The organism is Halorubrum tibetense (genome assembly GCF_055396225.1).
The window spans coordinates 2,746,876-2,802,240 of record NZ_AP043742.1 but is presented as its reverse complement, the minus strand read 5'-3'; the positions used below and the strand labels follow the sequence as shown (position 1 = coordinate 2,802,240).

Below are 55,365 nucleotides of genomic sequence, written 5' to 3'. Positions count from 1 at the left end.
CGCGCTCTCCGGGTTCGTCCCGCAGGTCGCCGCCAGCGTCTTCGGCTTCACCCTGGTGTCGATCGCCGCCGGCCTCTTCCCGATCGCCGCCGGCTTCGCGGCCGGCGCGATGCTCGCGGTCGTCTTCCGCGAGCTGATCCCCGCCTCACACGGGCACGGTCACGCCGACGCGGCGACGGCGGCGTTCCTCGTCGGGTTCGTCCTGTTGGTCGTCGTCGATGAACTCGTCGTGGTGTGAGCCGGCCGTCGTCGTGACACGGCCCCGCCATCGGCGACGAGTCCGATACCGGGGCGGGAAGCGGCGCGGTGACTCGGAGGCCGCTACTCGTTTCGGGGGCTGCTCGGGTGGTACTCGGTGTCGTACTGTCCCGGGTTCCCGTCGACCCGATCGGGATTGATCCGGCCACCGAGCAGCATGAAATCGAGCACGGTACAGTACAGCATCGCCTCGACGACGGGGACGGCTCGCGGCGGGAGCACGGGGTCGTGGCGGCCGACGACCTGGACCTCCTTCTCCTCGCCCGCCTCCCAGTCTGCGGAGCGCTGTTTCTTGGGGATCGAGGTGGGCGCGTGCCACGTCGCCTCGCCGTAGATCGGTTCTCCGGTGGTGATCCCGCCTTGAAGCCCACCGTGGTCGTTGCCGACCGGAACCGGGTCCCCCTCCTCGCTTTCGACGTGCTCGAACGACTCGCCGTCGTCGAACGTCCAGTCCTCGTTGCGGTCGCTACCGGCCACGTCGGTCGCTTTCCGTCCGAGCCCGTACTCGACGGCCGTCGTCGCCGGAATGGAGAACATCGCTTGGCCGAGTCGCGCCGGGAAGCTGTCGAACCGCGGCGCGCCCAGCCCGCGGGGGACGCCGCGACACTCGAAGTAGATGCTGCCGCCGATGGAGTCACCTTCCTGCTGATACGTCTCGATCAGCTCCTGCATCTCGGCGGCCGCCTCCGGGTCGGCACATCGCACGTCGTTCGCCTCCGAGTGCTCGAGGATCTCCTCGAAGGACACGTCGTCGGCCTCGACATCGCCGATCCGGTTGACGTGCGCTTTGATCTCGACGTCGTGCTCGGAGGCGTCGAGCACCTGCTCGGCGACTGCGCCTGCCGCCACCCAGTTCACCGTCTCGCGCGCGGACGAGCGCCCACCGCCGCCCCAGTTGCGCGTGCCGAACTTCGCGGAGTAAGTGTAATCGCCGTGCGAGGGCCGCGGCGCGGTGACGTACGGCTCGTACTTGCCGGAGCGCGCGTCCTTGTTCTGGATCACCATACCGATCGGCGTGCCGGTAGTGTAGCCGTTCTGGATCCCCGAGTTGATCGTCACCTCGTCGGACTCGCCCCGCGAAGTCGTGATCATCGACTGCCCGGGTTTGCGCCGGTCGAGCTGTGCTTGGATCGCGTCCTCGTCGAGCTCGACGCCGGCGGGGACGCCCGATACGGTGACGCCCATCGCCGCCCCGTGGCTCTCCCCGTACGTGGTGACCTGAAAGAGTCGGCCGAACCGGTTCCCGTTCATATCCCTACCTACGGCTGAGGGCTTATAGGGGTTGCAATCGGCGCAAGCGGGAGGGGGCCGGTGGGATCGACAACCGACGGATCGACGGGTGGGGTCAGCCGCCAGAACCGTGAAACCGACCGGTCCCCAACCTCGGGTATGGACACGGCCGACGGGAAGGGAACCCGGACGCACGTCGACGGGGTCCGCACACACGCCGACACGGAGGCGGGGAACGAACCCGCCCCGCCTCGGCGACCCCCTACGCTCGACGATCCGTTGACGTTCGCGGGGCTCCGGCTCCGGAACCGGCTGTACCGGGCTCCGCTGCTCGAGTGTGCCGGCAACGGCGACGACGCGGTCGACCGGTTGATCGACGACCTCGAACCGGCCGCGGCCGCCGGCGCGGGGCTGATACAGCAGGGGGCGACGATCGTCACCGCGGCGGGCGGCTGTGCCGCGCCGGGGATGACCCGCGTCCACGACCCCGGGTTCGTCGCCGACCTCGGTCGCCTCACGGACGCCGTCCACGCCCACGGCTCGCGGATCGCGATCCAGCTGGAACACGGCGGGCTCCGCTCGATGGAGGTCTGGCACGACGCGTACGGCCGGGCGAACCCGGAGCTCGACCAGCTCGCCGTTTCCCGCCCGCCGCGGACCCTCCGGGCCCTCGACCGGCTCGGGTTTCTCGACCTGTCCCCCCGGGTGCTGACGACCGCGGAGGTCGAGTCGCTCGCGGAGGAGTTCGGTCGCGCGGCGGCCCGGGCGGTCGACGCGGGCTACGACGCGGTCCACGTCGCGGGCGCGAACATGGGCCTCGTCCAACAGTTCCTCTCGCCGTACTACAACCGCCGCCAGGACCGCTTCGGGGTCGACGCCGACATCGGTCCACCGGGGACGCCGGGCGTCGGCATCGCGTTCCTCGAACGCGTCGCCGAAGCGGTCCGTGAGCACGCGGGCGACGTGCCGTTGTTCACGAAAGTCCCCTCCGAGCGGCCGACCCTCCCCGGGATCGGGCCCCATCTGACGGACGCCGATGCGGTGGCCGCCTGCGAGCGGCTGGCCGGCACGGACGGCCCGTTCGACGCCGTCGTACCGGTCCGGACGAGCGTGTTCTGGGACATGAGCGTGGTTCGCGGGGCGTTCCCGGCGGGCGCGTGGCGCGACGAGCGGTTCCGGGACGGGTTCCGGGAGGCGTTCGGATCGCTGCCGCGTGCGGCCGCCGTTGCCGCCGGGAACTGGGTCGAGTCGTTCGCGTACGGTCGCGAGCCCGGGTGGAACCGCGACCTCTGTCGGCGGGTCAGACATCGGATCGACGCCCCGGTGTTGTGTGAGGGCGGTCTTCGGGAGCGGGCCCAGCTGGACGACACGCTCGCCCGCGACGCCGACCTCGTCGGGATGGCCCGGCCGTTCTACGCGGAGCCCGCGCTCCCGGCGCGGTTGCTCGGGGCCGGACGCGACCCCGACACCCGGGTCGTCTGTGCCGACTGCAACAACTGTGCGGTCGCGCAGGCGGCCGGCGAGTCCGGCGTCTGTCGCACGCCCGCGGTGCTCCGGAAGGCGGGCGAGCTCCGCCGGCGCGGCGCGTACGACGTCGACGGGACCCCGTACGACGCCGATGGAACCCCATACGACGCCGACGGGGTCGAGCCACCGGACGGGAGCCGGCCGGATGACGCCGCGAGGGCCGACGACACGCGAAACGACGCCACGGACGACGACCGCCCCGCCCGAACCGACGGCGGTTTATAAACTCAGACCGTTGGGTATGGTATGTTTGAGCGTCTCACCTCCGATCTCGGCGTGTACGCCCTTTCGGGGCTCTTCTCGCTCGTCGTGTTCGCCGTCGCGCTCGCGGTCCTCGCACGAACGCTCCCGGGCGGACTGGGGACTCGTCAGACCGGCGGCTTGGTCGTCGGGTATCTCCTGTTCGTCGGCGTGTACACGGCGGCGTGGTACATTTATACGGGAATCGACACCCGAGAGGACGCCTGAACGGATCCCGGGCCTCGAGGTCGTGATCGGTCTCCGGGTCGCCCGTGGGGAACGGTTTTCACGCCGCCGAGCGAGGGGTCGCGTATGACGTGGGAGACGGTCACCCTCGATATCGACGATGACGTCGCGACGCTCACGATCGACCGGCCGGAGTCGCTCAACGCGCTCACGGTGGAGACGCTGGAGGCGATGGAGGCGGCGCTCGCCGACGCGGCCGACGCGGGGGTCCGTGCGCTCGTGCTCGCCGGCGCGGGCGACCGGGCGTTTGTGGCGGGCGCGGACATCTCCTACATGACCGACCTGTCGACGCCGGAGGCGCAAGGCTACGCGGAGCTTGGCCATCGGATCGCCGAGACGATCGAGACGTTCCCCGCGCCGGTGGTCGCGGCGATCGACGGCTACGCGTTCGGCGGTGGCTCCGAGCTCGCGCTCGCCGCGGACCTCCGCGTCGCGAGCGAGGACGCCGTGATCGGCCAGACGGAGATCGATATCGGGATCATCCCCGGCTGGGGCGGCACCCAGCGGCTCGCGCGCCTCGTCGACGACGGGACCGCCCGACGACTGGTGTTCCTCGGCGAGCGGCTCGACGCCGAGGCGGCGGCCGAGGCCGGCATCGTCGGCGAGGTCGTACCGGCCGACGAGTTCGACGAGCGGGTCGACGCGCTTGCCGCCGAGCTCGCTGCCAAGCCGGCGTTCGCGATGCGCGCCGCGAAGGAGGCGCTCAACGCCGCACACGAGGGGTCGACTGCGGCGGGGATGGCGCTCGAACGGCGAGCGTGGTCCGGGCTGTTCGGCACCCACGACCAGCGCGAGGGGATGCGGGCGTTCGTCGAGAAGCGCGACCCCGAGTTCGAGTGACCGGCGCGCCACCGCCCGAGCGCGCTCTGGTAGTGATCAGCCCCCGTCGCGACCGGCACGAGGTGTTCGTTCCGGCCGTTTCGCGTCGCGGTGGGTAACCGAGGACTAACCGACGGATCGATGCTCCACTCGTCTTCGGTAGCGAGTTATTCGGCGTATAGTAAGGCGTCCATGGCGGGTTCTCTTCGACGAAATGCGATTCGACCATCAACCGATCGACGACACCCCACCATGCGGGCGGCTGTTCGTCTGTGAGCCCGTCGACCTCACCGGTGACGGCTACCCGGACCTCATCGTCGGCGGGATGGGCGCCGAGGCCCTACCGGTGCTCGGCGACCGAACGATACCGCTCGTCGGTCGGCTGTTTCGACGCCTCGAGAACGACCTCTTCTGGTACGAGAACCCCGGTCGGGGGAATCGCACCGACGGCGCGTCGTGGACTCGCCACACCATCTCGTCGGCGTCGGACCTCCACGCGCTCGGCGCGACGCTCGGCGACGTGAACGGCAACGGCCGCCTCGACCTGATCGTCGGGCAGGGGTTCGGCGGGAGCGACGTGTACTGGTTCGAACAACCGGCCGACCCGCGACGCGAGTGGACCGAACACCTGATCGCGGACGATTTCTCGAAGTACCACGACCTCGTGTTCGGAGACGTCGACAACGACGGACGCCCCGAAGTGGTCGGGGCCTCACAAGAGAGCGAGACGGTGTTCTACTACGACGTTCCGGCGGACCCTTCACAGTCCCCGTGGCCGAGCGACTGCCTGACCGTGATCAGCCAGCGGACCGACGTCGAGGGGCTCGCTATCGCGGACTTGGACGGCGACGGCGACAACGAACTCGTCGCCGGTACGGCGATTTATCAGCAGGCGGATAGCACTGCGGCAGCCGTCACCGCGGCCGGCGAACGCTCGACCGGTCGGGACGGCGAGCTCTCGCAAACTCGGGACGACGGACCTTCGGATGCCCGAAGCGACGACCACGGAGACTCGCGGTTCACGGACGATCCGGACGTGGCGGCCGGCTGGGTCCGCCAGCACGTCGTTACGGGCTGGGACTGGACGCGGGTCGCCGTCGGCGACGTGGACGACGACGGCGAACCGGAACTCGTGTTCGCGGAGGGAGACTCGCCGTTGCTCGGCGAGGGCATGGGTCGAGTCGCGTGGTTCGACCCCCCGGACTGGGAAGAGCACGTCCTCCACGACGACCTGTACTGTCCACACACGCTCCAGCTCGCGGACTTCGACGGGAACGGGTCGCTCGACGTGTACGTCGCGGAGATGGGGGCCGGTGAGAACGACGAGACGGCCCAGCACGTTCTGTTTAGGAACCGGGGCGGTGGCGACTTCAGAGAGACGGTGGTCGCGAGCGGGGTGCCCACGCACGAGGCGAAAGCCATCGACGTCGATGGCGATGGGCGTCCTGACCTCCTCGGAAAGTCGTACGAACCGAACGCACACGTCGACGTCTGGTACAACCGCGCATAATATGCGATGGGATCTCCACGAGTGGTTGCCGACCCGCTCGCGCACGTCGCCGGACGCGGAAGACAGCGAGGAGCGGAAGGACGTAACGGGCGGGACGATGCGGAGTACGGGGGACGCGACGGCCGCCGATCCGGATCGACCGCTCGTCACCGCGGTCGTCACGACGTATAACCGGCCGTCGTACCTGCGCGATAGCGTCGAGAGCGTGCTCGCGCAGACGTACGACCGGATCGAACTCGTCGTCGTCGACGACTGCTCCGAGACTCCCGCCAGCGAGACGCTCGCCGGGCTCGACGTCGAGTCACTCGTGCGGTACCAGTGCCTCCGCCACGACACGAACCGCGGCGTCAACGCCGCGCGGAACACCGGCGTCGAGGCGGGCTCCGGGAGGTACGTCGCGTTTCTCGACGACGACGACCGGTGGGTACCGGAGAAGATCGAACGACAGGTGGAGGGGTTCGAGGCCGCGGACGAGGACGCTGGCGTCGTGTACTCCGGCCTGAAGGCGATCCACGAGGACGGCGTTCGCGAGGAGTCGCCGCCACGCATCGACGGGGACATGACGAAAGCCTTGCTGTGTCGAAACGTCGTCGGATCGATGTCCGTCGTGATGGTTCGACGTGACCTCGCGACGGCGGTCCCGTTCGACGAGGAGTTCGAAGCCTGGGCGGACCTCGAGTGGTTCGTCCGAGTCTCCCAGCATGCCGCGTTCGTTCGGCTTCCCGAACCCCTCGTCGTATACGAGTACACGTCGCACGGCCGGCTGAGCGACGATTTCGAGAAGAAGCGTCGAGGATACTACAGCTTTCTCGACCGATTCGACGACGTCGCGGCGTCGTACGGCCGCCCGTTTCATCGGAAGATGCGGGCGTGGGCCGCGTACCGAACCGGCTCATCAGCGCTGTACACCGGTTCCTACACCGAAGCGCGGTGCTTCTTGTTGGTCGCGGTCACGCAGTACCCGCTGGAACTGCGGTTCTTCAAGTACCTCCTCACGTCTCTCGGTGGTCGATCAACGCACCAACTGGCCCAACGGATCGCCCGCGCGCTCGGATGAGGGGGACCCCTCCGCGGCCGACTATCGGCCGAACATCGACGGGGGGACCCGCTCGTCAGTCCGGGCGTCCTGGTTAGCCGACGCCTACCAAAGCACCGCCGGTCGAAAGCTGGCTCCATGTCGTTCGACACCCGTGGGGACCCGTCGCCCGCCGACAGACTCCCACTGGACCTCCTCGTCGTCACGTTCGTTTCGCTCGCAACGCTCGTTCTGGCCGCCTTCTGGACCGGCGGCGGTGTCGTTCGAACGGGATTCGGCGTGGTGTTCGTCGTCTTCTGTCCCGGCTACGCACTTGTTTCAGTACTGTTCCCGGGCCGGACTTCACACGTCCCGAATCGGTTGTCCTCGATACGAGAGCGACGGATGAGCCCCGTCGTGATAAGCGGCCTCGAACGAGTCGTGGCGTCGATCGCGGCCAGCGTCGTGCTCGTTCCGCTCGTCGGGTTCTTTGCACACTACACGAGGTGGGGGGTACGGCCGACGGCGATGCTGCTCGCTGTCGCGGGCCTGACCGTTGCTCTCTCTGCGGTCGCGGCGGTTCGTCGGCTTCGACTCCTGCCCGACGACCGGTTCGGCGTTGCTTCGCTCGCACTCCCACAACGACTGGCCGCGTGGGTGCGCGAACCCGACCGTCCCGCTCGGACGGCGCTCAACGTGTTTCTCGTCGTCGGATTGGTCGGGGCCATCGCGGGGATCGGGCTCGCCGCGGCGACGGCGACGAGCGGCGAGCGATACACCGAGTTCTACCTGCTCGGCGACGACCCCGACACCGGAAACGGGGTCGCGGACGAGTACCCGGAGCGACTCACGATCGACGGGGGAGCTGAGGTCCGTGTCGGGATCGAGAACCGAGAGGCCGACGCACAGTCCTACACGGTCGTCGCCCAGCTTCAGCGGCTGGATGACGACGGGGAACGGATCGTCGAACGAGTCGAGATCGACCGGTTCACCGCCCGCTTAGAGCCGGGCGAGTCGATAGAGCAGCGCCGGGCGATAGCACCCGAGATGGACGGCGAGGAGCTCCGACTCGTCTACCTGTTGTACATCGACGCGCCGCCGACGGACCCGAACGCCGAGAACGCGTACCGGTCGGTACACGTCTGGGTGGATGGGGCGGAGACGGACGCGGCGGGCGAGTGACGAGCTCTCGTGGCGTCCGACAGCGTTCGTCCGACCCGAGTGGGGCCGTTCGGAGCACGGGCCTCACTCCAGGGTTTTGGCGATGAAGGTGAGCAGCGCCTCGGTCCGTTCGGTACCGCGGTAGGAGACGGTTCCGTGCACTCGATCGTACTCGATGAGGTTCGCTTCCGCCAGCTTCGGGAGATGTGTGTGGCGCAGCTCGATCGCGGCTCGGCGACGCTGGTCGCCCGAGTGGTCTCTAGATACATCCGAAAAGAACGACTCGGTGAGTCGCTCGACGGTGACGAGGTCCTCCTCGACGGCACGCAGCTCCTCGAGGATCGCTCGACGCTTCGGATCGGCGACGGCTCGAAGCAGCACTTCGGTCGACGTGGTACGGATATCGGTGTACATAACGGGTCCCTCCATGTTCGGACGGGTCTGTTCAACTCGAGAGCGTGGTTGTGTTATATCCCGGCTCCCTTCGATTGGTAGTGTTCAGATAAGCTGATTCCATGCGAAAGCGAACGATCTCAGCCACTCGTCAGCTGTTTCTGCTTCGGCGTTGCTGAAACAGTTTGAGAAACAGATAGTTCTGCGTTTTACCTCACGAAAGACACGTTCGACACTGTTCCGATTTCCATGTCGTTCGTATCTGAAATCGAGGTTATGTTTTTCACAGGCTCGGTGAAGCGGAACCGCGCCATCGACGAGAAAGATCGCGTCATCTACATCGTGTTTTTCGCGGAGTTCCGCGAAAAACTGATCTGCGATCACGTTCGTTCTTGTTGGTTCAAGCTTTGTATGTAACAGATCATTTGAGTCAGGATCGACGGCGGCATACAGCCAATATTGTTCATCGTCAAGTTGAATCACAGTCTCATCAACCGCAACGTGATTCGGACTTCGACCAGATTTCGGCTGTAGATCAGCCTTATGAACCCAATTATGAACGGTAGATCGAACCCGATCAACACCGAATACCTCAAGAAACGAAACAGTATTCGAAAGCGATAATCCGGACAAATGGAGCTGAATACTGAGCTTCATCAACAGCTTCGGTGTTGCTTCTCGCTCCACAAAGTCTAAGTTTATCTCGTCTAAACAGCCGCTGAGGCGGTCGTTTTCGGGCATAGATCACTTTGAAAACGCACCGCCTCACCTTTCAATCCTTATCTGAACACCGCCGGTCTGGAAGGCGCTCGGCCGTCCCGACTACATCGTCAAGACCGGACTGCTCCGGATCGCCTGTCTCGCCGTGCTGATCTGGCCGGCCACCGCAGCGTGGGGGTTCGAGGGAACCGCGCTGGTGGTCGTCGCCGTGTACGCGTTTCCGATGCTGCCGCTCGACGTGTACCTCTCGGCTCGACTGGTCGAAGCGCGGTCCAGACAGTTCTACACCGAGTACGCGTATCCGTTCGTCGCCGCCGCGGTCATGTTCGGCACCCTGTGGTACGTGTCGTCCGCGACGGACCTGTCCCCGCTCGTCGAGTTCCTCGTGTTGGTCCCCACGGGTGCACTGGTGTACGTCGTCGTCGCGTTCCTCATCGAACGTCGATTCGACTGGGGGATCGAGCGTAACTTGCGGATGATCCACGACGGCATCAGGGGCTGACCCCGTCCGACCACCGACTCGGTAGGACCTCGGCAGCGCAGTACGGGGAATCGACACGCGAGTACGGCGTGAGCGCTCTCGGCCTTGAGTCGGCAACCGCCACGCTTTATTAATCAGCCCGAGTACCGGCGACATGGACCAGTTGCGGCAGTCGCTCCTCGACGCCCCGATCATCGAGAAAGGCGAGTACCAGTACTTCGTTCACCCGATAAGCGACGGCGTCCCGATGCTCGAACCGGAGCTGCTCCGGGAGATCGTCATCCGGATCATCCGGAAGGCCGAACTGGAGAACGTCGACAAGATCGTCACCCCCGCGGCGATGGGGATCCACATCTCGACCGCGCTGTCGCTGATGACCGACATCCCACTGGTCGTCATCCGCAAGCGCCAGTACGGGCTCGACGGCGAGGTCCCGTTGTTCCAGGAGACCGGCTACTCGGAGTCGGAGATGTACATCAACGACGTCGAGGAGGGAGACCGGGTGCTCGTGCTGGACGACGTGCTCTCGACCGGCGGCACGATGAAGGCCATTCTCGACGCGCTCACGAACGAGGTCGGCGCGGAGGTCGTCGACGTGGTCGCCGTCATCAAGAAGGCGGGCGACAACGAGCTCGACGACACCGACTACAACGTGAAGACGCTGATCAACGTGACCGTCGAGGACGGCGAGGTCGTGGTCGTGGACGCCCACGGAGACGGATAGGTCGCCGTCGCTCACGGCCGACCTCGCGCGGTGCCGTCGCCGGCGCTTTGCACCGGTTGCCCGAGGGACAAGCGGTCCCTCGCTGCTCACGGTCGCCTTCGGCGACCGCTCGCGGGCACGCGCAGACCCGCACCGTAGCCATCGGGTATAAACCCCGCGCCCACCCTCGTCGATGCCGGGCGCGCACCCCTTTTGAGTCGCGGTCGCCAACGTCGGGTACCCATGAGCAGCGCACTGTTCGTCGTGAGCGAGGAGGGGTACTGGGCCGAAGAGTGTATCGAGCCGTTGACGACGCTCGAATCGTCCGGCGTCGACGTGACGGTCGCGACCCCGTCCGGCTCGCCGCCGGTCGTCGACGAGGCATCGCTCGATCCGGAGGCCGCGGGCGGCGAGGAACGCGCCGCGGAGCTCCGCGACGTCGACGAGACGCATCCCGGACTCAACGACCCGAAGCCGATCGCGACGGTCGAGGCCGACGGCTACGACGCCGTCGTCTTCCCCGGCGGACACGGAACCGTCTGGGACGTGAACCAGGATCGGCACGCGCGCCAGCTCCTGCTCGACGCGGTCGCGGGCGAGAACGGCGTCGCGCTCGTCGTCTGTCACGCGGTCGGTATCCTCGCGTTCACCCGTGAGGCCGACGGGACGCCGCTCGTCGAGGGTCGCTCCGTGACCGGCTTCCCGAACGCGTGGGAGGACGAGGTCGTCGACGATAACGACGTGATGCCGGACGGTCGAAAGCTCCCGTACTGGGTGGAAGACGAGGTGACCCTCGCCGGTGCCGACTGGGACGCCGAGCTCGACGGCGACACCAGCGTTACCGTCGACGGCGATCTCATCACTGCCCGCGGACCGGAGTCGTCCGCCGACGCGGCAGCGACGCTACTGGACGCGTTGTAGGGTAGGCATTGGGAGCCACCCGCTCACCGGATCACGAACGCCGGCTCGTCGACCCGCTCGTGTTTACACTCGGGACAGCGCGACGGTTCGTTGACCGGGTCGTCGAACCCGTCGAAGCCGCAGTCCCGGCAGACGGGCGGGGAGACGAGGAACTCCTCCTCGCCGTCGACGGACCGGGAGACGTGTTCGAGGTGGTCGTATACGGTCGGCGTCGGTAGCGCGAGGTCCACCGCGATCTCGCTCGCGGTCGCCGGCGACTCCCGGAGGGACTCGGCGATACGCTGACGGGTGGTCGATTCCATGCGGCGGGGTAGTCGCGAGCGGATAAAACTCCGACGGCGTTTCCCGGGGTTGACACGAGCACAAGAAGTATGTCACCGGCGCGTGACCGTGGATGCATGAAAGCCGTTGTACTCGCAGGGGGGTATGCGACGCGAATGTGGCCTATCACCCGCAATCGACCCAAGATGTTTCTCCCGGTCGGAGAACGGACCGTTATCGACGAGATCTTCGCCGACTTGGAAGACGACGACCGCGTCGACGAGGTGTTCGTCTCGACGAACGAGCGGTTCGCCGACACCTTCGCCGACTACATCGCCGAGAGCCCGTTCGAGAAGCCCACGCTTTCCGTCGAAGAGACCGTCGAGGAGGACGAGAAGTTCGGCGTCGTCGGCGCGCTCGCCCAGCTCGTCGAGCGCGAGGGCGTCGACGACGACCTGATCGTCGTCGCCGGCGACAACATGATCAGCTTCGATCTCGCCGAGTTCGCCGACTTCTTCGAGAACAAAGGGACGCCGACGCTCGCCGCGTACGACGTCGGCTCCAAGGAGCGCGCGCAGTCGTACGGCCTCGTGCGTCTCGACGGCGACCAGGTGGTCGACTTCCAGGAGAAGCCGGACGAGCCGGAGAGCACGCTCGTCTCGATCGCGTGTTACGCGTTCCCGGCCGAGACGCTTCCGGACCTCGCGACGTACCTCGAAGACGGCGAGAACCCGGACGAGCCGGGATGGTTTATCCAGTGGCTTCAGTCCCGCCAGCCGGTCCACGCGTTCACCTTCGACGGCGCGTGGTTCGACATCGGAACCGCGGAGAGCTACCTCGACGCCGTCGAGTACGCGCTCGACGGAGGGTCGCTCGTCGAAGACGGTGCGACCGTCGAGGACACCGAGGTCGGTGACGTGGTCCACGTGATGGACGGCGCGACGGTGACCGGCTCGTCGCTCGATCGCTCCGTCGTGTTCCCGAACGCGACGATCACCGACTGTACGGTTCGCAACTCCGTGGTGGACGAGCACGCCACCATCGAGGACCTCGACCTGTCGGGCGCGCTGATCGGTGGCTATACCTCGATCACGACCGACGACGGGTTCTGACCGCACCGTCACTGGGGGGCTCGGTTCCGCACGTCGTCGGCCACGCGTGAGCTCATCCGGAGGCTGGCTCCCCGTACGACGGTGAACTCCATGTCCGGGCGCTTCGTGCCGGGACTCAGGAGCGCTCCGTGGGTACGACCGGTTCGTCGTCAGCGGCGTCGGCCATCCCGGTGGCGGTCGCGTGCGTGTGGTGGAAGCAGTCGAGCGCCGGGTCGCCGTCGTCGCTCCGGGCCGGATAGAAACACACCCGTCGGTAACGCTCGTTATCGAGTAGGTTGACGACGAACCCGTCGGCGTGGCGCGACACCGACTCGTAGTCGTCGCCACAAGCGGGACAGCGATCGGGGCTGTTCTGGGGAACGTACATCGTCCTCGGGGCGTCCACACGTCCGATACGATTCCGAAAGCGAAAAGCGTTCGGCGGGGCCGTCGTCTTCCCCTACCGTGTCAGTCGTCCCCGTCGGTCGGACCGGTGTCGGCCGGCGACTCGTTCTCGTCCGTCGGTTCGTCATCGTTCGGAGCCGGAGGCTCCGTGTCGATGTCGCTCGGCTTCGCGTTGCCGTCCTCCCGACGCTCCGTCGACGGGTCGGCTCCGTTCTCCTCGATCACTGCCGCCGTGAGGTCGCTCCGGCCACGCTCGTCGTCACTTCGGGGCGAGTCGTCCTCTGGAGGTCGGCCCCCATCGTCTTCTTTGGCCCCGTCCGTGTCGTCCGTCGCGTCGTCGTCTCGGGGTTCCGGTTCGGCCGGTTTGAACCCGGCGGAGCCGAATCCGTCCGTCACGTCGTGGCCAGTCTCGGTGAGCCGCTCTCGGACGACGTCGCGATCGACGGTTCCGGAGACGGTCCGAGGGAGCTCGTCGGTGTACGCGATCGTTCGTGGGAGCTTGAATCCGGCGAGACGGTCGCGTGCGAACGACATCAGCGTCTCGTCGAGAGCGTCGTCCGGACCGCCGAGATCGGTTTCCTCGACCGCGACGAGCGCAGCGACCCGTTCCCCCCACACGTCGTCTTCGAGGCCGACGACGGCGACGTCCGCCACGGCGGAATGTGACCGGAGCACGTCGGCGACCTCCCCGGGTTCGACGTTCTCGCCGCCGGAGATGATCCGATCGTCGAGCCGGTTAAACACGTAAAGGTAGCCGTCCTCGTCGAGCCGACCGACGTCCCCCGTATGGAGCCCGTGTGGACCGAACGACTCGTCGGGATCGGTGCCGATGTAGCCGGGCGTGATCGTCGGCCCATCCACGACGATCTCGCCGGTTTCGCCGGCGTCGACGGGCGTCCCGTCCTCGTCGACCACGGTCACGTCGGTGCCGAAGAGCGGACGACCGACGGTCCCGACCCGTCCTTTCGTCGCTCGTGGCGTCGCCGTGGCGACCTGTGAGGCGGCCTCGGTCATCCCATAGGTCGGGTGGACGGGGATCGAGTAGTCGCGGCAGCGCTCGATCAGCTCGTCGGGGGCGGGCGCGCCGCCGAGCAGCACCACCCGCAACGAGTCCGAGAGCGTCCCGCGCCGGTCGAGCATCTGGGTGAGCATCGTCGGGACGAGCGAGACGCCGGTCACGTCGTACCGGTCGATGTCGTCGGCGGTACCACCCGGGTCGAACCCCTCACGGAGGACGAGCGTCGTGCCGTAGAGCGCGGAGCGATACACCGGCGCGAGCCCGCCCATATGGTGGAGCGCGAGCGAGACGAGCCACCGGTCGTCGGGGTCGACGCCGAGCCGGAACGCGGACGCGACCGCGGAGGCGTACACGTTTCCTGCCGTCAGCGGCACCGGTTTCGGGTCACCGGTCGTCCCCGAGGTAAAGAGGATACACAGCCGGTCGTCGAACGACCACTCGGGCGGATCGACCGGTTCGGGCTCGACGTCGTGGACGGCGGTGACGGCGTCGGCGTCGGGGTCGTCGACCGAGAACACCGGCACACCGTCGACGGCGCTCAGCGCGTCGTCCTCGGTCGACTCAGCGCAGACGATCGCGGCGAGGTCCGTGCGGTCGACCCGCTCGCCCAGCTCGCGGGAGGTGAGCCGGTCGCCGAGCGGGACGAACGTCGCCCCGATGCGCATCGTCGCGTGGATCAGACCGACCGTGCCGACGTACGGCGGGGTGAGCACGCCGATCCGGTCCCCGGCCTCGATACCGTGTGCGCGAAGTCGACCGGCGGTCTCGGCGACGAGCCGATCGAGGTCCTCGTAGCTCCACGCCTCGCCGTCTTCCGCACGAACCAGCGCGACGTCGTCCGGCGAGGAGACGACGCGATGGGAGAGCCAGTCCCGCATGCTCACACCCCCTGGTGGCGTGGTGCCGATCCCGCCGGTAAGCGTAAGTCACTCATCCGTCGACTGTCGGACGGTAAGGACGGGGACGTCGGCGGTCCGAACGACGCGTTCGGTCACGCTTCCGAGCAGGTAGCGATCCAGGCCTTTGCGGCCGTGAGTTCCCATCACGACCATATCGATCCCGTGTTCGTCGACGTACTCGCGGATGGAACGGTACGCGGTTCCCGTCGTCACGGTCGTCGTCGACTCGACGCCGGCGTCGGTCGCCGCGTCTGCCACGCGTCGTGTCGCCGTCTCTCCCTCCGACTGAAGCGCCTCGACGACGATTTCGGAGCCGGCTTCGAGGGTGGAGTACGCAGCACCGTCGACGACGTACAGCGCGTGTAGCCGAGCGCCGTACTGTGCCGCGATGTCGATCGCGTGTTCGATCGCGGCGTCCGACGCCGGGCTCCCGTCCGTCGGCACGAGTATCTCGTCGTACATATCGATCGGCGATACGCCCGGACCGGATTAAAAACCCGATCCCACCGGTCCGATCGGGCAGCATGCCGCGTCACCGAGTGCGATTCGCTCGTCTTCCGGGTCACCGGAAGCCCATCGCTTCGATCTGTTCCTGATACCGGTTGCGGATGGTGACTTCCGTCACCTGTGCGACGTCGGCGACCTCACGCTGGGTCTTCTTCTCGTTACACAACAGCGACGCGGCGTAGATGGCGGCCGCGGCGAACCCCGTCGGGGACTTTCCCGAGAGCAGGCCCTGTTCGGCGGAGACATCGATGATCTCCGTCGCTTTCGACTGTACTTCCTCGGAGAGCTGGAGGGAGGAGGCGAAGCGGGGGACGAACTGTTTCGGGTCGACCGGTTTGAGCTCCAGGCCGAGCTCCTGGGAGATGTAGCGATACGTGCGCCCGATCTCCTTCTGGGGGACTCGCGACACCTCCGCGACCTCGTCGAGCGAGCGGGGGATCCCCTCCTGTCGGCAGGCGGCATAGAGGGCGGCGGTAGAGACGCCCTCGATCGAGCGGCCGCGGATCAGGTCCTCGTTCAGCGCGCGGCGGTAGATGACGGAGGCGACCTCCCGTACCGAGCGCGGGACGCCGAGCGCACTCGCCATCCGGTCGATCTCCGAGAGCGCGAACTGGAGGTTGCGCTCGCCCGCGTCCTTCGTCCGGATCCGTTCCTGCCATTTCCGCAGTCGGTGCATCTGCGAGCGTTTCTCCGAGGAGAGCGACCGCCCGTACGCGTCCTTGTCTTTCCAGTCGATCGTCGTCGTCAACCCCTTGTCGTGCATCGTCTCCGTGATGGGCGCGCCGACACGGGACTTCGACTGGCGCTCCGAATGGTTGAACGCCCGCCACTCCGGACCGCGGTCGATCGTGCGCTCGTCCAACACAAGTCCACAGTCCTCACAGACGAGCTCCTGATCGGCGTCGGTGACGATCTCGGTCGAATCACACTCCGGGCAGGTGACCGCGTCCTCGTCCGATTCTCGCTCGGTATTCCGCTCCTGTTGACGCTGCCTGCTCGGACGTTCCATTATAAGGTTTCTGGTCATTGTCGTATTTAAGTCTTGTTCACAAATAATACACCAAGTCCGCAGAAACACGTTCGACTCGCACCGACTAGATCGCCGTATTCGGGTTTTATCGGCCGTTTCAAGCGGGTTCTGGCGGTGGCAATCTGGGTCGAAACGGGGGAGTTCGAACCGACCCGAGCACGCCGTCATCACCGGGTGTCAATCCGGTCGCCGCCGCCGACGGCTGCCCATCAAATATTACTATGAAACATTTACAAAGCCTTTTGTATAACCCAAGACTATGGCAGGTATGAGCACGACGGAGTCACCGAGTATCGACGCGGCGCTCGACGGCTGTCGGCCAGCGGAGATCGAACCCGTCGTCATCGACGCGGACGACCTCGAAAGCACCGCCCCCGGGCACCTCCGGGATCTCAAGACCGAGCTCTCCGCTCGTGGGTACCACCCGGCGACGCTGGCCGTCGACGCGTGTTTCGGCGAGGACTGCGCGCTCGCGGCACAGGAAGAAGCGGACCGCCTCCGAGAGTTCGTCCGTGCGGCCGCGTTCCTCGGCGCCGGTCGGCTGGAAGTCACTGTCGGCGACGTCGCCGACCCGGAAACGGTCGAACCGACCCTCGCCGCGCTCGCCGAACGGGCACGACGCGAGGGCGTCGAGCTGGTCCGAACCGACACCGCCGCCTGAGGCGATGGCAACGAAACGGTCGCTCGCGACCAAGCTCGGCGTCGTCGCCGGTTTCGAGGATCCACAGGTCGCGCTCGAACAGTACCCGACACCGCCGGATCTCGCGGCACACGTCGTTCACCTCGCCGACCTCCATGGCGACGTCGACGGTCGCACAGTCCTCGATCTCGGCGCAGGCACGGGGATGTTCGCGCTCGCGGCCGCGCTCCGCGGCCCTGCCCGCGTCGTCGGGGTCGAGCTCGACCGCGACGCGTTGACGACGGCGCGCGCGAACGAGCGACGCGTCGCCGCGAGTGCGCCCGTTCACTGGGTCCAGGCGGACGCGACGCGGGCACCGGTCCGGTTCCCGGACCCGGTTACCGTCGTGATGAACCCGCCGTTCGGCGCCCAGGACGGGAACCGGAACGCCGACCGCGCGTTCCTCGCGACCGCGAGCGAGGTCGCGGCGGTCTCCTACTCCGTTCACAACGCCGGAAGCCGAGGGTTCGTCGAGTCGTTCGCCGCCGACAACGATGGCGAGGTGACTCACGCGTTCGCCGCGGAGTTCCCGGTCGACGCCCAGTTCGACCACCACGAGGACGCCTCCCGCGACCTCGACGTCGAGGTGTATCGGATCGAGTGGGGTGGATAGCGGGGCGTGGGTCCGTCTGCCGAGTTCTTCCCTATTCTTCAGCCCCACTACTGCCTCACTGTCGACCCTCGTACCGCTCCTGCGTCGCCACTCGGACACGGGAATCACCGCGCTCGGCGTACAGTCGCCGGTCCTCGCGGACGAAGTCGATCCCCTGGAGCGTCACGGCCCCCTCGGCCGACGGGAACGGGGCTGTCTCCGTCGCCCCATCGTGCGTGACGCGCAGCTCGAACCCGCCCTCGACGGCGGCGACGGTGACGTTCCGCCCGTCGAGCCGCGGTTCCGCGTCGGCCGGGTCGCCGACGAACAGGGTCGACCGATCGCCGTCGTACACGCCGTCGACCCGGTAGGTCGGGCCGCCGCCGCTGGCGACCCAGCCGGTCCGCTGGACCCACACAGTCTCCCGCCAGCCGGTACCGCCGACGTCGACGGCGCGGTATCCCCAGAACGCGAGGTTCCCCCGCGAGACTGCCGTCGTCCAGATCTCCCTGTCGGGGTTCGAGACGATCACCCCCGAAGTCCGCACGGACGTGGTGCGGCCGAACGCCTCGACGTCGATCACGCTCACCATCCGGTCCTCAACGTCCTCGGCGTACGTCACCTCGTACCCCTCGACCTCGATCGGATCGCCCGGGGTCTCGCCCTCATCGACCGTGACGAGGTTGGGAACCACCCCGGGACCGGCGACGGCGGCGAGCGCCGCCACGAGCAGGAGCAAGCCGATCGCCGCGGGCGTCGCCGACGCGACGCTCGCCCGGATCGTGTCGGGGTCGGGGACGGCGGCCTGCGGGCGAAGCGGCTCCTCGCGACCCGCGACCGCGACGGCGACGACCAGCGCGAGGAGGAGAAGCAGCGCGAAGCCGACCGCGCGGTACAGCTCGTACTGGTCGTTGCCGAGGTACCAGTACACCGCCCAGAGCCGCCGGGAGGCACCGAACAACAGGACCGCACCGAACGCGACGATCCCGGCGACGACGGGAGCGTTCCGGTCGCCCGCGCGTCGCCGTCGTCGCACGAGCCAGACCGCCACGAGGATCCCGGCTATCAGCCCCAGCGCGTGGCCCTGAACGGCGATGTTCGCCCAGCTCGGCGCGCCGTAAGAGGCGCTCGCTTCCGCGAACTCGACGGGGCTCCGGATCGTCGAATAGAGGACGCTCACCAGCGTCGACCCCGTCAGCGCGGCGATCGTACCGACCGGGTAATGAACGAGCGCGAACCCCCACAGCGCGAACACGACTCCCGAAAACCCGATAACCGGCCCGAGCGCGAACAGCGAGGAGACGAACCCGAACGTCAGGATCGCGCCGGGGACGACGAGAAACGCCCTGACGTACGGGTTGTTCCGAAGCGACCGGAACGTCGTCGCGCCGCGCGCTCGCGGGTAGTGGCCGTACGCGTACTCGGCGAGGGTGCCGGCGACGAGCGTCGACAGCAAGTTCCCGGTGATGTGACTTCGGCTCGAATGGGCGAACCCGGACCAGAGGACGCCTTCGGGGTAGAAGTACGACCACGCGCGGAACGGGATCACGACCGGCCGGTTCGGGTTCGTGATCCCGTCCTGCACGAAGAGATAGACACCGATCACGGACGCGATCGCGACGAGCGTCCCCCACGGGATACCGAACACGAACCGCGAGCGGAGCCGCCGCCCCCACGCGCCTGACGGCCGGTCGAGCGTATATATTACGACGAGCGCGACGATGGCGACGGCGGCGACGAGCGCGAGGTGAGCGGTGTCGGACGACAGCGCCTCGACAACCATGCCCGATCAGGAGGAGCCCCGACATATCAATTCGCGGGTCGGCGAGCGGGAGAGGTCCGGTCGGCGAGCGGGAGAGGTCCGGTCAGTGGACGGTGTATGGCCAGCGGGCGGGGGAGCAGTACGCGAGACAGAGGGACCGGATCAGATCTTGTTCTCGGCGTCGTCCGCGAGCTCCTTCATCCGTTTGCCGACGCGGCCGGCGGGGGAGAACTCGTCCTCGCTCATCGCGTTCGCGAGCGCGTTCCCGAGCACGAACACCGCGTGTTTGTGTTCGCTCTTCGATTTGTGGACGTGTGAGGGGTCGACATCAAGCTCGTCGTAGGGTTCGAACAGCGCGTCGTCGACGGTTTCCTGACCGCGGAAGTGCTCCATGATCGTAACCATCTGTTCGTGCAGCTCGAGTAGCTCGTCTTTGTGCATGGCAACAGATACGGGTGCTAGACGGTTTAAACGTTGTTGAGGGTGGTACGCACGGGAGCACGACGGGAACCTGCTGCCGGGGTGCCGCGGCGTGCTCGGGTTGGCGGCCCGGTCACGCTGGGGGTGGCGGTTCAGTCCTGTCATCTCACGCCCGCGCGCGTGCGCCGTCTTTATAAGCCGGCACCCATTAGACTCGGTAAGTTCTATGTCAGAGCAGAACGAATACGGAGCGGGCCAAATCCAGGTCCTCGAGGGTCTGCAGGCCGTCCGCAAGCGTCCGGCGATGTACATCGGATCGACGGACGGACGCGGGCTCCACCATCTCGTCTACGAGGTCGTCGACAACGCCATCGACGAGGCGCTCGCCGGGTACTGTTCGGAGATCGACGTCACGGTGCACGACGACGCCTCCGTAAGCGTTCGTGACGACGGCCGTGGGATCCCCGTCGACACCCACGAGAAGTACGACCGCCCGGCGCTGGAGGTCATCATGACCGTCCTCCACGCCGGCGGGAAGTTCGACTCCAAGTCGTATCAGGTCTCCGGCGGCCTCCACGGCGTCGGCGTGAGCGTCGTCAACGCGCTCTCCGAGCGACTGGAGGTCGAAGTGAAACGCGACGGCGGCGTCTTCCGGCACCGCTTCGAGCGGGGCGAGCCCGCCCCTGACGGGTTCGAGCGCGTTCGCGACATGGAGTCCGGCGAGTCGACCGGCACGCATATCCGCTTTTGGCCGGACGACGAGGTGTTCGAGACGACGGACTTCGAGTTCTCGACGCTGTCTAACCGGCTGCGCGAGCTCGCGTTCCTCAACTCCGGCGTCGAGATCACCCTCGCGGACGACCGGAGCGACGAGGCGGAGACGTTCCGCTACGACGGCGGGATTCGTGAGTTCGTCGGCTATCTCAACGAGACGCGCACCCCGATCCACGAGGAGGTCATCTACTTCGAGGGCGAGGACGACGGCGTCCACGTCGAGGTAGCGATGCAGGCGACGGAGGAGCTCCAGGGCTCCGTCCACGCGTTCGCGAACAACATCAACACCCGCGAGGGCGGGACACATCTCACCGGGTTCAAAACGGCGCTCACCCGCGTCGTCAACGACTACGCCAACGAGCACGGGTTGATCGACGACCTCGACGCGAACCTCAAGGGCGAGGACGTCCGCGAAGGGCTCACGGCGGTCATCTCCGTCAAACACCCCGACCCGCAGTTCGAGGGGCAGACGAAGACGAAGCTCGGTAACAGCGAGGTCCGCGGCGTCGTCGAGTCGGCGACCCACGAACGGCTTGGCACGTTCTTCGAGGAGAACCCCGACACCGCCAGGAAAGTCGTCCACAAGGCCGCGGAGGCCGCACGGGCGCGAAAGGCCGCCAAGAAAGCGGAGGAGCTCACCCGCCGGAAGTCAGCGCTGGAGTCGACGGCGCTGCCCGGCAAGCTCGCCGACTGCCAGACCCGCGACCCCACGGAGGCGGAACTGTTCGTCGTCGAGGGCGACTCGGCGGGCGGCTCAGCGAAGCAGGGCCGCAACCGCGAGAACCAGGCGATCCTCCCGCTCAAAGGGAAGATCCTCAACGTCGAGAAACACCGACTCGACCGCATCCTGGAGAACGACGAGATCCGCGCGCTGATCACGGCTATCGGCGCGGGCATCGGCGAGGAATTCGATATCGACGACGTCCGGTACAACAAGATCATCCTGCTCGTGGACGCCGACGTCGACGGGGCACACATCCGGACGCTCCTGTTGACGCTTCTGTATCGGCATATGAAACCCCTGATCGAGGCCGGGTACGTGTACGCCGCCCAGCCGCCGCTGTACCGGATCCGGAAGGGGTCGGAGACGTACGACGCGATGACCGAAGCCGAACGCGACCGCATCATCGAGGAGGAATGCGGCGGCGAGCCCGACCAGACCCAGCGGTTCAAAGGGCTCGGCGAGATGAACCCTGACCAGCTGTGGAACACGACGATGGACCCCGAAAACCGCATTCTCAAGCAGATCACGATCGACGACGCGGCGGCCGCCGACCGCATGTTCAACGTGTTGATGGGCGACGCCGTCGAGCCGCGTAAACAGTTCATCAAGGAGCACGCGACCGAAGCGGAGTGGGTGGACATATGAGCTCGGACGTCCCCGGCCCGGACCCGGACGAGCTCCCGGCCGCGCGAGTCGAGACCGCCCGTATCGAGGACGAGATGGAGCAGTCGTACATCGACTACGCGATGTCCGTGATCGCGGGCCGCGCGCTCCCCGACGTGCGTGACGGGCTCAAACCGGTCCATCGGCGGATCCTCTACGCGATGAACGAGGCGGGCGTCACCGCACGGTCAGCCCACCGGAAGTCCTCGTCCGTCGTCGGCGAGACGATGGGTGACTATCACCCCCACGGCGACAGCGCGATCTACGACACGTTGGCGCGGATGGCCCAGGACTTCTCGATGCGCTACCCGCTCGTCGACGGCCAAGGCAACTTCGGCTCGGTCGACGGCGACCCACCGGCCGCGATGCGGTACACCGAGGCGCGAATGGCACCGATCGCGGAGGAGCTGTTGGCGGACATCGAGCGCGACACCGTCGATTTCAGCGCCAACTACGACGACCGCCTCATGGAGCCGGACGTGTTACCGGCGGCGTTCCCGAACCTGCTCGTAAACGGTTCCTCCGGGATCGCCGTCGGAATGAGCACGAACATCCCGCCGCACAACCTCGGCGAGGTGATAGACGCCACCGTCGAGCTGATCGGAAGTCCCGACTGTACGGTCGAGGACCTGATGGAGCACGTCAAGGGGCCCGACTTCCCGACCGGCGCGAACATCGTCGGCCGGAACGCGGTCCACAAGGCGTACAAGACGGGTCGCGGGCGGGTTCGCGTTCGTGCCGAGTTCGAAGTCGACGAGGAGGCTGGCCGGATCGTGATCACGGAGCTCCCCTTCCAGCAGAACAAGTCACGGCTCGTCGAGCGCATCGCCGACGACGTCAACGAGGGAGCGATCGAGGGGATCCGCGACCTGCGGGACGAGTCCGACCGGGACGGGATCCGGATCGTCGTCGAACTCAAACGCGACGCCATGGCCGAGGTCGTCAAAAACCAGCTGTTGGAGAGCCACCTCGAGCGCACCTTCGGCGTCATCAACCTCGCCTTGGTCGACGGCGCGCCGCAGGTGCTCGACCTCAAGGAGACGCTCGAACACTACGTCGAGCACCGTCGGGACGTGGTCCGGCGACGCTCGCGACACGAGCTGGACGAGAAGGAGGACCGCGCACACATCCTCGAAGGGCGGCTGAAGGCGCTCGAACACGTCGACAGCGTCGTCGAGACGATACAGGACTCGGCGGACCGCGACGCCGCGAAGGCGGCGCTCGAAGCCGACTTCGAGTTCTCGGAGGCCCAGGCCGAACACATCGTTCGGATGCAGCTCGGCTCGCTCACGTCGCTGGAGACCCAGGAGATCGAGTCGGAGTACGACGACGTCACCGCGCGCATCGAGCGGCTGGAGACGATCCTCGGCGACCCCGACGAGCTCGACGAGGTCATAATCGACGAGCTCGAGGCCGTGAAAGCGGAGTACGCCGACGAGCGCCGGACCCGCTTCATCGAGGACACGGGGACGGTCACCCACGAGGACCTCATCCCGGAAGAGGAGTGTGTCGTCGTCATGAGCGAGGACGACTACATCAAGCGGATGTCGCTTTCCACCTTCCGCGCGCAGAACCGCGGCGGCAAGGGGATCATCGGGACGGAGCTCAAGGAGGGTGACCGGGTCTCATCCGTGTTCGCCGCGAACTCCCACGACTACCTCCTCGTGTTCACGAACCACGGCCAGATCTACCAGCTGAAGACGTACGAGATCCCGGAGATGTCCCGGACTGCCCGCGGGAAGTCGGCCGTCAACCTGCTCGATATGGACGACGGCGAGGAGATCGAGGCGGTGGTGAACACCGACGACCTCGCGGACGACGAGTACCTCACGATGGTCACCCGCGACGGCTACATCAAGCGGACGGCCGTCGACGCGTTCGAGAACATCCGGTCGACGGGGATCCGGGCGATCCGGCTGGAGGACGGTGACGAGCTCGTCGACGTCGAGGTGACGGACGGCGGGACCCACATCGTCATCGGGAGCCGCGATGGGATGGCGATCCGGTTCGACGAGGAAGAGGTGCGGCCGATGGGGCGGACCGCCCGGGGAGTGATCGGAATCGACCTGCGCGAGGGCGACGCGGTCGCGGGGGTCGCCGCGATCGACGCGGATCGGCACGACTGGGTGCTGACCGTCACCGAGAACGGCTACGGGAAGCGGTCCGACCTCGACGAGTATCGCCCGCAGTCGCGGAACGGGATGGGACTCGTCGACATCAAGACCGGCGATCGGAACGGGTCAGTCGTCGCCATCGAAGCGGTCACCTACGGCGACCACCTGTTGGCGATGAGCGACGGCGGCCAGATCATGCGCACCCGGGTCGAGGAGATCTCCACGGTGAGCCGCAACACGATGGGCGTCATCGTGATGGACCTCGACCCGGACGACCGGGTTGCGTCCGTCGACATCGTTCCAGAGGGCGCATACGGGAGCGATGACGGATCCGATACGAACACGGACGGAACCGACGCGGACGGAGCCGACGCCGACACGGAGTGAGCCGGTCGCACTCGGTCTCGACGCCGCAGAGCGATCGGGCGACTCCGGCGGAGGGTATTGGGCCGAAACGCTCAGCAAAATTACTTATGGTCCCCGCGAAAACGGCCGGACGAGATGGACGAGTACGAGGGGATAGACGAGATCGTACACGAGCCGAGCGAGTCGTTCGCGGCGTCGACAAACGTCGCGGCGTTCATGCGGGAGTACGGGATCGACGACTACGAGTCGTTGATCGAGCGGACGACGACCGAACTGGACGGGGAGCCGGCGTCCGGCGTCGACTGGTTCTGGGACGAGATCGTCGACTACCTCGATATCGAGTTTTACACCGAGTACGAGACGGTTCGCGACGACACCGACGGTCCGCAGTTCTCGGAGTGGTATCCGGGCGGCGAGATCAACGTCGCACACAACGTCGTCGACCGACACGCAACCGTCGACTCCCCCAACCGGAACCGCGTCGCGCTGATCTGGGAGGGCGAGCCGGGCGACGTCCGCGAGGTCACGTTCCACGAGCTGTGCCGTGAGTCGAACCGGATCGCCAACTACCTCGACTCGGTCGGCGTCGGGACGGGCGACACCGTCGCGCTGTACATGCCGATGGTCCCCGAGGTCGTCTCGATCCTCTACGGCTGTCTGAAGGTGGGAGCGATCGCCGTGCCGATCTTCTCCGGGTTCGGCACGGAGGCGACGGCGACGCGGATCGCCGACGCGGAGCCGACGGTGCTGTTCACCGGTGACGGGTTCTATCGCCGGGGGAGCGAGGTCCGGCTGAAGCACACAGCCGACGAGGCGATCGATGAGGCCGGTCACGTCGAGCACACGGTGGTGTACGACCGCCTGGGGGCGACGCCGGCGAACGGCGGCGGATCCGCGGGTACCGAACACACGGATCCCGTCGAGTGGAACGACGAACGGGACATCACCTGGGCCACAGCCGTCGGATCACGGTCCGCCGCATACGACACGAAGCGACTCCCGTCGAACCAGGAGTCGATGCTCCTCTACTCCTCCGGGACGACGGGAACGCCGAAGGGAATCGTCCACACGCACGCCGGCGTGCTCACACAGTGTGCCAAGGAGATCCACTTCGGGTTCGACCAGCGGCCCGCGGACCGGTTCTTCTGGGTCTCGGACATCGGGTGGATGATGGGGCCGTGGACGCTGATCGGGAACCACGCGTTCGGCGGGACCGTCGTGATGTACGAGGGCGCGCCGGACCACCCGGAGCCCGACCGGTTCTGGGAGCTGATCGATCGACACGGCGTCACGCAGTTCGGTATCTCGCCGACCGCGATCCGCGCGCTCCGCAAGCACGGGGACCAGTGGGTCAAGGGACACGACCTGTCGAGTCTCAGGGTCCTCGGATCGACCGGCGAGCCGTGGGACCCCGAGTCGTGGCGCTGGTTTTACGACGCGATCGGCGGCGGCGAGTGCCCGATCGTCAACATCTCCGGCGGGACCGAGATCTGCGGCTGCTTCCTGATGCCGATGCCGAACCAGCCGCTGAAACCGTGTACGCTCGGCGGCCCCGGGCTCGGCATGGACATCGACATCGTCAACGAGGCGGGCGAGTCGATCGTCGAGAGCGGGGAGCGCGGCTACCTCGTCGCCCGCGACTCCTGCCCGTCGATGACGAAGAGCCTCTGGTCGGGCGACGAACGGTACCTCGAGGAGTACTGGTCGACGTGGCCAGACGTGTGGGACCACGGCGATTTCGCCCAGCGGGACGCAGACGGGTTCTGGTTCCTTCACGGCCGGGCCGACGACGCGCTCAACGTCGCCGGCCGGAAGGTCGGCCCTGCGGAGATCGAAGGCGTCCTCATCGATCACGACGCGGTCAACCAGGCGGCCGCCGTCGGCGTCCCTGACGACACGACGGGGACCGCGGTCGTCGCGTACGTCGTCTTGGAACCCGGTATCGAACCGAGCGACGCGCTTCGCGAGGAGCTCCGGCGGCTGGTCGGCGAGGAGCACGGGAAGCCGTTCCGTCCCCGCGAGCTGCTGTTCGTCGACGCGTTCCCGAAGACGCAGTCGGGGAAGATCATCCGTCGCGCGATCGAGTCCGTGTACAGGGGCGAGGATCCCGGTGACCTCTCCTCGATGGAGAACCCCGAGGCGCTAGAGGGGCTTCAGCACCCGGAGTGAGGTCTGGGAGCGGGAAGTCAGCAGTCGTAGCCGCGGGTGACGGACCCCGCGAATCGATCAGTTCGACGCCGTCGATCCGGGGATCGCGGCGACGAGCGAGTCGTACTCCGGCTCTTGGCCCGGGTTGTCCGCGAGCCATCGATACGTCACCGTTCCCTCCGCGTCGATCACGAAGACCGCGCGGCGCGCGACGACGTCGACACCGTACCGTTCGAAGTCGGAGACGACGTCGTACGCCTCGACCGCGCGGTGATCGGGGTCCGCCACGAGCGGGAACGGCAGGTCGTACTCCTCACGGTACGCCCGAAGGGCGTGCGGGAGATCCGTGCTCACGCCGAACACGGTGGTGTCCGGACCGAACCGCTCGATCCCGTCACGGAGCGCGCGCATCTCGTCGGTGCAGGTCCCCGAGAACGCGGCGGGGAAGAACGCGAGAACGACTGGCCCCTCGCCGAGGTGTTCCGACAGTCGGAACGGGGCCAGCTCGTCGGTTACGAGCGAAGCGGTGAAATCCGGTGTGTCATCGTCGATATCTACCATACGACTCGATCGTTTCGGACGCGTATATATCGGGCGGGCTGTCGGTCCGCCCGAGCACCGGGACGGACACCCCTCGAAGGCAAAAAGACTATAATCGCAACAAGGTTACGGACGGGTAGAGATGGTAGACGTGACCCCCCTGATAGGCGGCATCCCTGTGGGCCCGGAGCTCCTCATCATCCTGCTCGTGTTGGTCCTGTTGTTCGGCGCGAACAAGATCCCGAAACTCGCCCGATCGACCGGACAGGCGATGGGCGAGTTCAAGAAGGGCCGCGAGGAGGTCGAGGACGAACTGAAGAACATGCAGGACGACGATGACGACGAGGAAGTTTCGGCCGACTCGACGATCGACGAAGAAGAAGAGCTCGAAACCGAAAAGGAATCGAGCGCGTAACGCGCCGACTCGTTCGACCGGGCCCCGCAACCCCCTTTCTCTCTCGTTTCGGGCACGTGGCCTAGCGGATAGGGCGAGAGGTTCCTAACCTCTCGATCGCGGGTTCGAATCCCGCCGTGCCCGCTTTGCTTCGCCCGCGAGCACGGCTACCCCCGCCCGAACCGCTCGCGGGCACCCCGCCGTGCCCGCTATCGTCGAACGAAGCGAGGAGAAGCGCCCCAACCGGCGTAGCCAGCGGTCACAGCGGCCGATCGGGCTCGCCGAGACCGATCTCACCGCCGCGCCCAGTCGAGCATCCGCTCGTAGAACGGATCCGACCCCAGCGCCTCGGCGTCGCCGACGAGCGTGAGCTGCTTTTTCGCGCGTGTGAGCGCGACGTTCACTCGGCGGTGGTCCTCGAATATCGGGCCGTCGAGATCGCCTGTCGCAACGAACGAGACGACGATGATCGCCTTCGAGGAGCCCTGAAACCGGTCGACCGTGTCGACGGTGACGTCCGTCCGTCTCGCGATCTCCGCCACCTGTGCGCGGAACGGGGCGATCACGCCGATGTCGTCCGGATCGACGCCCGCGGCGAGGTACTCGTCGACGACGGCGGACACGCGCTCCGCTTCGCGGACGTTGCGGTTACCGTCGCGTTCGCCGTCCGGATCGATGAAGGAGACGCCGCCACGGAGCGCGGCGGGGAGGTCCGCAGGGTCGATCCCGAGGTCCGCGAGCGTCTGTCCGGCGACCTCTGGGGTCGCGGGGCGGAGCGCGCCGTCGTAAAACGCCGCGGAGGCGAACGCCTGGATCCGCTGACTCATGCGGTACTGCCGGTCGAGCATGACGCTCGCATCCGGGTGTTCCTCGATGAGTCGCTCGAACAGGGAGGTCCGGAGCTCGTTCTCCGCGCGCACGACCGGCGGGAGCTGCTCGTGATCACCGACCAAGACGAACCGGTCCGCAAGCGTGATCGCGGCGTGCGTGCTCGGCTCCGTGAGCTGGGAGGCCTCGTCGACGACGGCGACGTCGAACTCGCACTCGCGCAGCACGCGGGAGCCGCAGGCGGCGGTCGTGGCCGCGACGACCGGGGCGTTCCGCAGCTCCGCCGCCTTCTCGTTCGGGTCGCCGCGCTGGACCAGCCGCACGTCGCGCATGTCGTCGCGAACGCCGGTCTCGGTGCCGACACGGAGGACCTCGTTGAACCCCTGATCGCGGAGCGCTTCGAGCGCGTTGTCGACCGCCCGGTTAGTGAACGCCGACAGCAACACCCGGTTTCCGTCGGCGACGAGCGCGCGGATCGCCCGCGCGATCGTGTACGTCTTGCCGGTCCCCGGCGGGCCGTGGATCAGCGCGCAGTCCTCGGCGTCGACGGCGAGGGACACCGCGTCGTTCTGGGCGTCGTTGTTGTCGATGTACGGCCCGCGGTCGGCTGGTGGGTCGGCGAACGCGGGGTCGCGCCGGCCGAACACCACGTCTTTCCGACGGTCGTCACCTTTCAGGACCGCGTCGTGGAGGGCGGTGAGCATCCGGTCGACGGAGATCTCGGAGGGGTACACGTCGAGCCGCCGGAGCTCGACCGGCTCGTCCGTCTCGACGACGACCGTCTCGTCGAGCTCGCGGATGCGGCCGAGCTCGGCGTGGCCGGAGACGGGGTCGCCGTCGCTCGCGAGCGCCACGTCGCCCTCGCGGAGCTTGGAGACCGCGTCGTCGGTGCGACGGGCAGTGAGCCGCCAGCGGTTCTCGGCGATCTCCGTTCGGCCGATCGGTTCGAGGTCGATCAGCGCGCGGTCGTCGGCCGCGCGTTCCGCGGGCGTCTGCTCCCACAGCTTCCGGTACTCGGCGTGGGTTTCCCGGCGCTCCTCCTCGATAGCCGTGTAGAACCGGTCGAAGTAGTCGCGCTCGTCCGCGGGGACTGGCTCGCCGACCTGGCCGGCCTTCGACTCCTGATTCAGGCGGCCGGAGACCACCATACAGGTGTCCTGTTCGAAACAGTAGCTACAGTTCGCGTCCGCCTCGTAGCCGGTGGGGACGGTCGGGCGCTCGCCGGCGTCGTTGAGCGCGCGCCACTCCATCGCGGCGAGCTCGTTGCGGGTGCGGACGACGAACTGCAGGAGGCCGTTCCCGACCGGGAACTCCTTCGCGGGCGCGAGGTCACCGGTCTCCTCGTTCCGGTCGAGGGCGGTGTTTTTCGTGTACAACAGCGTCCCGATGTCGGGGTCGACGCCACGCTCCTCGAGCATGAGCGCGTAACAGGCCGCCTGGATCTTGTCCTGAAACCGGGGCTCCCGGTTCGTGTTCTTGCCCGTCTTGAGCTCGACGGGGGTTCCGCGGCGGAGCGCGTCCGCGCGCCCTTTTAAGCCGAACGTCGGCGAGATCAGGGTGAACTCCGACCGCCAGGTGTCGCCGTCGGTCAGCGTCCCCTGCGCGAGCCATCCCTCGATCGCGGCCGCGTTCCGTCGGACCTCGTCGGCGACTTCGTCGGCCTCGTAGCCGAGGAGTCCGAGTTCGAGTCCGGCCTCGTCGACGCGGTCCGCCACGGAGTCCTCGAGGTCCATCCCGCGGAGCAGATCGCCGAACACCTCGTGGACGATCGTCCCCTTGACGACCGGGTAGTTCAGCGGAATTCCCGAGAGCTTATTTAAGTAATACATCCGAGGACACTGGACCCACGAGCGGATCCCCGTCACGTCCACGAGGAAATCGGGTTCGAGAACGACCCACGAGTCGCCGGTGGTCGCGTACCCCGTCTCGCCACCGTAGTCGTCCGTCTCCGCGTCGGTCACCAGCAGCTCCATCCCCGGTTCGGCGTGATCGGCGGTCTCGGCCCAGTCGCCCCACAGCGTCACGTCGACGGGGTCGGCCGCGCCGCGCTCTGGCCGGATCCGGAGCTCGCGGAGCTCCCGGTCGCCGTACGACGTCGACACCGTCCGCGCCTCTCCGACGGAGAGGATCGGCCCCCGAACGTTCACGACCGTTCTCCTCGGCGACCGCGAAAAACGCTGTCGGTGCCGGTGGAGTCGGGAGCGAGCCGGTCCGCTTCCGATCGCACCCGCCTGTTTCCATATTCCGACGCCACGGGTTCGCAGTCTCCTTATATACGGAGCCGTCAGTACGGGTATGAGCGATTCGCTGTACGAACGGTACGGACGACAGGTGATCGGCGGGATCATCCTCGCGCTGGCGACGCTGTCCATCGTGAGCGGTTACTTTCGAATCGGACAGGAGGGGCTCGCCGCGGTGGGCGAGGTCGCGGTCAGTCTCTACATCGCCGGCGTCGTCCTCTGGGGACTCCTTGATGAGGGGTTCGACACGTTCCGGTTCAGGGTCGCGCTGTACGTCGGAATGGTGCTGTGGGGGGTCTCAGACTTCGTCGCCGGCACCGACTCGGTGGTGTCGATGATCGTGTTGGCCGTCGGGTCGGTGCTCCTGACCCGCGCGGTGTACGGGTACGTCCAGACGCGACGGAAACCGGTGTACGAGCGACGGTAGCGGATCGGTTTCTCTGCCGACCACCCGGCGAAACGGTTTTGCGATCTCCCCGTGTGGGTCCGCCGTGAACGACGCCGAATCGGAACCCATCCTCCGGATCGACGAGGTCGGGTCGTGGGGGCCGCTCTACTGGCTCGGACTCCTCTGTTCGGTCGGCATCGTCGCCGTCAACCTCGTGGTTTGGACGGCGACGACGGCCCCGCAGTTCCTCGCGATTGCCGGGAGCTTCCTGTTCGGTGTCGGCCTGTTTCTCACCCGATTTTGGAGCCCCGCTCTCTACCTCGTCGGGGTGGCACACGTGCTCGCGCTCGGGGTCGTCTGGGTGCTGTCCGGGCGGGAGTTCCTCGCGCTCGGGCTTGCGAACGGCGCGTTCGCGCTCACCTTGGCGGCGGTCGCCGTACTCCTGTTCGTCGCCGAGAGCCGAGCCGAATCCGAGTGACGACGAGCGGGCGGGCCGGCAGGAGTCGGGAGCACCGACACGCTCATACGCGCTCGTTTATAAGATAGTGACGAGATGCGTGTCCGAGACTGGCAGGACGTCCTCGCGGACGTCGCAAGCGACTCGACCGATCCCGAGGGGTGGCGCGCGGTCGCCGGGTCGCGTCGCGACGGGCTCGGTGAAGACCTCTACTTCGGCCATCCGAGCGTCGGCGTCTACCACCTGAAGACGTACGCGAAGAACCCGCGCGAGCTCCGCGGGGTCGGTACCCGCGTCGCTCGGAAGGTCGACGACGAGCTCGATCCGCTCCTCCCCGACGAGGAGTCTCCGGGCCGGTTCGCGGTCCAGCGGCCTCCCGAAAGCGAGGACGAAGCGAAAACGATGGCGACCCGCCTGGAGGAGACGCTGAAGGTCCACGCAGAGGCACCGACGGACCCCGATCACCTCTTCGAAGACGTGATGGAGGCCGTCGACTCGCCCGCGTTCGGCCCGATGGATTACGAGTTCGACGGACGCCCCAAAACGCTCGACGAGCTGGGTGATACCTTCGAGGCGGCCGAGCAGCTGCTCTCCGCCGAGCTCGACGATCTGATCGAGGACGACGACGTCGACCGCGGCTTCCAGTAGCGACTCCGGTCTATACTCACAGAGCGACTCCGTCCTATACTCACAGCAGGTCCCGGAACGCGTCGCCGGCGAGTCCTGGACCGTCCGGAACCGCGATCCGTCCGTCGGCGACCGGGCACGGGTCCGGTGCGAGATCATCCGCGAGCAGTCCGCTCGTCGCGAGTCCACAGGCGGCCACATCTGGGATCGCGCCGGCGACGTGGACCGCGGCGGTTCGAGCGACGACCGCGTCGATCGTCGTCGTGACGACCGGCTCGACGCCCGCCTCGCGAGCACGCCTCGCGACGTCGACCGCGCGGTCCGGTCCGCCGAGCGCCATCGGTTTGAGGACGATGATATCCGCGGCGTCGGCCGTGAGGACCGTCTCGACCGAGTGTGTCGCGAGCGACTCATCGAGAGCGATCGGGACGTCAGTCGCCGACCGGAGCCGGGCGGTCTCGGACAGCTCCGCGGCCGGAAGCGGCTGCTCGATGTACTCGAGGTCGACCGGTTCCAGCCTGTCGAGCGCCTGTCTCGCGGCCCCGGCGTCCCACGCGCCGTTCGCGTCCGCGCGGAGGTCGACGTCGGACCCGAGCGTCGCCCGGACCGCCCGGAGCCGCCTGACGTCCGCGTCGACTGCGCGCGCGCCAACTTTTACTTTCACGCAGTCGAAGCCCTCGTCGACGGCGCGTTCCGCCGCGGCGACCGTCTCCTCCGGGGACCCGTCACCGACCGTCGCGTTTACCGGGACCGAGTCGGCGGGGGGCCGGAACTCCGTCCGGTTTTCGTACCGCCGCGCGAGCCGCTCTGCGAGCGATTGGCCCGCGTTTCGGGCGGCTCTGTCCGCCAGCGCGAGCGCGAGCCCGTGGCGGGCCGCGGGAACCTCCTGGACGTCGAAGTCGTTGAGTGCGGGCGGGTCCGGTCCCGTCCGGGCGGCGTCGAGCGCCGACTCACACGCCGCCAGCGACTCGGTCCAGCCGGGTAGCGGGGTCGCCTCGCCCACCCCGCTTTCGACGCCCACGAGGAACCCCTCGCGCTCGCGTATATCGCCGCGGGCGGTCCCGAGCGGGCTCGACAGCGCGACGGAGAACCGACGGAGCCGCATCAGATCCCGAGGCCGATGGCGAACGCGACGGCGTACGCCGCGAGCAGTTTTCCGGTCGATTCGAGCGCGGGGTTGAGCGCCTCGCCCGACGTCTCCGTCAGCACCGTCCGGCTCACGCCGACCGCGATCGGGAGTGTGGCGAGCGGGAGGAGGCTCGCGTACCCGTAGCCGTTCGCGAGGAACCAGAACGGGGTCAGGTACGCGAGCGCAACGAGAGACAGGTACTGTATCCGAGAGAATCGGTAGCCGAATCGAACCGCGAGGGTTCGTTTGCCCGTGTTTGCGTCCTCTTCGCGGTCCCGAACGTTGTTGACCACCAAGATGTTCGTCGACAGCGCGGCCACGGGAAGGCTGGCGACGACCGCCGCGAGGGTGACCGTCCCGTCGGGGATCCACAGCGGGAACGTCTCGCCGGTGAGCGCGGCCGCCTGGACGTAGTACGTTCCCGTGACCGCGATCACACCGAAGAACACGAAGACGAACAGGTCCCCGAGCCCGTGGTAGCCGAGGGGATACGGTCCCCCGGTGTAAGCGATGCCGGCCGCGACACTTACCAGCCCGATCACGAGAATCGGGACGCCGCCGACGGACACGAGATACGTGCCGACGGCGACGGCCGCGGCGAACGTCAGCCACATCGCTCGTTTAACCTCCGCGGGTTCGATGAGGCCGCTGGCGACGACGCGAGTGAACCCCTCGCGGTCGTCGGTGTCGGCACCCTGGATCGCGTCGTAGTAGTCGTTCGCGAAGTTGGTGCCGACCTGTAGCAGCGCCGCGCCGACAAACGCCGCGAGCGCGGGCAGCAGCGCGAGCTCGCCCGCCTCAACCGCTAAGCCGACGCCGACGATCACGGGTGCGGCCGCCGCGGGAAGCGTCTGCGGGCGGGCGGCGATCAGCCAGGCTCGCCCCCGCGACGTCTCGGTACTCATTACCCGTGATTGTCGGGTGGCGTCCCTTAAGGTTACCATCGAAAGTGCCCTGTTAAAGAAGGTATTTGTGGACTAAGGATAATACTGAATTATGCCGGCTGAACGAATGTCGACGGGCGTCAGTGGCTTGGACGAGATTCTAGACGGTGGTCTCATTCGGGGTCGGAACGTTCTCGTCCGTGGCTCGCCGGGTTCAGGGAAGACAATCTTCGGATTACACTTCCTTTCGGCAGGGATAGATGCCGGCGAGACGGCTCTGTACATTAATATGGGTGAACCACAGGCGTACGTCGAAGAAACAGCCGACGCGTTCGGTCTCAATACCGAGCAGATACAGTTTCATAACCTCTCGCCGACACAAGAGCAGTTCTCAGAGCGCAACTCCTACAGCGTCTTCGAATCAGCGGAAGTCGAACAACCGGAGTTTATTGATGATCTGCGCGGTGAAGTTGACGAAATTGAACCAGATCGTGTGTTGATTGACCCGATCACGGAGTTTCGATATCTCACTAGCGACGAACGGCAATTCCGATCAGGTATTCTTGGCCTCCTCGACTATCTCAAAGAGGCTGGCGCGACGGTGATGCTCACTTCGCAGGCTGGCGGTTCGATCACGGACGACGATATTCAGTTCCTCGTCGACGCTGTCATCTCACTTGACGTGACCCCCGAAAGCAGGGTAGTCAACGTCTCTAAGTTCCGGGGGTCATCGTTTCGGCGTGGAAATCACTTCTACGATATTACCGACGAGGGACTGACGGTCTGGCCGACACTCGTTCCTGGCGAACAAGAGCGGGAGGTCGAATCGGGGACGCTCTCTTCGGGCGTGGCGGAACTTGACGATCTGCTCCACGGTGGCTTAGATCAGGGAACCGTAACAATACTCAGCGGTCCGACTGGCGCCGGCAAGACCACGACCGGCCTCCAGTTTCTCATTCAGGCGGCTCTTGAGGGCAAAAAGAGCATTCTGTTCCAGTTCGAAGAGGCAGAGCGGACCATCCGCAAACGTGCCGATGCGATCGGCCTCCCGCTACAGGACGCGCTGGACAGCGGACGGCTCTCGATCATCGAAATCGATCCGGAGGAGTATACGGTCGGCGAATTCGAGCATCTCGTCCGCGAGGCGGTCACCGACGGTACCGAAGTGGTGATGATCGATGGCTCACAAGGGTTTCAGGAGAATCTCCGTGGGCTTGACAACACGACGGGTGCGTTGTTGCGGATCGGCCGATTCTTGCGGGCCGCTGGCGTCTCCACGATCCTCGTCAATGAGGTTCACAATATCACTGGAGACTTCCATGCGACCGAAGAGCGGACGAGCAATCTCGCGGACAACATCATGTTCTTGCGTCACGTTGAGTATCGCGGGAAGGTGCGGAAGGTCATCGGGACGCTGAAGATGCGGACGAGCGACTTCGAACGTAGCCTTCGGGAACTCGAAATTACGGCGGACGGGATCCGTGTCGGAGAGCCTCTTCCGCAGCTTCGGGGTATTCTCACCGGGACGCCGGAGTGGAACGATACGGATACTGCCAGCAAACACGACGTTGACAACGACGAACAGACGTAACTGTCGCACGAAATGAGAGAACAGTCATAGGAGTCGCCGATCCGAACATCATGCCCACGAACGAACAGCATACGAATCGGGAAGCAGTCGACGAATCCAAGCGCGTGCTCACTTTGGTCACTGACCCGGGAAATCAGCGTGTCCTTGAAGAGTGGCTCACCGCACACGATCAGTACACACTTGTCGAAACTACGAATATTGCTGAGGCTACATTCGATTGCTGTCTACTCGACAGAAAGCAGTTGGACGAACACCGGTCGGAACTTCTGAAGCGTAAAGAAGACGAACAGATCATTCTCCCGTATCTCTTGTTAGTTCCGGAGTCGAAACACCAAGAGATTCACACTCGTCTACAGAACGAACATCCGGTACTGTGGGATGCGATTGACGGATTGATCGACATGCCACTCACAGAACATCGACTTAGTGAACAGCTAGAGACATTTCTCCGCCTTCGAGATCAGTCGATTGTCGCATACAATCAGCGCGCACAACTCCGACAGATCCGGGATCAACACGCCGGTCACGGGGTGTTAATTGCCGATACAGACGGCACAATCGAGTACGTTAATGAAGGATTTGAATCTCAGTCAGGCTATACGAGCGAGGAAGTTGTCGGTTCCAACCCGCGCATTCTCAAATCAGGTGAACACGATGAGGCGTTCTATGAGGAGTTGTGGAACACCATCACAGCGGGTGACGTCTGGGACGGTACAGTCATCAACAGTCGAAAAGATGGGGATCGGTATGTTATCGAACAGACGATCGCTCCGGTAGAAGGCCCTGATGGAGAGATTACGCAGTTCATCGCCGTCAACCACGAAATTACTGAGCTGAGAGAGCTAGAAGAGAGTCTCCGCCAGCAACGCGAGCAACTCGAGGTGTTGAACCGAGTTCTCCGACACGACATCCGGAACGATATGAACGTTGTTGTCGCGTGGGGCGAAATGCTTGAAGATGAGGTAACGCCAACTGGACAGGAGAAACTCGACAGGATTCTCCGGGCGGGGCGACACGTCGTCGAACTCACGAATGTCGCCCGAGACCTCTCAGAAATCATTCACGGTGACGGGACGCCGGACCTCAAGCCAATCCCGCTTCGACAGATCCTCAGTGAGGAACTTGAAAAGCGTCGAGAGACGTTCGCAAATGCCGAGATTACGATGGCAGATCCACCCGATCGAGGTACACACGTGCTGGCGAACGAGTTGCTCTCGTCGGTGTTTCGGAACCTCGTCAACAACGCCGTCCAGCACAACCATACAGCTCAACCGAAGGTGATGATTACTGTTGAGGAAGCTGACGAGTCAGTCCGCATCAGAGTGGCTGATAACGGACCGGGAATTTCAGACGATGTGAAAGAGAGTCTGTTCCGGGAGGGTGAGAAAGGGCTTGAAAGCGGGGGAACCGGAATGGGTCTATTTCTCGTCGACAGTCTTGTTGAGAGTTACGGCGGGAATGTCTGGATCGAGGACAGAGTGGAGAGCGAATTGTTCGATAATCCTGACGAAGCGGATCCAGCCGGCGCGGTTTTTATTGTCGAGTTACGGACGACGGCGAAACAGGACAAAATCGATGGAGGACGTGAATGAACGACGCGTACCCTACGGACGATTCACCCGATGATGGCGCTGGGCAGGCAGCCTTGTTCCCATTACTCTCTGGAGAGGGGAATCAACGGTTGGTGGTTGAGTGGATCCAAGCTCATGACCGCTATACGCTGGTCGATCCGGACCAGCCGGTCGAAACGGCGACGTTCGACTGCTGTATCCTCGACGGGGAGATGCTACAGACACACGCTGAGACGCTTCGAGCCCGAAAACGCAAGGCGAAGCCGGCTCTGTTGCCGTGTCTTCTGCTCATACCGGAGGCAGACCTTTCACTCATTGAAACTGACAGCGGAGAGATTGCCGACAGCGTCGTGTTCGAAACCGCCGACGAGGTGGTCTCGATGCCGATCAAAAAGGCCGAACTAGAGTGGCGGACACAGGCGCTCGTCAGGCTGCGAACCCAGTCGCTGCGCCTCAAAGAACGGACGGAGACGCTGGAACTGTACAGGCAGGCTGTCGAAGCCTCCGGTCACGCGATCTGGATATCCGACACGGACGGGACGATCAACTACGTCAATCCGGCGTTCGAATCGATCACGGGCTACAGCCGAGACGAGGCTGTCGGCGAGTCACCGAATCTTCTCAACTCCGGAGAGATGGACGACGACTTCTACAGCGACCTCTGGGAGACGATTACCGCTGGTGACACGTGGCACGAGGAGATTACCAACCAACGCAGCGACGGCTCGCAATACGTCGCCGATCAGACGATCGCACCGATCGTCGAAGACGGCGAGCCGAGAGCGTTTGTCGCCGTCCAGACCGATATCACCGACCGTAAAGAACTCGAAGGTCAGCTCTCGTTGTACCGCGATATCATCGAACGGCTTGAGGATCCGATCATGATCCAGACCTGTGAGGGGGAGTTTCGGCTGGTTAATGACGCGCTGTGTTCGTTCGCCGGGCTGTCGAGAGATGAACTGCTCGGCGACGGCGAATACGCGTTTATGGACGAAGAAACTGCCACGACGATCGCCCGACAGAAACAGCGTGTGATTGAGACCGAACAGCCGGTCGAATACAGCGTTGAGCCGACGTTCAAGCACAGCGACAGAGAGGCGATCTTCTATACGAGTCGGTACCCCTACTACGAGGACGGAGAGATCGCGGGGACGCTGGCGATCTGCCGGAACGTGACTGATCTCGAAGAACGGACCCGACAGCTCCACGTACTTGATAACATCCTGCGGCACAATATCCGCAACGAGCTGAACGTGATCCATGGTCGGGGCGAGCAACTTCAAAAGAATCTTGAGGGCGAACCCAAAGCCGCTGCCGGCACCATCGTTGACCGGGCCGAAACCCTGTTGACGACGAGTGAGAAGTCGCGGGAGATTACGACTGTTCTTAGTGACTCACACGGGCCAACCTCTGTAGATATCGGGCAGGTGGTTCGGGTTCTTGCCAAAGAGACGGCCGACGACTGGCCCAACGCAGATGTCGACGTTACAGGCCCGACACAACTCGTCGTCTCTGCAGCCGAATCGATTACTGCCGCAATTGAAGAGCTGTTGACCAACGCTGTGATCCACAACGACAGCGAAAACCCCCATGTGCGTGTCAACCTCGCTGTCGAGGGATCATGGGGCACTCTTAGCGTGCGGGACAACGGTCCGGGTATCCCAGAATTTGACAGAGATGTCCTCGAATCGGGAGGGGCTATCGAGACACTCTCACACGGTAGTGGACTGGGATTGTGGCTGGTCTACTGGACAGTAAACCATTCTGGAGGGAAGATCCACGTCGATGAGCGTGAGCCACGCGGCACCGAAATTACAATCTGGTTTCCGCTGGAAACTGGTGGGTAGCAGGTTTGTAGATTAATTATTTCGGCTCATCGTAGACTACAGCGATCTGGAGAGCCTGTCGAATATGGAAGTTTTTCTTTTCGAGACTATCGGCTTCTAGCGCTTTCTCAAGATGGAATCGATACCCTTCAGATCGCTCTGACATATGCTCATCTAGTACAGTATATTGAATAATCCTCGCTTGTAATTATCAATGCAGATAACAACATATATACTCGAAACGCAGCTCTCATCAACCGGCTGTTTCAGGTGAGAATACGTCTACAGAATTGAATTTCAACAGAACGTGCTCGATGGCACAAAATCCAAATCGGTCTCTTGCGCCCCATATCTTGTTTCACGCTCTCCTAGGGTAGCAGCGTTTCCGTCAAGCCTTTAGAGCCAGTGAGGAGGATCTCACTCTGTATTGCCGCCGTCACCCACTACCCTGACCGAGCTACTAGCTTGAGGGCCGGCATTATCACCCTTTACACCTCCGAGCCGGTCAGGCTCTGCATCAATGGTGAACCCGCTGAGGCGGTCTTGAAGCTTCCCTGCTCGCTCTTTGAGGTTGTCTGCGTTCTGAGAGACTTCCGCAAGTGATGAGGTTTGTTCTTCGGCTGCTGCTGAGACATTATCGGACTCGCTGTTCACTTCATTTGCCGCGTTGGCGACCTCCTCGACGATGCTTACGACTTCCTCTGTGGAGGCGGCTTGACTGTCTGTTGCGTCGCTGATCTCTTGGATACCATCATTCACTCCTTCGACGGTGGTCGTGATCTCATCGAGAGCAGCGAGGGCCGACTCAACCGTGTCAGCGCCCGAACGAACCCGGTCCTGCATAGACTCCATATCGTCAACGGTCTCATCGGAGTTGGACTGAACACGCTCTATCCGCTCGGTAACATCATCAGCAGCCTCCGCAGTCTCCTCTGCAAGCCCCTTCACTTCGTCCGCCACCACGGCGAACCCGGATCCCGCCTCACCAGCGCGAGCCGCTTCTATCGAGGCATTCAGCGCAAGTAAATTCGTCTGCTCAGCAATATCCTCGATTAACTCCACAACTTCTCCGATTTCATCAAGCTCACCTGCGAGCGTGTTGACCTGATCGACTGTCTGTTCAGACTGGGACTCGATCTCTTCCATCTCATCAATTGCCTCTGACGCGGCTTCTTGCCCGTTATTACTGAGTTTAACCGCATTCTGAGAGGCTGTAGCAACTTCGTCTGCTGAGGACGCAACTTCTTCGACTGTCCCAGAGAGATTCTGCATCTCGTTCGATGCCTCTCGGCTCTGTCCGTGCTGTGTATCCGCGTCTGCCGCAATAGCTTGGATAGAGTCCGCAACTTGCTCGCTCGCACGCTGCGTCTCTGCCGTCGATGCACTCACATCTTCACTCGCAGAAGCGACCTCATCAGCGAAGGCTTGGATCTGCGCGAACGTCAGCTCAAGATCCTCCACCATTTCGTTGAACGTGGTGGCTATTTCGGCCATCGCCTCGTTGCTTACATCGGTATCAAGTCGGCGGGTGAAGTCACCGGCCGCACACTTAACCATGACCGATTGGTAGTCGGCAGCGGCCTGCTCAAGTTCCGCGTTGAGTTCTTGCATTTCCTCGCGCTGTTCGGCCGCCTCTATCTCCTTCTCTTTGGCACGATCTCTCGCTTCCTCTGCTTCTTCCAGTTTCTCTTGGACCTTCTCGCGAGCCTGTTGTCGCTGAATTGCGAGAGACTGCCAGAGGAACGTGATCGTCCCCGCAAGCATCAGCACCCCAACAGCGTGTATTCCACCCCAGACGACCGGGTTAGCCATCGCAGCCGGATGGTTATAGACTGTGAACCACTCTATGAGCCCGAAGACGCTGTGCTGGAGGGCAACGTAGCCAATCGTGATCGCAAACGGTACCCAATCTTCATACAGTGCAACAACCCCGACTCCAACAAAGTAGATAAAATGTGCCTCGATGAATCCGCCAGTAAAGTACGCTAACACCGACCCCTGTACCATGAACGCGACCGCGCCTGTCGCCGCTCTAATTCGGCGGGGAAGTACCGGAATTGCAGCTATCACTACCAATCCGAACACGATACCGGTGCCAACAACGGAGTGCAGCATTGGGATGACCGGCAATTCCGCACCAGTGATCGACTCTGCTCCCGCCATCCGACTGACTCCAAAAACAAATGGAAGTAAAGCAAGCGTGAAAGCCAACACACCAATATGTCGCCGCCCGAACGTCTCGTCAGGAATCTCTGTACCGTTCGGGGTATTCTCTATGTACCGCTGAAGTGCTGATTCTGCGTCTTCTAATTCCATGCATTAGCTCTGTGTGATCCTGTACTTAGACCCTCTTACCGAGTTCTCGTTTTTGAGAACATTGGCTCTGTTGACTCGATGGAAACGCTGCTACCCTAGGAGAGCGTGAAACAAGATATGGGGCGCAAGAGATCGACCTGGATTTCGTGCCGCAGAGCACGTTCTGCTGACTGGTCCGTGTGCGAAAGAAGCCGAGTCATGGGCGCTACAGCCCGGATGCCGCGCCGCGCGGCATCCGAGAAAGCCCGAATAGGTGAATCTCTGCTTCACGCACTGGCGTCCCGGGTGAACGAACCATGTACCTCGGAATCGACGTCCACAAACGGTACGCACAGGTGGCAGTGATGGATAAGGCTGGGGCGATCGTCGAAGAGGTTCGCGTCGTCGGCGTCCGCGACGAGAACGCCGACGACTACCATCTGTACGTCACAAATCTGCCGAGAGAAGAGTTTCTCCCGGCGGATCTCGCAACGATGTACCGGTGTCGATGGGAGGTAGAAACGCTGTTTTGTGAGCTGAAGACGCAATACGAACTAGATGAGTTTGACACGAGAAACCCTGTTGTCGTGGAGATTTTGCTGTATGCGGCGTCGCTGTCGCTGCTAGTGAGCCGTGAGCTGTTGGATCTGGTCACCGAGCAGGCTGACGACGAGATTGTGTTTCCACCGGAACGCTGGGCGGCGACCTTCCGGTCGCACGTCCAGCTTGTTCTCCACGAACTCGGTGAGTACCTCGGCTACTCACCACCACCGTTGCTGGAGCGGCTCATTGAGGATGCTCAGAAGATCCATCAACAACGACCGATCTTACAAGAGACGCTCGCTACCGCTACACAACCGAGGTGTGAGTCTTAGCTAAAGACGAATGACTGGCGCCCGTACGGACGACTCGATCGATAGTGCGATCGCTCGCGGCTTAGGGGTTGCGCGACCAGCGGTCCTCGCCACCGTTCGGATCGAGATTCACTCGCCATAGTCCGGAGCGGGATTCATGTGCGTCGGCCGCGTGTCACATTCATGATTGACTCGCCGGGACTTGCGCTCCGATACGCCGCCTGCGACGCCTGCGAAACGGTGTTTGCGCTCCCCGACGACCCCGCGGAACCGGACGTCTGCGGACGGTGTGGCGCCCGTCCGCTTCGCGAACTCACCGGGATCCGAGGTCCGGACGCGTATTTCGCGCCCTGACTCTGGACGGCGGGTGACAGACTGCCGGAGATCCGGTCAGAGCGATTCGATCAGGGCGATTCGGTCAGCACAGATCGTCCATCTCCATCTCTCCGTCTGCGATCGCTTGCAGCTCCTCGTCGGAGAGCCGATCGATCACGAACGACGGCATTCCCTCCGGGAGTCCCGCCGGAACCGACCGATCGCCGTCCGTCCCCACCCTTCCGCCGTCGGTCCCGCTCTTGACCGTCCCGCCGTCCGTGCGAGACACGGCGGCCGATCCGGCGTCGTCCCGATCGCTTCCAGCCAGCCGGCGCACGGTCTGCTCCACCGTTTCGACCGCCTCGGACTGGTGCTCGCTTTCGGCCGCCAGCTCCTGCATCTTCTCAGTGATGCGGTTCGACTGATCGACCACCCCGTCGACCGTGGCGGCGATCTCCTCGGCGGCGGCGGCCTGTTCGTCGGTCACGTCCGAGACCTCGCCGATACCGTCCGCCGTCTCCGTCACCGCCTCGGCGATGGCAGTGAGGTTCTCCGTAGCGTCGGCGACGCGCTCGCTCCCCTCGTCGACCCGCTCCGTCGTCTCCGAGAGGCTCTCGACGGTGTCCTCGGTGTCGGTCTGGATCCCGCCCACCATCGACTCGATGTCGCTCGCGTGTTGCTGAGACTCCTCCGCGAGCGATTTGATCTCGTCGGCGACGACGCCGAACCCGGAACCGGCGTCGCCGGCCCGAGCGGCCTCAATCGAGGCGTTCAGCGCGAGCAGGTTGGTCTGGTCGGCGATCCCGTTGATCGCGTCGACGAACCCGTCGATCTCCTCGACGCGGTCTTGGAGCGCCTCGACGTCGTCGGCCACCTCGTCGACGGCGTCACCGATATCGTCCATGGCAACCGCGGCGTCGTCGGCCGCCTCCCGCCCGTCGTCGGCCATCGCTTCCGCCCGGCTGCTCGTGCGCTCCACCTCGTCGGCGGTCGACGCCACCTCCTCGACCGTCGCCGAGAGGTTCGCCACCTCCGAGGAGATCTCGTTGACCCGCTGCGACTGCTCTTCCGACGCGTCACCGACTTCGGCGGCGCTGTCCGCGACGTCCGCCGCCGACTCGCGGAGGTCGCCGATCGGTTCCCGAACTTCGTCTTCCACATCCGCCATCAGCCGCTTGTTCCGCTCGACTTCGTCGGAGAGCTTCTCGCTGTACGAGTGGATGTACGTGTCCGTGACGACCTGCATGTCGAGGTTGATGATCCGGAGGATAGAGAGCAGGTCCTCGATCGCGTCGTCGATCTCTTCTTCGACGGCCGCCTCGACCGCGTCGCCGATTCCCTCACCGGCGCCCTCGTCGGCCAGCCGGTCCGTGAGCGAGTCGGTGAGTCGGTCGCCGATAATCGGGAGGATGAGGTCGTAGTACACGCCGTACTGGCCGAGGTAGTGTTTCATCGGCATCTCCAGGATGTCGTGGATCTTCCCGATCCGCGCACGGTCCTCGAAGTACTCCGATCCGTAGTCACCCTCGGCGAGCGTTACGAGATACGCCGACTGCGTCCGCTTGAGCTGTTCGAGCCCCTTGTCGGAGCGGCTGATCACGTCGACGGTCTGCTGGTGACCTGTGAGGTTGTCGTAGAAGTCGTCGGCGATCTGCTCGGCGTTCTCCGCGAAGGCGTCCTCGTACCGGCTCAACCGACGCTCGTCCTCCTCGTCGAATCCGACGAAATCCTTTCGCCACGCAATCTCGTCGCCGTCGAGTCCGATCTCGTCGACCAGCCCGGAAACGTCGAGTCCGTCATTTAAACCGCCCTGCCCGAAGTCGCCCCGCCCGTACTCTCCAAATGTCGCCATGTGGAGCGATCCGCTTTTCCATGACATAAGAGGTGACACCCGTCTCTCAAGAGTGATAGTGGAGCGTCAGCGGTCATATCGGAGATGAACGCCGATCGGGCGGTGACGACGCCCGTTGGGTCGGCGCCGGCCGCGTCGCCCTCGGCGACCGGCTCGACGGCGACCGCCGAGTGCTTGAATTCGAGAATCCCCGCGTCCGGATCGAGCGCGTCGCCCGTCAATGCGTTCGCAAGCGGCTCCACGTAGTGGAACGTACAGAACGTCACTCCCTCGCGGACCGTGGGGGTGACTTCGGCGGTAACCTCGACGGTCCCGCGCTCGTTCGAGACCGTTACCGGAGCGCCGTCCTCGATCCCGCGGTCGGCCGCGTCGTCAGGGTGGATCTGAAGCGCGTCCTCGCCGCGGATCGCCATCAGCCGGTCCGACCGCCGGCTGAGCGCCCCGCTGTTGAAGTGCTGGAGTACGCGGCCGGTCGTCAGCGTCAGCTCGCCGGCGTTGAGGTCGTCCGCGGGCGGCACCGGATCGATAACGGCGAGGGGCGCGGTGCGCTCGCCGGTCAGGAACTTCTCCGTGTGTAACACGTCCGTCCCGGCGTCGTCCGCGGCCGAGAACGGCCAGCGCTGGTAGCGTCGCCGATCCCCCTGTAGCTCATCCCCTCGTAGATGGGGGCGACGCGCGCGAGCTCGTCGAAGACCGCTTCCGGTCCGTCGTAGTCGAACGTGTCGGGCCGGTCGGTCAGCCGCCGCCCGAGCGCAGACAGGACCTCGAGATCGCGCCGGGCGTCTCCCGGCAGGTCGGCGTTAGGGCGCATCCGCATTACGCGGCGGTCGGTGTTCGTGATGGTGCCGGCCTTCTCTGCCCACGCGCTCCCCGGGAGGACCACGTCGGCGTGGGCCGCAGTCGCCGTCTCGAACAGGTCGATGACAACGCAGAAGTTGAGCGCCTCGAACGCCGACGCGACCGTGCTCGCGTTGGGCTCGGTGACCGCCGGGTTCTCGCCGAAGACGACCGCTGCGCGCACCTCGTCGCCGAACCGGTGCGTCGCCTCGACCTCGGTGAGCCCGGGATCGGCGGGCGGCTTGACGCCCCACTCCGCGGCAACGCGCTCGCGGGCGTCCGGGTCCGTCACGGACTCGTACCCGGGGAGCACGCCCGGGAGCCCGCCGACGTCGCTGGCGCCCTGCACGTTGTTCTGGCCGCGTAGGGGGTTCACGCCGGTCCCCGGCCGACCGACGTTCCCGGTCAACAGCGCGAGGTTGAGCAGGGCGTGAACGTTGTCGGTGCCGCAGCGGTGCTGGCTCGTCCCCATTCCCGTGATGACCGCGGCGCGGTCGGCCTCGCCGTACGCCCGGGCCGCCTCGCGGATCGTCTCCTGGCACGATCGAAGCGTTCCTGCTGGATATGAAAGCGAAGACACATGTAATTGTCTTTGATCCAAGTGCGGAACAATGGCACGTTTACAAATCCTTCGGAACCGAGGGGATGAGCCATCAAGAGATGGTCGATTATGCGAGCGAACTCGCCAACGAGTGGCTCGCCCAAAGCCTCTCGGACCGCATCGCGGCCGCAGAAAACACCGAGCAGGACACATGATTCTCCGCTACTACGCTGATGCGGACGTCCGAGAATGGCACGACCATACGCTACGGCTCTTTCGAACGTTGTATGATACGCACGGCATCGATATCGAGATTGACCGGATCGACGAGCAGCACGGGACGATCACGGACTTCCCAGGCGAAATACGATCCTCAACGCCTGAGGATGTCTACGAGCGCGACCTCAAACGTAACTGTGCTCTAAACCAAACTATCGACCAGACACCGTCAGAGGCGTTCAAACGCTACGGGAAACTCAATATCGCTGGGAACGTTGCGGTAGTCGATGATGAGGAGACAGTCCAATGGGCCTCAACACTGCCGGGGTACGCTAACGGCTATCGGCCAGGGGCTGCGTCACAGACTGCGATGGACTTTCTGGAAGATATCGCCACCGATCCAAGCAACCGTCTCTGCGTTGAGTGCCTCTCTCTGCTGGATGGCGACGAAACCTTCTGTCCGGACTGCGGCTGCGAATTTCCATAGCGTACGCTATTGAATCGGGAGTACCGAACGCTGACTGCTTGGTATCACACAGGATACCTGAAAATGAGTAGCTCTATCAGCTGGTTTCATGCCATTAGCCGTTTATGTTGACCGCTTAATTGGTTCCTCATGATAAAGCCAGTATACGCAAATGGCCGCTTTTCACGGTTCTAGATAAGAGCGCCTCTAACGCTGTAAGACTGTGTAGAGTCGATTTAGCCCGACGCTGCCTTGCGTTCAACAAGGCGTCATATCTTCATATTTCAATCGAACGCAACTACCGTCACACCGGACTGTCCGCTGTTATCGTCCGACCGATTCATACGAGAGTGTGCCTCCAAGCGGAACGGACACCACGATGTCCGGAGAAATCAACACACGGAGAGAACTACTGATAGTCTTGCAGGGTTGACGTAGATTCTCGCTCAAGCAACTTCTCTATTGACTCGTGGATTCCAACGAGTTCGACAGTATCAGCCATCGCAGAGATGATTAGCTCTGGATCCATTGACACGGAATACTCGCGGTAGGTTCCACCGCGGCGACCCTCATTGCGTTCGGTGACGTCAAGAATCCCGAGCATAATGAGTTCGCTAAGATGATCACGCATCCGGCGTGTAACGAGCGGGTTGATCCCTGCCCGCTCGGCCATACTCGTATATCTGGGTCGAACATCCCGCGAGCGAACCGGAGTCTTTCCCTGCTGATCGAGCGTCAACACGGCATACAACACGAGGTGTCCATGCTGGGTGAGGCCCCCAATTCCTTCACGAATTCGTCCCCGTTCGAGTGATGTCCGGCCCTGACGAACGTGTTCATCGATGACGTGTTCGGCAGAGTCATCGCGAGCGATATCTCCTGCTTTCATTAATAGGTCGAGTGATTGCCTAGCGTCGCCGGCATCCTTTGCCCCGTAGGCAGCACAGAGGCGGATGACGCCTTCCTCAAGAACGCTCTCGTGAAACGCGACATCAGCTCGTTGCTGGAGAATCTGCTGTAGTTCTGTGGCGTCATAAGCAGGAAAGTGGATCTCCTCCTCACACAGTGAAGATCGTACCTTCGGGGAGAGGTCCTCACGAAATGAAAAGTCGTTTGAGATACCAATAATCCCAGTCTTGGCTGTCTCGAGGTTGCCATTCGCCCGAGCTCGCGGCAACTGATAGAGGATGGAGTCATCCTCGATGTGATCGACTTCGTCAAGGACGATCAGAATTGTCCCCCCATTAGTGTCTAACTCGTTCCAGAGCATATCATAGACAGCGGCTCGCGGATACCCAGTCGTGCTGATCTGATCGGTATCGTCCCGGAACTCGTTGACTAAGCGGGTCGCGATCTGATAGCTCGATGTCAGGCCGTCGCAATTGAGCATAACTACCGAGAGATCAATATCGTCGTACTCGGCCGCATCGGACTGAAGATGATCAAGTAGATATCGCGTTGCAGCTGTCTTGCCGACACCTGTCTTACCGTAGAGAAAGACGTTGTTCGGTTGCTCGCCGTTGATAACGGGCTGTAGGGTCGTCTGATATGTGTCGAGTTCCTCGTCTCGACCGACCAGTTGCTCGGGTTGGTAGTCCTCACGAAGGGCGTCTCGGTCACGGTAAATATCGGTGTCCCGCTCGAACATTCCCATCGTCGTACGTCTGTTGATAAATCGCTCCCAATATAAAACCACCCTGTCCGTAGTGTCTGCTGTTCTCTTCTTATTTATATTACGCCATCACACCCTCCCCCCACTATGTCCGCTGTTAGTAGAAATTGTAATCAAAGCACTCTATTTTGACTCTAATGTATAGATAGTTTTATTACTATTGTGCTATTACTAGTTCGTAGTCTTAAGATTATACTATTAAATTAGTAGGTGGCATAACTAAGTCTCCTACTTAGTTTACACAGAACTGCGGACACCGTGGAGGGAGGGTTCAACAATACTGATTATCCATTCTATTGTTTTCCTCTCCAGATCAGGTCCTATCACTGATTATCTAGGTCGTACACTACTGGTGGACACCACCGTGTCCGCCGTTCTCTCCCTCACGCTATCGGTCACTCGGTGGGTACCACTCCACCGTGTCCGCTGTTCCGTCTAGCCGCTCTCTGAGAACAGCGGACGCTATGGTGTGTAGACACTGTTCCGAGCTTCTGAGATACGGCCGCTTCATTCTACAGTAGTACCAGTCTCTCCGACACTCTAATACGCGACATTTAGATACTCTGTGCTTCCTATACTACTGACATCCGATGACTGAAATTCCTGATTCGTTCCGTTCTCTGTTCAGTGCTCAAATCGAAGAACGTGATGGGTCATATGTCATGGATATTCCGTCGAATGAAGTCGAACATGGCACGCTCGCTGTCGACGAAACGTACCGGATCGCCATCCTCGCGTCGAAATCTTCGAAAGAACAGGAGACCCAGCAAGACCAACCTCAATCAACTGCCCAAGAGGAAACTCTAACGTCGGACGGTCCTCCAGTAAATGAGGGTGAGGTCCGCGATGTGACGATCGAGACGACTGGTGATCAAGGCGATGGCATCGCGAAGGTTGAACACGGCTACGTCGTGATTGTCCCCGGCGGACAACCAGGTGATGAACCGTCGGTCGAGATCGAGCAAGTCAAAGAGAACGTCGCGTTTGCTAGTATCGTCGAACGCGACTTACGGGCGCTGTAGCGTCGATTTATCGCCTATATCTGTTGGTCGACGTCGTCAAAATTTTGGTAGTCTTGACTCACCACTACTCACTTTTTGGCTTACCGACGTACTCCGATTTCATCGTGCCGTTCTCACGATAGTAGCGATAGAGATACGGACCGTGCATATCCGAGGGATTCCCGTTGGCACATTTACAGCTGTCGTCGCCACAGGTGACTTTCTCTTTGACAACGGTCCCGCTTCCTGCGCCATCAGGCTCGTCGACGGGCTCGGCAGCCTCGGGAAGCTCGTCAGTGTCGACCGACTGGTCGCGATACTCGATGAGCGCCTCAATATAGTTCTGTACCTCTTGGAGTGTCCCCGTATCCTGTTTTGGGAGCCCCTCTGCGAGATACTTCGGAAGCGAGGTGGGTGGTGACGGCTGCTTCATACCTTATGTAACAATCGGAGCCATGTTAGCGTTCGGGTGATACATAAGGTATAGAACCTTCTCTACCAACCGTGAACACTTCAGCGATTACTCAAGATCGTAGGCCGCAATCTCGTGAGAGCCACACTGTGGACATTCATCGACTTCTTTCTCCACGCTGTACCCACACTGACGGCACTCGTGGTGCGTTGTCGATGACGGCTTGAGCCTAACAATCTGCTGGATGAACTGTTTACTGAGCATGGGTGGGGTCAACGATCTCACCACAGCTTGGACATTCGGCCCACACGCCAGGGCCACCGCCAGCGGTCTCAAAGTGGATGATTGCGTGCCGACCGGTGACTGTCTCGCCACAGAACGAGCAGTCGCCACGGACCGTCTCTGGGTCATTAGGACTCATTCTCACGAGTTCACGGGCTACTTCGAGGGGAGAGGGAGCGTGTGACACTGTTTTAGAGCTGATCTGGTTGTTAAAACCGACTCAGCGGTGCTCCCTCTACTCAAAATTTGAGACTCTGTGACTTATAGTTCGGGCGAGCGGGGCGAAAGTACTGTTCCGGGACAGCAGCGTGATTGTGAATCGTGAGTAACCATCATACGAGGACACTCCGAGAGCGGTGGGTGGTGACTACGCGCTCGCGGGAGTACCATCGGCGTCACCGCTATCGATGAGCGGGTAGTCGATGTGGACCTCGATGCGGTCGAACGGAACAACGGGTTGAATCGCACCGCTGGGCCCGCCCTCTTCGAGCATGAGGATGCCCAGTACTTCCAGATGCTTCAGGTCCGAGTGGACGTCGGACACGTCACGCTCGACGAGACGCGCTGCCTCGCGCATGCTCTCAGGCGCCTCTTTTGCGATCGCCCGGATGAGCTCAAGGCGCAGCGGCGTGAGACTGTCGACGAAGTCGTCGTAGGTGCCGAACTGGAGCGTTGCCTTTCTATCCTGATCGTCGAGATCGTCGGCCTCGACATCTTGGACGAACTGGAGCGCGTCCTCACGGAGTTGTTCTCGGTCGCCAACGGTGATGTGGAGTGTGGTCATGGTCGGGGTATCGTGTGTTGGTATTCGGTCAGTGTGGCCGGGGCGGGTCGCCGCCGACGGCGTCCCAGTACTCGTCTGCGCTCGCCCAGAACTCGACAAGCCGGTCCTCCATCCCGGGGAACTCGACGTCGTCAGCCATCGGTATCTCAGCGCTCAGGCGTTCGCCTTGCGCTCCCGTTCCGACGCCGATGTGAGCGGGAGGTCGGCGTCGATCTCGTCGTACCATACGGCGGGGCGCTTCGCGCTGCCGTTCTCTTCGAGCTCGAGAAGCCCGTAGTCGGCGAGGTCGTTCACGTTGTCGAGGACCTCCGGTGGGTTCCGGTCGACGAGGCGAGCGAGTTCACGGATATTCTCCGGCTCGTGTTCAACGATTGCTTCGAGGAGTTCGAGGCTGGTCGACCGGAAGACGCGACCGAACGTCTCGAGGTCTTCGATCGACAGCGTTGGCTCGCTGGGTTCGACGTCATCGCCAGCGTCGATCGCTTCGAGCCGCTCCTCGAGGCCACTACAATCCGCGGACTTGATCCGGACGTAGAGTGTTCGGGTCATGATTGTTGTAGTGTGGGGCTGGGGTTTCGATTGTGCGTTGATCAGCGTGCTCGGGTCACCAGGACGGACGCCGTCGTTGGCAGATGGTGATGAACCATCACCCCGGTTTATTCCTTCGCAATGGGTAGAGGAAGACATGAGCCGCGAATCCCCTGCCGACGCCGACATCATTTCCGACGAGGAGCTCACCGCGCTGCTCGCCGAGGCTGAGGAGAGGACGCCCGGGGAGATCGAGCGCGGTGCCGCCGAGATCGAGATCGCTCCCCCCGAGGAATCGACTGTCGTCGACATCGACGAGTAGTGCTACTGCTTCGACGTGGTTTCAGTGCTACTGAGAACCAGCTACAGATGATCTACCGACTGGCGGTCTTGTTCTCGAACACAACTCGACTCTATGGCGGCCATTATCGATGACCTCCGTTCTGAAGATTCACACTGAAGTTACTGGTTAAGATCTAAGACGGCTCGTTTACCAGAATAGAGGCGAGAATGCCCCTTCCTCCACGAGTGAGTACCGCGAGCGAGTAGGGAGGGGATGAATCGCCGCACAGGGGTAGTGTTCAGATAAGCTGATTCCATGCGAAAGCAAACGATCTCAGCCACTCGTTTGCAGTTTCTGCTTCGGCGTTGCTGAAACAGTTTGAGAAACAGATAGTTCTGCGTTTTACCTCACGAAAGACACGTTCGACGCTGTTCCGATTTCCATGTCGTTCGTATCTGAAATCGAGGCCGTGTTTTTCACAGGCTCGGTGAAGTGGAACCGCGCCATCAACAAGAAAGATCGCGTCATCTACATCGTGTTTTTCGCGGAGTTCCGCAAAAAACTGATCTGCGATCACGTTCGTTCTTGTCGGTTCAAGCTTTGTATGTAACAGATCGTTTGAGTCAGGATCGACGGCGGCGTACAGCCAATATTGTTCATCATCAAGCTGAATCACAGTTTCATCAACCGCAACGTGATTCGGACTCCGACCAGATTTCGGCTGTAGATCAGCCTTATGAACCCAATTATGGACGGTAGATCGAACCCGATCAACACCGGATACCTCAAGAAAAGAAACAGTATTCGAAAGTGATAATCCAGACAGATGTAGCTGAATACTGAGCTTCATCAACAGCCGCGGTGTTGCTTCTCGCTCCACAAACTCTAAGTTGATCTCGTCTAAACAGCCGCTGAGGCGGTCGTTTTCGGGCATGAATCACTTTGAAAACGCACCGCCTCACCTTTCAATCCTTATCTGAACACCGCCCGCACAGGAGTACAAACCATTAACTCAATACATTCCGAATTAGGAGACAGCGATGGAATACAGTCACCGCTACCGCGCTTTCCCGACACAACAGGTAGCGGAGCGACTGGACTACCATATCGACGTTCATCGCCAAGCGTACAACTTCACGCGGTACGAATACACGAACCACAACGACGCTGATACTATCGGATCGGCGTACAAGCATCATGACCGTCTCACCGACTGGAAAGATGAATATCCGGTGTTCACAGAGGTTCACTCGAAAGCACTCCAGCGAACCATCACACGGTTCTACCAGAATCTCTCGAACCTCTCCGATCAGAAAGCGCACGGACACAAGGTTGGGATGCTCAAATGGAAACCGCCGCGTGAGTACCAGAGTATGACGTATTCGCAGTCCGGCTTCGAACTCAAAAACACGAGTGGCCGGCGTGCGACCCTCTGGCTCTCCAAAGTCGGTGACATCAAAATCCGCTATCACCGCGAGATCCCTGACGAAGTCTCTATCAAAGAGGTCACGATTAAAAAAGAGACAACTGGAGAGTGGTTCGTCTCGTTCGGCCTCGAAACCGATGAGACAAACCTGCCCGAAAAACCGGACGTGGAGACGCTCGGAACAACAAACAGCGTCGGTATCGACCTCGGTATCTTGAACTATATCCACACGTCGGACGGGAATCTCGTGGACTGGCTGGACCTCGAAGACGAGTACGACCGACTCCGCCGGGAGCAACGAAAACTTTCGCGGAAGGAACACGGGTCGAACAACGACGAAAAACAGCGCAAAACGGTTGCGAAGGTCAAACGCCACATCCGCCAGAAGGTGCTAGATTACCAGCATAAGCTCACGACGTGGCTCGCCACCGAGTATGATGCGGTGTTTGTGGAAGACTTGGACGTTGCTGAGATACTCCAGGGTGACGGGAACGCGCGGAATAAACAGGCTGCGGCGTGGCGACAGTTCATCACCCTACTCGAATACAAAGGTGAGCTGTACGGGACACACGTCGTGCAAGTCGACGCAGCGGGAACGACAAAGGAGTGTGCGTCGTGTGGTGTTGAGACGGCAAAACCTATCTGGGTACGAGAACACTCGTGTCCGAGTTGTGGATTTGCGTGTGACCGAGACGCGAATGCGGCGATGAACGTCTTGCAGAGAGGATTTGCCGAACTAGGGCTGGGATGGCCCGAATCAACGCCTGTGGAGACTGCGCTCCCTACGGATACTCATTCGGTATCTGCAAAGCGCGTCATCGAAACAGGAAGCCCCACCCTCAAGGAGCGAACGGCGCATGCAGTGGGCGAGTAGGGTGGGGTAGTTCACCGGCCGAATGCTTATCACACTACTCAGGTAATACGCTGGTAATGAGCACTGAAACGAGTACGAACGACGATCCTCAGGGTGGGCGAACTATCACGCTCACTCAGGCGGACGACGGCTGGTGGGTCGCCCATGACGAGGAGACAGGTGTTGCGAGCCAAGGTGAGACGAGGCAGGGCGCCCTTGACAACCTCGATGAGGCAGTCGCGCTCCACAAGGGGGAGATCGGCGAATCGATCGATACCCGGGAGGAAGAGGAGAAAGCACTCGAGAATCTCGGTATTGATCCGGATGAGGTAGCGCAGGCTCGTGATGAGCACGATGGCCTCCCCGACTTTATGCAGTAAATCGGATGGCGTCACGCGATTTCTCCGGGCGCGACGTCGTCAAGGCACTCACAAAAAACCGATTCGTTATTGTTGACCGGACCGGTAGCCACGTCAAGCTGCGGTACGAGCACCCGACAAACGACGATGATGTCCGCGTCGTCTCTGTACCCCAACACGACCGGATCCGAATTGGCACGTTGCGCAACATCGCAGAGCAGTCCGGCGCGGAGGACTTCGAGAAGTGGTGTCAGTGGATTGACCAGCAGTGCTGATACGCCACTCAGCTAACCCGCCGAAGGTATTGGACTGTACCCCCGGACGGATCTACAGATGAGCAAGGCGAGTGCCTCGGGGCTTGACCCCGAGGGTGAAGCCGACAACGCCTAACCCATCAACGCTAATCCATACCTTTACCACATCCACGTCCGTCGATTAGGGTATGGAAAAGTCGCTTACGAAGACACTTGTCTTTCAACTCCAATCCGGTGATGAGCGACTTCTTTCCGAAGCGTACCGCGAGGCGCGATGGGTGTACAATCAGACCATCCGGTTAGCGAAAGAGGGGATGGACTGGGACGACATCTCACCACGTCTTGAAGACGAAGCTGACCTCGTGAAGAACACCACGCAACGAATCGTCGCCAAAGCACTCGACGCACTTCAGCAGTCTTACGACCGCGACGACTACAACACACCCAGTCACGAGAAAACTGGGCCATATCCGTTGCGAATGAACTTTACCGAGGGATACAACCTCTCCCTAAAAGACGACGAGATACACTACCGAATCAGTGCCCAACCGTACAATCCGGTGAAAGGTACACTTCGTGGCGCACCAGACAACCTCGAACTCCTCGAACGAGCCCTCGAAAGTGACGAATGGCGTGTCGGAACCGCTGAAGCGATGACGCGTAACGGCAATCACGAACTGCACGTCAACGTCACTCATCTCGAAGCCACGGTTCAAGACAAACACGACACTCAGACTGTCGTAGGGGTGGATATCAACGAGGACTGTGTAGCTCTTTCAGCCCTTCGTGAAGACGCTATCGTTGACTCAGTGGTCATCGGCTACCCTGAAATCAAGCAAGAGCGCCATCGCTACTTCACGATCCGAAAACGGATGCAAAACGCTGGCCAGACAGCGTTCGACCAAGTGCTCGAGGACAAGGAAGAACGGTATGTTCACGACCAACTTCACCAAATTTCCCGGCGAATCGTGGAGTGGGTT

53 protein-coding genes, 1 tRNA gene and 4 pseudogenes (2 of these 58 cut by a window edge) are annotated in these 55,365 nt (G+C 63.3%); 34 read left to right on the top strand and 24 right to left on the bottom strand.

The window, feature by feature from the left end:
- A protein-coding gene (locus ACZ5TV_RS13870) for a ZIP family metal transporter (RefSeq protein WP_379781557.1) crosses the window boundary here: on the top strand, positions 1-238 show its 3' end. Its footprint begins 641 nt before the window's first position; 238 of the gene's 879 nt are visible here — the last part of the coding sequence; the start codon falls outside the window, past its left edge; the stop codon is at positions 236-238.
- Between the two features lie 83 nt (positions 239-321).
- Here ACZ5TV_RS13870 and aroC read toward each other — a convergent pair whose 3' ends face one another.
- Positions 322-1,509 carry a chorismate synthase gene (gene aroC, locus ACZ5TV_RS13865; RefSeq protein WP_379781555.1) on the bottom strand — a complete coding sequence of 396 codons (1,188 nt, stop codon included), beginning with the start codon at positions 1,507-1,509 and terminating at the stop codon, positions 322-324.
- 138 nt (positions 1,510-1,647) lie between these two features.
- Here aroC and ACZ5TV_RS13860 point away from each other — a divergent pair, with 138 nt between their 5' ends.
- From ACZ5TV_RS13860 to ACZ5TV_RS13835, 6 genes are all read left to right on the top strand, one after another.
- Positions 1,648-3,240 carry an oxidoreductase gene (locus ACZ5TV_RS13860; RefSeq protein ID WP_464383921.1) on the top strand — a complete coding sequence of 531 codons (1,593 nt, stop codon included), beginning with the start codon at positions 1,648-1,650 and terminating at the stop codon, positions 3,238-3,240.
- Positions 3,241-3,261: 21 nt separating this feature from the next.
- On the top strand, positions 3,262-3,483 hold the full coding sequence (locus ACZ5TV_RS13855) for a hypothetical protein (RefSeq protein WP_379784151.1): 222 nt from the start codon (positions 3,262-3,264) through the stop codon (positions 3,481-3,483).
- 84 nt (positions 3,484-3,567) lie between these two features.
- Positions 3,568-4,341: an enoyl-CoA hydratase/isomerase family protein gene (locus ACZ5TV_RS13850; protein WP_464383920.1), complete on the top strand. Its 774-nt coding sequence runs from the start codon at positions 3,568-3,570 to the stop codon at positions 4,339-4,341.
- 193 nt (positions 4,342-4,534) lie between these two features.
- Positions 4,535-5,830 (top strand): FG-GAP repeat domain-containing protein, encoded by a 1,296-nt coding sequence (locus ACZ5TV_RS13845; RefSeq protein WP_379781580.1) that lies wholly within the window; start codon positions 4,535-4,537, stop codon positions 5,828-5,830.
- A gap of 1 nt (position 5,831) precedes the next feature.
- Positions 5,832-6,887: a glycosyltransferase family 2 protein gene (locus ACZ5TV_RS13840; protein WP_379781578.1), complete on the top strand. Its 1,056-nt coding sequence runs from the start codon at positions 5,832-5,834 to the stop codon at positions 6,885-6,887.
- A gap of 117 nt (positions 6,888-7,004) precedes the next feature.
- Entirely contained in the window at positions 7,005-8,027 is a 1,023-nt protein-coding gene (locus ACZ5TV_RS13835) for a DUF1616 domain-containing protein (protein ID WP_379781576.1), read from the top strand.
- A gap of 63 nt (positions 8,028-8,090) precedes the next feature.
- Here ACZ5TV_RS13835 and ACZ5TV_RS13830 read toward each other — a convergent pair whose 3' ends face one another.
- The gene (locus tag ACZ5TV_RS13830; protein ID WP_379781574.1) at positions 8,091-8,420 is read right to left on the bottom strand and encodes a DUF7344 domain-containing protein; all 330 of its coding nucleotides are present in this window, start codon (positions 8,418-8,420) and stop codon (positions 8,091-8,093) included.
- An 84-nt stretch (positions 8,421-8,504) separates the two neighbouring features.
- Entirely contained in the window at positions 8,505-9,140 is a 636-nt protein-coding gene (locus ACZ5TV_RS13825; protein ID WP_379781572.1) for an IS6 family transposase, read from the bottom strand.
- Between the two features lie 124 nt (positions 9,141-9,264).
- Here ACZ5TV_RS13825 and ACZ5TV_RS13820 point away from each other — a divergent pair, with 124 nt between their 5' ends.
- The 3 genes from ACZ5TV_RS13820 (at position 9,265) to ACZ5TV_RS13810 (ending at position 11,224) form a co-directional block, all read left to right on the top strand.
- The gene (locus ACZ5TV_RS13820; protein ID WP_464383919.1) at positions 9,265-9,621 is read left to right on the top strand and encodes a hypothetical protein; all 357 of its coding nucleotides are present in this window, start codon (positions 9,265-9,267) and stop codon (positions 9,619-9,621) included.
- 133 nt (positions 9,622-9,754) lie between these two features.
- Positions 9,755-10,324, top strand: coding sequence for a hypoxanthine/guanine phosphoribosyltransferase (gene hpt, locus ACZ5TV_RS13815; RefSeq protein ID WP_379781569.1), 570 nt, complete (start codon positions 9,755-9,757; stop codon positions 10,322-10,324).
- Between the two features lie 222 nt (positions 10,325-10,546).
- On the top strand, positions 10,547-11,224 hold the full coding sequence (locus ACZ5TV_RS13810) for a type 1 glutamine amidotransferase domain-containing protein (protein WP_464383918.1): 678 nt from the start codon (positions 10,547-10,549) through the stop codon (positions 11,222-11,224).
- Between the two features lie 23 nt (positions 11,225-11,247).
- On the opposite strand, the gene ACZ5TV_RS13805 is transcribed toward ACZ5TV_RS13810, so the two are convergent.
- Entirely contained in the window at positions 11,248-11,526 is a 279-nt protein-coding gene (locus ACZ5TV_RS13805) for a transcriptional regulator (protein WP_379781519.1), read from the bottom strand.
- Positions 11,527-11,622: 96 nt separating this feature from the next.
- Between ACZ5TV_RS13805 and ACZ5TV_RS13800 the strand changes: the two genes are divergently transcribed.
- Positions 11,623-12,597, top strand: a complete 975-nt coding sequence (locus ACZ5TV_RS13800) for a sugar phosphate nucleotidyltransferase (RefSeq protein ID WP_379781517.1) — start codon at positions 11,623-11,625, stop codon at positions 12,595-12,597.
- A gap of 115 nt (positions 12,598-12,712) precedes the next feature.
- Here ACZ5TV_RS13800 and ACZ5TV_RS13795 read toward each other — a convergent pair whose 3' ends face one another.
- The 4 genes from ACZ5TV_RS13795 to ACZ5TV_RS13780 all read right to left on the bottom strand — a co-directional run bounded on the left by ACZ5TV_RS13795 (position 12,713) and on the right by ACZ5TV_RS13780 (position 16,414).
- Positions 12,713-12,964: a hypothetical protein gene (locus tag ACZ5TV_RS13795; protein WP_379781523.1), complete on the bottom strand. Its 252-nt coding sequence runs from the start codon at positions 12,962-12,964 to the stop codon at positions 12,713-12,715.
- Between the two features lie 80 nt (positions 12,965-13,044).
- Complete coding sequence (gene menE / locus ACZ5TV_RS13790) at positions 13,045-14,877, bottom strand: o-succinylbenzoate--CoA ligase (protein WP_379781515.1); 1,833 nt, start codon at positions 14,875-14,877, stop codon at positions 13,045-13,047.
- A 48-nt stretch (positions 14,878-14,925) separates the two neighbouring features.
- Entirely contained in the window at positions 14,926-15,360 is a 435-nt protein-coding gene (locus ACZ5TV_RS13785) for a universal stress protein (RefSeq protein ID WP_379781513.1), read from the bottom strand.
- Positions 15,361-15,460: 100 nt separating this feature from the next.
- Positions 15,461-16,414: a transcription initiation factor IIB gene (locus tag ACZ5TV_RS13780; protein WP_379781511.1), complete on the bottom strand. Its 954-nt coding sequence runs from the start codon at positions 16,412-16,414 to the stop codon at positions 15,461-15,463.
- 289 nt (positions 16,415-16,703) lie between these two features.
- Here ACZ5TV_RS13780 and ACZ5TV_RS13775 point away from each other — a divergent pair, with 289 nt between their 5' ends.
- Positions 16,704-17,096 (top strand): DUF7961 family protein, encoded by a 393-nt coding sequence (locus ACZ5TV_RS13775; RefSeq protein WP_379781509.1) that lies wholly within the window; start codon positions 16,704-16,706, stop codon positions 17,094-17,096.
- A gap of 4 nt (positions 17,097-17,100) precedes the next feature.
- On the top strand, positions 17,101-17,727 hold the full coding sequence (locus ACZ5TV_RS13770; RefSeq protein WP_464383917.1) for an METTL5 family protein: 627 nt from the start codon (positions 17,101-17,103) through the stop codon (positions 17,725-17,727).
- 55 nt (positions 17,728-17,782) lie between these two features.
- On the opposite strand, the gene ACZ5TV_RS13765 is transcribed toward ACZ5TV_RS13770, so the two are convergent.
- Together ACZ5TV_RS13765 and ACZ5TV_RS13760 are read right to left on the bottom strand one after the other, a co-directional pair.
- Positions 17,783-19,489: a rhomboid family intramembrane serine protease gene (locus ACZ5TV_RS13765; protein WP_464383916.1), complete on the bottom strand. Its 1,707-nt coding sequence runs from the start codon at positions 19,487-19,489 to the stop codon at positions 17,783-17,785.
- A 141-nt stretch (positions 19,490-19,630) separates the two neighbouring features.
- On the bottom strand, positions 19,631-19,909 hold the full coding sequence (locus tag ACZ5TV_RS13760; RefSeq protein WP_379779960.1) for a UPF0058 family protein: 279 nt from the start codon (positions 19,907-19,909) through the stop codon (positions 19,631-19,633).
- A 205-nt stretch (positions 19,910-20,114) separates the two neighbouring features.
- Between ACZ5TV_RS13760 and gyrB the strand changes: the two genes are divergently transcribed.
- The 3 genes from gyrB to ACZ5TV_RS13745 all read left to right on the top strand — a co-directional run bounded on the left by gyrB (position 20,115) and on the right by ACZ5TV_RS13745 (position 26,698).
- Positions 20,115-22,031, top strand: a complete 1,917-nt coding sequence (gene gyrB, locus ACZ5TV_RS13755; RefSeq protein WP_379779962.1) for a DNA topoisomerase (ATP-hydrolyzing) subunit B — start codon at positions 20,115-20,117, stop codon at positions 22,029-22,031.
- Positions 22,028-24,550 carry a DNA gyrase subunit A gene (gyrA, locus tag ACZ5TV_RS13750; RefSeq protein ID WP_379779964.1) on the top strand — a complete coding sequence of 841 codons (2,523 nt, stop codon included), beginning with the start codon at positions 22,028-22,030 and terminating at the stop codon, positions 24,548-24,550. The genes gyrB and gyrA overlap by 4 nt, the downstream gene beginning before the upstream one ends.
- A 114-nt stretch (positions 24,551-24,664) precedes the next feature.
- Positions 24,665-26,698 carry an AMP-binding protein gene (locus ACZ5TV_RS13745; RefSeq protein ID WP_379779966.1) on the top strand — a complete coding sequence of 678 codons (2,034 nt, stop codon included), beginning with the start codon at positions 24,665-24,667 and terminating at the stop codon, positions 26,696-26,698.
- 57 nt (positions 26,699-26,755) lie between these two features.
- Here ACZ5TV_RS13745 and ACZ5TV_RS13740 read toward each other — a convergent pair whose 3' ends face one another.
- A complete protein-coding gene (locus ACZ5TV_RS13740) occupies positions 26,756-27,238 on the bottom strand; it encodes a redoxin domain-containing protein (RefSeq protein ID WP_379779968.1) in 483 nt (160 codons plus the stop codon).
- Positions 27,239-27,359: 121 nt separating this feature from the next.
- Between ACZ5TV_RS13740 and ACZ5TV_RS13735 the strand changes: the two genes are divergently transcribed.
- Positions 27,360-27,632, top strand: coding sequence for a Sec-independent protein translocase subunit TatA/TatB (locus ACZ5TV_RS13735; protein ID WP_379779970.1), 273 nt, complete (start codon positions 27,360-27,362; stop codon positions 27,630-27,632).
- 50 nt (positions 27,633-27,682) lie between these two features.
- A tRNA-Arg gene (locus tag ACZ5TV_RS13730) sits at positions 27,683-27,755 on the top strand.
- 149 nt (positions 27,756-27,904) lie between these two features.
- Here the strand turns inward: ACZ5TV_RS13730 and ACZ5TV_RS13725 are convergent.
- Positions 27,905-30,586: an AAA domain-containing protein gene (locus ACZ5TV_RS13725; RefSeq protein WP_464383915.1), complete on the bottom strand. Its 2,682-nt coding sequence runs from the start codon at positions 30,584-30,586 to the stop codon at positions 27,905-27,907.
- Between the two features lie 148 nt (positions 30,587-30,734).
- Here ACZ5TV_RS13725 and ACZ5TV_RS13720 point away from each other — a divergent pair, with 148 nt between their 5' ends.
- The 3 genes from ACZ5TV_RS13720 to ACZ5TV_RS13710 all read left to right on the top strand — a co-directional run bounded on the left by ACZ5TV_RS13720 (position 30,735) and on the right by ACZ5TV_RS13710 (position 32,172).
- The gene (locus tag ACZ5TV_RS13720; RefSeq protein WP_379779974.1) at positions 30,735-31,106 is read left to right on the top strand and encodes a hypothetical protein; all 372 of its coding nucleotides are present in this window, start codon (positions 30,735-30,737) and stop codon (positions 31,104-31,106) included.
- Between the two features lie 64 nt (positions 31,107-31,170).
- Entirely contained in the window at positions 31,171-31,545 is a 375-nt protein-coding gene (locus ACZ5TV_RS13715) for a hypothetical protein (protein ID WP_379779976.1), read from the top strand.
- A gap of 75 nt (positions 31,546-31,620) precedes the next feature.
- The gene (locus ACZ5TV_RS13710; RefSeq protein WP_379779978.1) at positions 31,621-32,172 is read left to right on the top strand and encodes a hypothetical protein; all 552 of its coding nucleotides are present in this window, start codon (positions 31,621-31,623) and stop codon (positions 32,170-32,172) included.
- Positions 32,173-32,212: 40 nt separating this feature from the next.
- On the opposite strand, the gene ACZ5TV_RS13705 is transcribed toward ACZ5TV_RS13710, so the two are convergent.
- Both ACZ5TV_RS13705 and ACZ5TV_RS13700 read right to left on the bottom strand, forming a co-directional pair.
- Positions 32,213-33,256: a mandelate racemase/muconate lactonizing enzyme family protein gene (locus ACZ5TV_RS13705; RefSeq protein WP_464383914.1), complete on the bottom strand. Its 1,044-nt coding sequence runs from the start codon at positions 33,254-33,256 to the stop codon at positions 32,213-32,215.
- Complete coding sequence (locus tag ACZ5TV_RS13700) at positions 33,256-34,185, bottom strand: 1,4-dihydroxy-2-naphthoate polyprenyltransferase (protein ID WP_379783368.1); 930 nt, start codon at positions 34,183-34,185, stop codon at positions 33,256-33,258. The genes ACZ5TV_RS13705 and ACZ5TV_RS13700 overlap by 1 nt, the downstream gene beginning before the upstream one ends.
- Before the next feature lie 91 nt (positions 34,186-34,276).
- Here ACZ5TV_RS13700 and ACZ5TV_RS13695 point away from each other — a divergent pair, with 91 nt between their 5' ends.
- The 3 genes from ACZ5TV_RS13695 to ACZ5TV_RS13685 are packed head-to-tail and all read left to right on the top strand — an operon-like array spanning position 34,277 to position 39,173.
- Complete coding sequence (locus tag ACZ5TV_RS13695; RefSeq protein ID WP_464383913.1) at positions 34,277-35,755, top strand: ATPase domain-containing protein; 1,479 nt, start codon at positions 34,277-34,279, stop codon at positions 35,753-35,755.
- A gap of 50 nt (positions 35,756-35,805) precedes the next feature.
- Entirely contained in the window at positions 35,806-37,347 is a 1,542-nt protein-coding gene (locus ACZ5TV_RS13690) for an ATP-binding protein (protein WP_379783525.1), read from the top strand.
- Complete coding sequence (locus ACZ5TV_RS13685) at positions 37,344-39,173, top strand: PAS domain-containing protein (protein WP_464383912.1); 1,830 nt, start codon at positions 37,344-37,346, stop codon at positions 39,171-39,173. Before ACZ5TV_RS13690 ends, ACZ5TV_RS13685 begins: the two co-directional genes overlap by 4 nt.
- Positions 39,174-39,569: 396 nt before the next feature.
- On the opposite strand, the gene ACZ5TV_RS13680 is transcribed toward ACZ5TV_RS13685, so the two are convergent.
- Positions 39,570-41,468, bottom strand: a complete 1,899-nt coding sequence (locus ACZ5TV_RS13680; RefSeq protein ID WP_209487146.1) for a methyl-accepting chemotaxis protein — start codon at positions 41,466-41,468, stop codon at positions 39,570-39,572.
- A gap of 374 nt (positions 41,469-41,842) precedes the next feature.
- On the opposite strand from ACZ5TV_RS13680, the pseudogene ACZ5TV_RS13675 reads away from it, so the two are divergent.
- Both ACZ5TV_RS13675 and ACZ5TV_RS13670 read left to right on the top strand, forming a co-directional pair.
- Positions 41,843-42,322 (top strand): annotated as a pseudogene (locus ACZ5TV_RS13675) (transposase); the annotation flags it as partial.
- A 162-nt stretch (positions 42,323-42,484) separates the two neighbouring features.
- Positions 42,485-42,655 carry a hypothetical protein gene (locus ACZ5TV_RS13670; protein WP_209487144.1) on the top strand — a complete coding sequence of 57 codons (171 nt, stop codon included), beginning with the start codon at positions 42,485-42,487 and terminating at the stop codon, positions 42,653-42,655.
- A 64-nt stretch (positions 42,656-42,719) separates the two neighbouring features.
- Here the strand turns inward: ACZ5TV_RS13670 and ACZ5TV_RS13665 are convergent, their stop codons facing one another.
- Positions 42,720-44,468: a globin-coupled sensor protein gene (locus tag ACZ5TV_RS13665; RefSeq protein ID WP_379781541.1), complete on the bottom strand. Its 1,749-nt coding sequence runs from the start codon at positions 44,466-44,468 to the stop codon at positions 42,720-42,722.
- 131 nt (positions 44,469-44,599) lie between these two features.
- Positions 44,600-45,840: pseudogene (locus tag ACZ5TV_RS13660) on the bottom strand (molybdopterin oxidoreductase family protein); the annotation flags it as partial.
- Positions 45,841-45,869: 29 nt separating this feature from the next.
- Here ACZ5TV_RS13660 and ACZ5TV_RS13655 point away from each other — a divergent pair.
- Together ACZ5TV_RS13655 and ACZ5TV_RS13650 are read left to right on the top strand one after the other, a co-directional pair.
- A pseudogene (locus ACZ5TV_RS13655) lies at positions 45,870-45,941 on the top strand (hypothetical protein); the annotation flags it as partial.
- A gap of 116 nt (positions 45,942-46,057) precedes the next feature.
- The gene (locus ACZ5TV_RS13650) at positions 46,058-46,552 is read left to right on the top strand and encodes a zinc ribbon domain-containing protein (RefSeq protein WP_209487138.1); all 495 of its coding nucleotides are present in this window, start codon (positions 46,058-46,060) and stop codon (positions 46,550-46,552) included.
- 388 nt (positions 46,553-46,940) lie between these two features.
- Here the strand turns inward: ACZ5TV_RS13650 and ACZ5TV_RS13645 are convergent, their stop codons facing one another.
- A complete protein-coding gene (locus tag ACZ5TV_RS13645) occupies positions 46,941-48,185 on the bottom strand; it encodes an orc1/cdc6 family replication initiation protein (protein WP_209487136.1) in 1,245 nt (414 codons plus the stop codon).
- Positions 48,186-48,793: 608 nt separating this feature from the next.
- Here ACZ5TV_RS13645 and ACZ5TV_RS13640 point away from each other — a divergent pair.
- Entirely contained in the window at positions 48,794-49,225 is a 432-nt protein-coding gene (locus ACZ5TV_RS13640) for a TRAM domain-containing protein (protein ID WP_379778924.1), read from the top strand.
- Positions 49,226-49,289: 64 nt separating this feature from the next.
- On the opposite strand, the gene ACZ5TV_RS13635 is transcribed toward ACZ5TV_RS13640, so the two are convergent.
- From ACZ5TV_RS13635 to ACZ5TV_RS13615, 5 genes and pseudogenes are all read right to left on the bottom strand, one after another.
- Positions 49,290-49,637, bottom strand: coding sequence for a DUF6788 family protein (locus ACZ5TV_RS13635; RefSeq protein WP_007997457.1), 348 nt, complete (start codon positions 49,635-49,637; stop codon positions 49,290-49,292).
- A 232-nt stretch (positions 49,638-49,869) separates the two neighbouring features.
- Positions 49,870-50,037 (bottom strand): DUF7837 family putative zinc-binding protein, encoded by a 168-nt coding sequence (locus ACZ5TV_RS13630; protein ID WP_449271941.1) that lies wholly within the window; start codon positions 50,035-50,037, stop codon positions 49,870-49,872.
- A 228-nt stretch (positions 50,038-50,265) separates the two neighbouring features.
- A complete protein-coding gene (locus ACZ5TV_RS13625) occupies positions 50,266-50,682 on the bottom strand; it encodes an HVO_A0114 family putative DNA-binding protein (protein ID WP_379778927.1) in 417 nt (138 codons plus the stop codon).
- A 28-nt stretch (positions 50,683-50,710) separates the two neighbouring features.
- Positions 50,711-50,815 (bottom strand): annotated as a pseudogene (locus tag ACZ5TV_RS13620) (toxin-antitoxin system TumE family protein); the annotation flags it as partial.
- A 20-nt stretch (positions 50,816-50,835) separates the two neighbouring features.
- Positions 50,836-51,231 carry an HVO_A0114 family putative DNA-binding protein gene (locus ACZ5TV_RS13615; RefSeq protein WP_379778929.1) on the bottom strand — a complete coding sequence of 132 codons (396 nt, stop codon included), beginning with the start codon at positions 51,229-51,231 and terminating at the stop codon, positions 50,836-50,838.
- A 136-nt stretch (positions 51,232-51,367) separates the two neighbouring features.
- Between ACZ5TV_RS13615 and ACZ5TV_RS13610 the strand changes: the two genes are divergently transcribed.
- On the top strand, positions 51,368-51,532 hold the full coding sequence (locus ACZ5TV_RS13610; RefSeq protein WP_379778932.1) for a hypothetical protein: 165 nt from the start codon (positions 51,368-51,370) through the stop codon (positions 51,530-51,532).
- A gap of 259 nt (positions 51,533-51,791) precedes the next feature.
- Here the strand turns inward: ACZ5TV_RS13610 and ACZ5TV_RS13605 are convergent, their stop codons facing one another.
- A complete protein-coding gene (locus tag ACZ5TV_RS13605; protein ID WP_379778935.1) occupies positions 51,792-52,427 on the bottom strand; it encodes an IS6 family transposase in 636 nt (211 codons plus the stop codon).
- 106 nt (positions 52,428-52,533) lie between these two features.
- Between ACZ5TV_RS13605 and ACZ5TV_RS13600 the strand changes: the two genes are divergently transcribed.
- The 4 genes from ACZ5TV_RS13600 to ACZ5TV_RS13585 form a co-directional block, all read left to right on the top strand.
- Positions 52,534-53,793: an RNA-guided endonuclease InsQ/TnpB family protein gene (locus ACZ5TV_RS13600; protein ID WP_379778938.1), complete on the top strand. Its 1,260-nt coding sequence runs from the start codon at positions 52,534-52,536 to the stop codon at positions 53,791-53,793.
- A gap of 56 nt (positions 53,794-53,849) precedes the next feature.
- Complete coding sequence (locus tag ACZ5TV_RS13595) at positions 53,850-54,152, top strand: type II toxin-antitoxin system HicB family antitoxin (protein ID WP_379778941.1); 303 nt, start codon at positions 53,850-53,852, stop codon at positions 54,150-54,152.
- Positions 54,153-54,157: 5 nt separating this feature from the next.
- Positions 54,158-54,406 (top strand): type II toxin-antitoxin system HicA family toxin, encoded by a 249-nt coding sequence (locus ACZ5TV_RS13590; RefSeq protein ID WP_379778944.1) that lies wholly within the window; start codon positions 54,158-54,160, stop codon positions 54,404-54,406.
- Between the two features lie 167 nt (positions 54,407-54,573).
- Positions 54,574-55,365: the 5' portion of an RNA-guided endonuclease InsQ/TnpB family protein gene (locus ACZ5TV_RS13585; protein ID WP_379778947.1), read on the top strand. Its footprint extends 474 nt past the window's final position; 792 of the gene's 1,266 nt are visible here — the first part of the coding sequence; the start codon lies at positions 54,574-54,576; the stop codon falls past the right edge of the window.

Excerpts from the sequence above, each read along its gene's own strand:
- ACZ5TV_RS13840 (WP_379781578.1), top strand. The coding sequence starts at position 5,832 with ATGCGATGGGATCTCCACGAGTGGTTGCCGACCCGCTCGCGCACGTCG.
- ACZ5TV_RS13625 (WP_379778927.1), bottom strand. The coding sequence starts at position 50,682 with ATGACCACACTCCACATCACCGTTGGCGACCGAGAACAACTCCGTGAG.
- ACZ5TV_RS13785 (WP_379781513.1), bottom strand. The coding sequence starts at position 15,360 with ATGTACGACGAGATACTCGTGCCGACGGACGGGAGCCCGGCGTCGGAC.
- ACZ5TV_RS13780 (WP_379781511.1), bottom strand. The coding sequence starts at position 16,414 with ATGGAACGTCCGAGCAGGCAGCGTCAACAGGAGCGGAATACCGAGCGA.
- ACZ5TV_RS13640 (WP_379778924.1), top strand. The coding sequence starts at position 48,794 with ATGACTGAAATTCCTGATTCGTTCCGTTCTCTGTTCAGTGCTCAAATC.
- ACZ5TV_RS13600 (WP_379778938.1), top strand. The coding sequence starts at position 52,534 with ATGGAATACAGTCACCGCTACCGCGCTTTCCCGACACAACAGGTAGCG.
- ACZ5TV_RS13745 (WP_379779966.1), top strand. The coding sequence starts at position 24,665 with ATGGACGAGTACGAGGGGATAGACGAGATCGTACACGAGCCGAGCGAG.
- ACZ5TV_RS13850 (WP_464383920.1), top strand. The coding sequence starts at position 3,568 with ATGACGTGGGAGACGGTCACCCTCGATATCGACGATGACGTCGCGACG.
- ACZ5TV_RS13710 (WP_379779978.1), top strand. The coding sequence starts at position 31,621 with ATGCGTGTCCGAGACTGGCAGGACGTCCTCGCGGACGTCGCAAGCGAC.
- ACZ5TV_RS13830 (WP_379781574.1), bottom strand. The coding sequence starts at position 8,420 with ATGTACACCGATATCCGTACCACGTCGACCGAAGTGCTGCTTCGAGCC.
- ACZ5TV_RS13835 (WP_379781576.1), top strand. The coding sequence starts at position 7,005 with ATGTCGTTCGACACCCGTGGGGACCCGTCGCCCGCCGACAGACTCCCA.
- ACZ5TV_RS13650 (WP_209487138.1), top strand. The coding sequence starts at position 46,058 with ATGATTCTCCGCTACTACGCTGATGCGGACGTCCGAGAATGGCACGAC.
- aroC (WP_379781555.1), bottom strand. The coding sequence starts at position 1,509 with ATGAACGGGAACCGGTTCGGCCGACTCTTTCAGGTCACCACGTACGGG.
- ACZ5TV_RS13635 (WP_007997457.1), bottom strand. The coding sequence starts at position 49,637 with ATGAAGCAGCCGTCACCACCCACCTCGCTTCCGAAGTATCTCGCAGAG.
- ACZ5TV_RS13670 (WP_209487144.1), top strand. The coding sequence starts at position 42,485 with ATGATTGACTCGCCGGGACTTGCGCTCCGATACGCCGCCTGCGACGCC.
- ACZ5TV_RS13775 (WP_379781509.1), top strand. The coding sequence starts at position 16,704 with ATGAGCACGACGGAGTCACCGAGTATCGACGCGGCGCTCGACGGCTGT.
- ACZ5TV_RS13800 (WP_379781517.1), top strand. The coding sequence starts at position 11,623 with ATGAAAGCCGTTGTACTCGCAGGGGGGTATGCGACGCGAATGTGGCCT.
- ACZ5TV_RS13680 (WP_209487146.1), bottom strand. The coding sequence starts at position 41,468 with ATGGAATTAGAAGACGCAGAATCAGCACTTCAGCGGTACATAGAGAAT.
- ACZ5TV_RS13610 (WP_379778932.1), top strand. The coding sequence starts at position 51,368 with ATGAGCCGCGAATCCCCTGCCGACGCCGACATCATTTCCGACGAGGAG.
- ACZ5TV_RS13615 (WP_379778929.1), bottom strand. The coding sequence starts at position 51,231 with ATGACCCGAACACTCTACGTCCGGATCAAGTCCGCGGATTGTAGTGGC.
- hpt (WP_379781569.1), top strand. The coding sequence starts at position 9,755 with ATGGACCAGTTGCGGCAGTCGCTCCTCGACGCCCCGATCATCGAGAAA.
- ACZ5TV_RS13645 (WP_209487136.1), bottom strand. The coding sequence starts at position 48,185 with ATGGGAATGTTCGAGCGGGACACCGATATTTACCGTGACCGAGACGCC.
- ACZ5TV_RS13700 (WP_379783368.1), bottom strand. The coding sequence starts at position 34,185 with ATGAGTACCGAGACGTCGCGGGGGCGAGCCTGGCTGATCGCCGCCCGC.
- ACZ5TV_RS13685 (WP_464383912.1), top strand. The coding sequence starts at position 37,344 with ATGAACGACGCGTACCCTACGGACGATTCACCCGATGATGGCGCTGGG.
- ACZ5TV_RS13665 (WP_379781541.1), bottom strand. The coding sequence starts at position 44,468 with ATGGCGACATTTGGAGAGTACGGGCGGGGCGACTTCGGGCAGGGCGGT.
- ACZ5TV_RS13795 (WP_379781523.1), bottom strand. The coding sequence starts at position 12,964 with ATGTACGTTCCCCAGAACAGCCCCGATCGCTGTCCCGCTTGTGGCGAC.
- ACZ5TV_RS13740 (WP_379779968.1), bottom strand. The coding sequence starts at position 27,238 with ATGGTAGATATCGACGATGACACACCGGATTTCACCGCTTCGCTCGTA.
- ACZ5TV_RS13860 (WP_464383921.1), top strand. The coding sequence starts at position 1,648 with ATGGACACGGCCGACGGGAAGGGAACCCGGACGCACGTCGACGGGGTC.
- ACZ5TV_RS13605 (WP_379778935.1), bottom strand. The coding sequence starts at position 52,427 with ATGCCCGAAAACGACCGCCTCAGCGGCTGTTTAGACGAGATCAACTTA.
- ACZ5TV_RS13735 (WP_379779970.1), top strand. The coding sequence starts at position 27,360 with ATGGTAGACGTGACCCCCCTGATAGGCGGCATCCCTGTGGGCCCGGAG.
- ACZ5TV_RS13590 (WP_379778944.1), top strand. The coding sequence starts at position 54,158 with ATGGCGTCACGCGATTTCTCCGGGCGCGACGTCGTCAAGGCACTCACA.
- ACZ5TV_RS13765 (WP_464383916.1), bottom strand. The coding sequence starts at position 19,489 with ATGGTTGTCGAGGCGCTGTCGTCCGACACCGCTCACCTCGCGCTCGTC.
- ACZ5TV_RS13760 (WP_379779960.1), bottom strand. The coding sequence starts at position 19,909 with ATGCACAAAGACGAGCTACTCGAGCTGCACGAACAGATGGTTACGATC.
- gyrA (WP_379779964.1), top strand. The coding sequence starts at position 22,028 with ATGAGCTCGGACGTCCCCGGCCCGGACCCGGACGAGCTCCCGGCCGCG.
- ACZ5TV_RS13805 (WP_379781519.1), bottom strand. The coding sequence starts at position 11,526 with ATGGAATCGACCACCCGTCAGCGTATCGCCGAGTCCCTCCGGGAGTCG.
- ACZ5TV_RS13695 (WP_464383913.1), top strand. The coding sequence starts at position 34,277 with ATGCCGGCTGAACGAATGTCGACGGGCGTCAGTGGCTTGGACGAGATT.
- ACZ5TV_RS13630 (WP_449271941.1), bottom strand. The coding sequence starts at position 50,037 with ATGAGTCCTAATGACCCAGAGACGGTCCGTGGCGACTGCTCGTTCTGT.
- ACZ5TV_RS13705 (WP_464383914.1), bottom strand. The coding sequence starts at position 33,256 with ATGCGGCTCCGTCGGTTCTCCGTCGCGCTGTCGAGCCCGCTCGGGACC.
- ACZ5TV_RS13690 (WP_379783525.1), top strand. The coding sequence starts at position 35,806 with ATGCCCACGAACGAACAGCATACGAATCGGGAAGCAGTCGACGAATCC.
- ACZ5TV_RS13720 (WP_379779974.1), top strand. The coding sequence starts at position 30,735 with ATGAGCGATTCGCTGTACGAACGGTACGGACGACAGGTGATCGGCGGG.
- gyrB (WP_379779962.1), top strand. The coding sequence starts at position 20,115 with ATGTCAGAGCAGAACGAATACGGAGCGGGCCAAATCCAGGTCCTCGAG.
- ACZ5TV_RS13810 (WP_464383918.1), top strand. The coding sequence starts at position 10,547 with ATGAGCAGCGCACTGTTCGTCGTGAGCGAGGAGGGGTACTGGGCCGAA.
- menE (WP_379781515.1), bottom strand. The coding sequence starts at position 14,877 with ATGCGGGACTGGCTCTCCCATCGCGTCGTCTCCTCGCCGGACGACGTC.
- ACZ5TV_RS13845 (WP_379781580.1), top strand. The coding sequence starts at position 4,535 with ATGCGATTCGACCATCAACCGATCGACGACACCCCACCATGCGGGCGG.
- ACZ5TV_RS13825 (WP_379781572.1), bottom strand. The coding sequence starts at position 9,140 with ATGCCCGAAAACGACCGCCTCAGCGGCTGTTTAGACGAGATAAACTTA.
- ACZ5TV_RS13855 (WP_379784151.1), top strand. The coding sequence starts at position 3,262 with ATGTTTGAGCGTCTCACCTCCGATCTCGGCGTGTACGCCCTTTCGGGG.
- ACZ5TV_RS13770 (WP_464383917.1), top strand. The coding sequence starts at position 17,101 with ATGGCAACGAAACGGTCGCTCGCGACCAAGCTCGGCGTCGTCGCCGGT.
- ACZ5TV_RS13595 (WP_379778941.1), top strand. The coding sequence starts at position 53,850 with ATGAGCACTGAAACGAGTACGAACGACGATCCTCAGGGTGGGCGAACT.